Source organism: Brevundimonas sp. VNH65 (assembly GCF_049445955.1).
Classification (GTDB): Bacteria; Pseudomonadota; Alphaproteobacteria; order Caulobacterales; family Caulobacteraceae; genus Brevundimonas.
The window spans coordinates 1-53,864 of the sequence record NZ_JBMSDX010000010.1; the positions used below are offsets into that span (position 1 = coordinate 1).

Below are 53,864 nucleotides of genomic sequence, written 5' to 3' on the forward strand. Positions count from 1 at the left end.
ACAGATCGGCCGGCCTGCTGCGCTGGTTGATGGCTGCGCAGACCGGCCTCTTGCCAACCCCAACAACCCCAGCTCAGATCAACGACGGACTCTTGTTATGGCTGGATGAGAAACGGGGGTCACGTCATTTCGGACAAAGCGCTCAAGAACCGCGACCGAACATGTCTCGCACTCGACCCGTTTCGCCTACCTTAGATCGGCTCATAGAGCGCCGATTCTCACCTCAGGTAGGTTAGGCAGATGCAGAGCCGGGACGAAAGGCCCCGCCTTTGCCTCGTCATGTGTCATGGAGAGAAGCGCGCCAATTAGATCCAGCTGCGAAAGGGGCGCGAGGAGCTGGGCCAGGCCCCGCCTGCATTCGGGTCGGCCGGAAAATATCGTTTGCCGGACGGGGTCAGCCGGTCGGCGATAATGGGCCATGACCTTTCGAGAGCCGGTTCAGCCCGCCAACTATCGCCTCAGCAAGGAGAGCTGGGACGAGATCGTGGAGGCGTACCGGAACGGGGCGACGGCGCGGTCTCTGGCGGTCAAATGGAAGGTCGCCCCGGGCTCCGTCTACTACCACGCCTGCAGGGACGGGTGGGGCAAGAAGACCAACGGCGACGACCGCGCCCGTGCCCATGCGCGCGCCATGGAGGCGCGGGAGGCGAAGCGCGCCGAGCCCCCGCCGCCGCTGACGCCGCCGGAGACCGGGGCGGAGGCGGCGACGGATGCGCGGACGCTGGGGCGGCGGGTGTTGCGCGGACTGGCGCGGGCGCTGGATCAGGGGCGGCTGGAGGAGGCGCGAGCGCTGGGGGCGCTGGCGGCGTCGCTGGGGCGGATTCCGGAACAGGACCGCGACCGGGTGGACTGGGCCGACTTCGCCCGGGCGGCGACGGACCGGACGGCGGCGCTGGAGCTGAGCTTTGACGGAGAGGAGGAGGAGACGACCTCGCCCCATCCGGCCAAGGTCGAGTTCTGGCGGCGGATGACGGGCTCGACGGCGGCCGAGCCCCGGCGGGTCATGGCCGAGGCGTTCTGGATGATGCTGGAGGGCCGGCTGGCGCGGCTGAGGGCGCCGGACCCGGCGTCGAAGACGGGACGCTCAGCGGTTTGACACCCCGGTCAGGTCGGACCAGCGCCAGGCGGAGGCGCCGAGGGCCAGGCGGGGGGCGGCGGGGCTGTCGGACAGGGTCAGGAGGACCAGGCCGCGCATGGACTGGCGGCGGCATTCGGCGGGGCTGAAGGCGACCTCGACGGCGATGGCCTGACGGACGGCGGCCAGGCCCTCGCCCTCTTCGCCGGGACTGCGGATCCAGGCGCCGTTCCAGACCAGGGGCGTGCGGCCGGGCGCCAGGTCGCGGCCCGCCTTGTCCAGGGCCGAGCGGACGCCGGGGGCGTCGCGCAGGGCGCGCTGCAGCCGGGCGGGCATGTCGCAGGCGCCGCCGGCGCCGGCGCCCGAACCCGAGCCGAAGCCGGAGCCCGCGCCGCCGCCCGCGCCGGAGCCGCTTCCGCCGCCCGAACCGGAACCGAACCCCGCTCTGGCCGCGCCGCTGAGCTCGCCGGCGCCGACGCTGGGGAAGGGGGCCGGCGGGGTCGGGGCGGGCGGAGCGGGGGCGACCGCCAGGACGACGGGGGCGGCCGGTCTGGCCTGCGGCGGGCGCGGGGCGGCGGGGCGCGGCGTCGGCGGGGCGGGGGGCGGCTCCTCGGGCAAGGGGTTCGGTCCCGCGACGGGCTCTGGCTCGGGTTCCGCGGCGGGCTCTCCGCCGCCGCCGCCCGCCGGTTCAGCGGCCGGGCGAGGGCGCGGCGGGATCAGGGGCGGCGGGGTCAGGTCGACGGAGACGAAAGACTGGGGCGCAGGCTCCGGCGAGGGCGAGGTCCGCCACATCAGCAGCGGCGCCAGCGCCAGGTGCGCGGCCAGGCTGAGGGCCGCCGCCCACACGAACCGACCCCGGCCACGGGCCTTCGCCGTCGGCGACGAAAAATTATTCGCGCGCCTCACCATCAAGGAACGGGGTTCGCCGTAGCGGTGTTAGTGGGCTCGCCGACCCACAGTATTGGTAAGAAAATCCCATACATATCGCAGATTTTCCATGATCTGAAGTCATCATGATGGCGATCGAGGGTCGCTGGATTAAGTCCGTCTTATGGTCAAGCTGAACGAATGTGGACAAGAACGTGTCATCACGCTGCCGTTACCACTGCAACACCTAGGCCTGGCGCGCGATTATTGGGAGTTGCGCCTCCCCGGCGATATGGAGACCACATGCTGAACCGATCGAAAATCAGGACCGCCCTAGCAGGCGGCGCCGTCATCGCCCTGGGCTTCGTGGCCTCGGGCTGCGCCAGCCACAAGTTTGTGCGGGAGAACGTCGCCGTCGTCGACGCCCGCGTGGACGCCACCGACCAGCGCCTCGCCCAGGTCGACGGCACGGCCGGAGAAGCGCTGCAGCGCGCCACGGCCGCGCACAAGCTGGCCGAAGGCAAGTTTCTGTATCAGGTGGTGCTGTCGGACGATTCGGTGAAGTTCCCGGTGAACGCCCATGAGCTGTCGCCCGAGGCCCAGTCGCGGCTGGCGGAGCTGGCGCAGCGGCTGAAGGCCGAGAACCGCAACGTCTATCTGGAAATCCAGGGCCACACCGACGCCACGGGCCCGGCCGCCTATAACGAGGAGCTGGGCGAGCAGCGCGCCGAGGCCGTGCGCCGGTTCCTGAGCCGCGACGGCATCGCCCTGAACCGGATGTCGACGATCTCCTACGGCTCCGAAGCGCCCGTCGCGCCGAACGACACCCGCGAGGGCCGGTCGCAGAACCGCCGCGTGGCCATCGTCGTCCTGAGCTGATCGCCGGACAGGACCGACAGGCGGCCGCCCTGACCGGGGCGGCCGTCTTCGTGTCCAGTTTCGGTTTGACCACGGGCGCGTCGTCCGCGAAGGATCGGGCATGACCGACACGACCGCCAACGGCTTTCTGACCGCCCCCGCGCAACAGCCCATGGACGCGCCCCTCACCGGCCTGGAGCAGGTGATCGAGGCGGCCCTGGCGGATCCGCAGCACTGGGCGGCGTTCGAGGCGCTGTTGCCGCGCGTCGACCTCTACATCTCTCCCGACGGGGCGACGGCGAAGGGGTTGAAGGCCGGGGAGGTCGGGATGCGGACCCTGCGGCCGAACGAGCAGCTGGAGCTGCGCGGCGTGAACCTTGACGACGGGCGCACGGCGGCGGCGGCCTTCACCGATCCCCGGCGACTGACGGCGGTGTGGGGCGAGGAGCGGCCGATCATCGGCATGAACGCCCTGGCGCTGCTGAAACTGTGGCGCGACCGGCCGGTGATGCTGAACCCCGGCGCGCCGCGCGTGCTGTTGTTCCAGGTCGAGGACGTCGCCAATCTGATCGCGGCCGGAGAGGCCCATGCGGCGGAGCAGAAGGCCGGTTCGGCGTCGCGCCCGATCGGACCGTCCAGCGGCGAGGTCAAGCTGAGCGCGCCGGACCGGCTGCCGGAGGCCCTGCTGGGGCGGCTGACCCAGGCGTTCGGGACGGTGGGCGGCACGGGGGTGACGGCCGCCTGGCTGGCGCGGGCGCGCTGGAGCGCAAGCGGGCAGGAGGGCTGGTTCCTGGACTTCCGCACCAGCCGGCCGTCCGACGAGATCCGCGCCATGGTGCAGCGGGCCGTGACCGGCCTGGCGTTCGGCGAGGAGAGCCTGGACGTCTCCGTGGCGCCGTCGGGCGGGGCGGACGGCGTGGGCGTCAGGTTCGTCTGATGCCCCGGTCGCCCGACGCGCCGATGCGGCTGGCCGTGCTGATCGACGCGGAGAACGCCTCGGCCCGGATCGCCGAGGTGCTGTTCACCGAGATCGCCACTCTGGGCGAGGCCAGCGCCCGACGCATCTATGGCGACGCCGCCAGCCCGGCGCTGCGGGCGTGGACGGACGTGCTGGCGCGCTGGGCCATCCAGTGGCAGCAGAATTTCCAGAACACCAAGGGCAAGAACTCGGGCGATATCGCCCTGGTGATCGACGCCATGGACCTGCTGCATTCGGGGCGGTTCGACGGCTTCTGCCTGGTGTCGTCCGACAGCGACTTCACCCGGCTGGCCTCGCGCATCCGGGAAGAGGGCGTGGACGTCTACGGCTTCGGCGAACGCAAGACGCCGGAGAGCTTCCGCCAGGCCTGCACCCGTTTCATCTATACCGAGAACCTGACCGCCGGGCGCGAGGCGGACGCGCGGGACGTCGCCCCGGCCGAGGCCGCGCCCGAGCGTCGCAAGGCCGCCGAAGCCGCCCCCCTGATCCGCACGGCCATCGCCGACATGGACGAGGACGGCGACGGCTGGGTGGGGATCGGCGGCATCGGCAACCGGCTGAGGAACGCCTATCCCGACTTCGACCAGCGGTCCTATGGTCACGCCAAGCTGTCGGACCTGATCCGGGCCACCGGCGCGTTCGACGTCGAGGTCGGCCCCGGCGGGGCGATGCGGATCCGGACGAAGCGCTAGGCCGCCTCAGGTCGATTGCAGGACCTTCCGCAGGGCGCCGTGCAGGTCGGGGGCGGAGGCGAGGATGGTCCTGCCGGTGGCGGGGTCGCCGTCGTCCTCGATCGCGGTGACGGTTCCGCCGGCTTCGGAGACCAGCAGCAGGCCCGCGGCCACGTCCCACGGCTGGAGGTTGCGCTCGTAGTAGGCGTCGAAGCGGCCGGCCGCGACATAGGCCAGGTCGAGCGAGGCGGCGCCGAGGCGGCGGATGCCGGCGACGCGCTGGCCCACGGCGTGCAGGTCCTTGATGGCCTGGGCGTGGCCGGTCTTGCCGATGAAGGGCAGGCCGGTGGCGATCAGGCCGTCAGCCAGGTCGCGGCGGCCCGACACCCGGATGCGGGTGTCGTTGAGGTAGCAGCCCTTGCCCTTCTCGGCCCAGAACATCTCGTTGAGGATCGGATTGTAGGTGACGGCGGCGACGATCTCGGTGCGGCCGTCCGGATGGCGGCGCTCCAGGGCCACGGTGATGGCGAACAGGGGCAGGCCGTGGATGAAGTTGGTCGTGCCGTCGATCGGATCGACGATCCAGGTGTGGGACTTGTCCGTGCCCTCGACCATGCCGCCTTCCTCGCCGAGGAAGCCGTAGCCTGGGCGGGCCTTGGTCAGCAGTTCACGCAGCGACTGCTCGGCCTTCTTGTCGGCGGCGGAGACGAAGTCGCCGGGGCCCTTGCGCGAGACCTGGAGCTGGGCGACCTCGCCGAAGTCGCGGGACATGGGACGGGCGGTCTTGCGGACCGCGTCCATCATCACTTGCAGCAGGGCGGAGGCGAGGGCCATGGGAAATCTCCTGGTCCGAAAGTCCTTCAAAGGCGGAATGGCCCGGACAGACGGAGAAGCTCAAGTTCGGCGCCGAGGGGCGACAGTGAAAAGTGCTGGTGAGCAAGGGGTGAGCGAGGGCCGGCGGACTTGCGCTCACCCCTTGCTCACCAGCACCTCTCGCTTACTTCAAGATCAGTCCGCGCGGCGGACGTATTCGCCGGTGGTGGTGTCGACGACGATGCGCTCGCCGGCCGACATATAGGGCGGGATCATGATGCGGACGCCGTTGTCGGCGACGGCGGGCTTGTAGGACGACGAGGCGGTCTGGCCCTTCACGGTGGGCTCGGTCTCGGCGACGGTCAGGGTGACCTGTTCCGGCAGCTCCAGGCCGATCGGACGCTCTTCGTGCATCTCGATGACCACCTTCATCCCCTCCTGCAGATAGGGGATGCGCTCCTCGCCGACCCAGTCCTTCTGCAGTTCGATCTGCTCGTAGGTCGTGTCGTCCATGAAGACGAGGGAATCGCCGTTGTCGAACAGATAGGAGAAGTCCTTCTGCTCGAGGGTGACGCGCTCGACCTTGTCTTCCGAACGGAAGCGTTCGTTCAGCTTGTTGCCGGTCTCGAGGTTCTTGGCCTCGACGTTGGCGAAGGCGCCGCCCTTGCCGGGCTTGACGTGGCTGGCCTTGGTGACGACCCACAGGCCGCCGTTGTGCTGAAGCACCATGCCCGGCTTGATGGTGTTGCCGTTGATTTTCGCCATAGGGATCTCGGGTAAGGATCTTGGGGTTCGGGCGCAGCCCTCGGCCGCGCGAAATCGGGCGCGATCCCTAGAGGAAGCGGCGAAGAAGGGCAAGGCGGGGCGCCGGAGCCTCAGTGCACGGTCGTGCGCTGCTCGTCGATCTTGCGCTCGACCAGATTGGCCAGCCGGACGCCGGCCCCTGTCGGGGCCGCGATCTTGCCGGCGCCCTCGTCCAGGCGGCGGGCCTGGTTGGCGAAGGCGGCCGCGAGGCCGGCGCTGGACATGGCGGCGACCATCTGGCCGCGCAGGCTGGCGGGGCGGGCGGCCAGCCACAGGGCGTTGACCCCCTGGGCCAGGGCCCAGAGGCCCAGGGTGCGGTTGCGGCCCGGCTGGCTGGGCGCGTTCCACACCCGCAGGGCCGACAGGGTTGTGGCGGAGAAGACGGCGGGCAGGACCAGGCTGAGGGCGCCGGTCGGGCGTTCGGTGACAGGGCCTTCCTGCTCGCGCAGATGACGGGGCGTGCGGCGCGGTTTGATCGCGCCGGTGGCCAGGGCCGTGGCGAACAGGGCGAAGCCGGCCGTGACCGCCGCTCCGATCAGGACATGACCGAGGGAGCGGCCGTCGCTGTTGAGGAACTCGGTCGCCGCCTCGCGCACGTCGTCCAGGGTCTCGTCCAGGGTGTCGTCGATGCTCATGGCCCAGCTTCCTCCGTCCGGTGACGGAATGGCCGAGCCCGGCGCCGGGTTCCCCCGACGGCGTGGTTCAGGCCTTCAGGGTGTCGCGCGCCCGGGCCAGGCGGCCGATCGCCTGATCCAGAACCTCGTCCGACTTGGCGAAACACAGGCGCAGGACGCCGGTCGACGGCCCGGACTGGAAGACGGACACGGGGATGGAGGCGACGCCGTGCTCGCGCACCAGGGTCCAGGCCAGGGCTTCGTCGTCCTGACCCAGGCCGGCGGCGGGAAGGTCGAGACAGAGGAAGTAGGTGCCCTCGGACGGGGTGACGACGAAGCCGGCCCTTTCGAGTCCGGAGGTCAGGCGGTCGCGGGAGCGTTGCAGGCCGGCGCGCATGTCGGCGAACCAGTCGTCCGGCCAGTCCAACCCCTCGGCCACGGCCGACTGAAGATTGGGCGGGGTGGTGAAGGTGAGGAACTGATGAGCCCGCGCCACCACCTCGATCAGGTCGGGCGTTCCGCAGGCGAAGCCGATCTTCCAGCCGGTCAGGCCGAACATCTTGCCCGCCGATCCGACCTTGATCGTGCGCTCGGCCATGCCGGGCTGGGACAGCAGGGAGGCGAAGGGGCGACCGTCGAAGACGATATGCTCCCAGACCTCGTCGGAAATGGCGATCAGGTCGTGGCGGCGGCAGACGGCGGCGACGGCGGCCATTTCCTGATCGTCGAAGACCCGGCCTGTGGGGTTGTGCGGGGTGTTGAGGATCAGGGCGCGGGTGGTCGGGGTGACGGCGGCCTGGATGACGGCCTCGGTGAGACGCCAGTCGGGCGGGGCGAGGCGGACGGTCTGGACCTCGCCGCCCGCGCGCCGGACCAGGGGTCCATAGGCGTCATAGGCGGGTTCGATCACCACGACCCCGTCGCCGGGCCGCACGACGGTCAGGACGGCGGCGGCGATGGCCTCGGTGGCGCCGGAGGTGACCAGCACCCCGGTCTCGGTCAGGTCCAGCCCCTGATGACGGCCGTAGTGGCGGGCGACGGCGTCCCGCAGGACGGGCAGGCCGCGCGAGGGCGGATACTGGTTGGGCCCGTCCAGAACGGCGCGGGCGGCGGCTTCCAGCAGGGCGCGCGGGCCGGGGGCGTCGGGGAAGCCCTGGCCGAGGTTGATCGCGCCCAGATCGCGCGCCGCGCCCGACATGGCCTCGAACACGGTGACGCCCATCTGGGCGTAGATCGGATTGAGGCGGTCGCGGTTCATGGGCGGGTATGGGGTGTGGGGTGTGGGGTGTCAGCGTCCGCACCGTGCACCCCGGCGCAGGCCGGGGTCCAGATGGGCGGGCTCAAATCCTACGGTGCGACACCCCGGCCGTTGCGGTCTGTGATCCGGGCCCCGGCCTTCGCCGGGGCGCACGGTGGGAAAGGCGGTTCAGCGGGCGGCGAATTCGCTGAGGGCGTCGATGACGGCGCGGTTCTGGTCTTCGGTGCCGATGGTGATGCGCAGGGCCTGCGGTAGGCCGTAGCCGCCGACCGGGCGGACGATGATCCCCTTGAGGTTCAGATAATCGCTGGCGGCGGTCGCCTCTTCCGGTCCCTTGAAGATCACCAGGACGAAGTTGCCGGCGGAGGGCAGGACTTCGAAACCGAAGCCGCGGATGGCCTGGGTCAGGCGCGGCTTCCAGGTGGTGATGAGGTCGCGCGAGGCCGTCTGGTGCGCCGTGTCGGACAGGGCGGCGGTCGCCGCCTCGATCCCGGGGACGGAGACGTTGAACGGCAGGCGGATGCGGTCGACCGCCTCGGCCACCTTGAGCGGCGCATAGCCGAAGCCGATGCGCAGGCCGCCCAGACCGTGGATCTTGGAGAAGGTGCGGGTGACGACGATGTTGTCGGCCTCGCGGGCCAGGCCGAAGCTGGTCTCCCAGTCGGGCTCGGCGACATATTCGGCATAGGCTTCGTCCACCACGAGCAGGACGTGGGCGGGCAGGGCGGCGTGGAGGCGGCGAATCTCCTCGCCCGAGTTCCAGCTGCCGGTCGGGTTGGACGGGTTGGAGACGTAGACGAGCTTCGTCCGCTCATCGACCTGGGCCAGCAGGGCGTCGACCTCGGCCTTGTAGCCGGGTTCGGGCGCCAGCTTGACCTCGGCCTCGCAGGCCTTGGCCGAGATGCGATAGGCGAGGAAGCCGTACTGGCCCGTGACGATGTTGTCGCCGGCGGTCAGGTAGGTCTGGTTCAGCAGGGCGAAGACCTCGTCCGAGCCGTTGCCGAAGATCAGGCGTTCGGGCTCCAGCCCATGGGTCTCGGCCACGGCGGCGCGGAGCTTGTTGGCCCGGCCGTCGGGATAGATGTGGATGTTCCGGATCGCCGCCTCATAGGCCGCGCGGGCCTTCTCCCCGGCGCCCAGCATGTTCTCGTTGGAGGACAGCTTCATCGGCTCGGCCACGCCGGCGATGGCCGATTTGCCGCCGACATAGGGGGCGATGTCGAGGATGCCGGGCTTGGGCGTGGGCAGGTCGGTCATGCTCGAAAACTCAGAAAACGGGGGCGGCCCCGATGACGCCCTTCAGGGAGCCGGGCGCCTGATCCAGCCGCCCGTCCTCGCCCTGCACATAGCCCGCCAGGACGAACAGCTTCAAGCCGCCCGAAGCGGCGAGGGGACGCGCGGACAGGCCGAGGGCGGCCAGGGTCTCGACGATCCGGGCGTCCGGCAGGGTCGCGTCGGTGACCCAGAAGGTGCGGTCGTCGCCGGTGGGACCGGGCCGGGCGGCGCCGACCAGCAGGGCGCGGGGCGCGGTTTCTGGGGCGTCGGGCAGGGCGCCGACGACCCGCAGGTCCGGACGGGCCAGAAGGCGGCCCCACCACGGACGGCCGCCGCCGAGATCGATCAGGGCGGAGGTGTCGGGGGTGACGGCGTCCAGGGCGGCCTCCGGGCTGTCCACCGCCTGCATCGGCCCGAACCGGTCCGCCGCCAGGGTCTGGGCCGCGGGACCGGCGGCGATGACGGCGGCTCCGCCCTGTGCCGACAGGCGGCCGAACAGCGCCAGGAGCAGCGCCTTGCGGCCGGGGTCGCCCGCCTGGGCGATCAGGCCCCGCAGCATCAGCGCCTCGGCGTCGGGCGAGGTCGGACCGGCGGCGGCGCGATGGGCGAGGGCCGCCGAGAGGGCGTCGATCAGGCGGCCGTCCAGGGTCTGGCGCGTCGGGTCGAGGCTCGGCTCTTCAAGCATCAGAACAGCTTGGGCGCGGGGGCCAGAGGGAAGGGGCCGAGCCAGGCGCGACCGTCGCGGAAGGTCAGGGTCAGCTTGACCTCGGACTGACCGTCGTCGGCGGGCGCGCCGGCCGGACCTGCGGGACCGGCCGCCGCCGCCGCCGCCGCGGCGGCCCCGAGCGGATTGACGCCGCCGCCGCCCGCCTGACCCTGACTGGCCTGGACCAGGCCGGCGAGGGCGGGATAGGGGTTGACCGCGTCCAGGTCGATCACGCCGGTCAGGCGGCCGTCGCGATCGGCGGACAGGCCCTCGCTGACCAGCCGGGCGCGGCTCCGGCCCGCCGTCATCTCTCCCTTAAGGGCGCTGAACCGACCGCCGTCGCGGCTCCAGGCCGACAGCACGCCCGCCGCGTCGGCGCCGCGAATGCGATCGGCGCGGGCGATCACGGTTTCGGCCTGGATCGTCAGACGGCCGTTCTGGGCGAGGCCCTCGATCGGCCCGCCGGGGCGGCCGACGCCGTCCAGCAGGCGGAACAGGACGTCGACGGAATCCTCGGCGCCGGGCGATCCGGCCGGAGCGAGGTGAGGACGCAGATACAGTTCGACCTTGCCGGCGCTGGCCAGGGGGAAGGGTTCGGCGCCCGTGCGGGCGGCGAAGACCGGCTCGGCAAGTTCCAGCGCCACATTGGGGAACCGCTGGGTCAGGCCGTGGACGCTCATGCGGATGGCCCGGGCTGTGATGTCGACATCCCCCTTGGCCGCGCGGGTCAGGGTCAGGCCGTCGGAGGCGACCATCACCCATTTGCCGGGGTTCAGGGCGCTGGCCTGGGCGGCGAAGGCGGGGGCGGCGACGGCGTGGCCCGACGGCGCAGCGATCCGCATGGCGCCGGTGTCGAGCTTCAGTCGGAACGGCCAGCCGGTGACACCGGTGCGTTCGCGTTCGACCGTCCAGCCGGCCTGTTGCAGGGCGGCGACGCGCGTCTCGACCTGGGCGTCCACCTGGCGGGACAGCCAGACCCACCAGCCGGACCAGGCCGCGAAGGCGATCAGGATAAGAATGAAGGGGGCGAACAGGCCGGCGCGACCTCGACGGCGGCGGGGGGCGGGGCGGGAGTCGGTCATGGCGGGCCCTTAGCAGCTAGGGCGGGATGTCGCGAGCCGGGACGCGCAGCCGACACGCCCCCGGCGACGGCGTCGCGGCCGGCGAAATCGCGATTTCCCGCCGAGACGGGCTAGGCAGGGTCCAACCGTATACTGTAGCAATTCGCCCCGTAACGATTTGGGGGTCGCTGATGTCGCGTCGTGTTTCCTTGCTGCTGGGCTGTTCGGCCGCTGCAGCGCTGCTGTCGGGCGCGGTTCAGGCCCAGGACGCCCAGGCCCAGGACGTTCCGTTGATCCAGCCGGGCGCGCCGGGTCAGGACAGCCGGGCCCTGGAGGGGCGCGACGCCGCCCGGGTGGCCGACAACCGCTATTCGGCCGACGATGTGAAGTTCATGCAGGACATGATCCATCACCACGGCCAGGCGGTGGAGATGGCGGCCCTGATCGCCGACCGGACCAACACCAAGGCCATCGTCGATCTGGGCGGGCGGATCGACGCCTCGCAGGAAGACGAGATCAAGTTCATGCAGGGCTGGCTGAGCGAGCGGGGCGAAGAGGCGCCCGCTCCGGCGCCGACGCCCGCTCCCGCTGCGACCGCAGCTGATCCTCACGCCGGTCATCATATGGGGCATGAGGGGCACGGCGCCCCAGCGGCCGCCGTGGATCATTCGACCCATGCGGGCATGGCGGGTATGGCGACGCCCGAACAGATGGCCGAGATGAAGGCCAGCGAGGGCTCGACGTTCGACGATTTGTTCCTGCGCCGGATGATCGCCCACCATGAGGGGGCGGTGAAGATGGTGGCGGACCTGCTGGCCCGGCCCGGCTCGGCCTATGACCCGGCCCTGTTCCGCTTCGCCAACGACATCACCAACGAGCAGCAGGCCGAGATCAATCGGATGGCGGCCCTGTTGCGCGAACGGTCGACCGATCCGCGCCCGAACCTGACCGCCGGATTCCGCGATGCGGGACAGGCGATCCTGAACATGGAGCTGGCCGCCAGCCTGCCGAAGCCGACCGGCTTCTTCGATCCGTCCAATCCCGAGGGCCTGCCCATGCGTGCGCCCCCGCCGGAGGGCCAGGACGGCGACGCCCGTCGCGGCACGGCCGACCAGACCAGCCGTCGCGCGCCCTTCCTCAGCTTCGCCAACACCGACATGGCCTTCTCGGGCGACCTGCTGGCGGTCGGCAACTATCACGGCGTCCAGTTCTATCGCCTGGGCGAGGCGGCCGAGCCGAAACTGGTCAGCGCCATCGTCTGTCCGGGCGGGCAGGGCGACGTCTCGATCGTCGGCGACCTGCTGCTGATGTCGGTGGAATCGACCAACGGCCGCGTCGATTGCGGGCGGGAGGGCGTCGGACCGGATCCGAGCGCCGACCGGTTCCGGGGCCTGCGCATCTTCAACATCTCGGACGTGACCCGTCCGCGTCAGGTCGGCCAGGTCCAGACCTGCCGGGGGTCGCACACCCATTCGGTGGTCCAGGCCGATGAACGCCGACTGGTCGTCTACAACTCCGGCACGGCCGGGGTGCGCGACGAGAAGGAACTGGCGGGGTGCGTGGTCGGTCAGCCCGGCGACGACCGCACGGCCATGTTCCGAGTCGATGTGATCGAGATTCCGCTGGCCGATCCGTCAAAGGCGCGGATCATCGACAGCCCGGCCGTCTTCGCCGACGACGCCGGTCAGGTGGCCGGTCTGTGGCGCGGGGGCGATCACGGCGAGGGCACCCAGACCACCAACCGCACCGACCACTGCCACGACATCACCCTGTTCCCGTCCGGGAACATCGCGGGCGGCGCCTGTTCGGGCAACGGCATCGTGTTCGACATCTCCGACCCGATGAAGCCCAAACGGATCGACGCGGTGGTCGACGAGGGCTTCGCCTACTGGCACTCGGCCACCTTCAACAACGACGGCGACAAGGTTGTCTTCACCGATGAGTGGGGCGGCGGGGCGCGGCCGCGCTGCCGCGTTCAGGACCCCATGACCTGGGGCGCCAACGCCATCTATGACATCGTCGACGGCAAGCTGACCTTCCGCAGCTACTACAAGCTGCCGGCCGCCCAGACGGACAAGGAGAACTGCGTCGCCCACAACGGCTCGCTGGTGCCGGTGCCGGGGCGCGATCTGTTCGTCCAGGCCTGGTATCAGGGCGGACTGTCGATCAGCGATTTCACCGACTCGGCCCAGCCGAAGGAGATCGCCTATTTCGATCGCGGGGCGGTGAACGGCGAGACGGCGACAATGGCCGGCTACTGGTCGGTCTACTGGTACAACGGCCGGATCTACGGCACCGAGATCGCGCGCGGTCTGGACGTCTTCACCCTGACGCCGAGCGAGCATCTGAGCGAGAACGAGATCGCGGCGGCGCGCATGGCGCAGCAGGGCGAGACGGTGAACCCGCAGCAGCAGTTCCCCGTCACCTGGCCCGCCCATCCGGTCGTGGCCCGCGCCTATATGGATCAGCTTGCGCGTGACAGCGTCCTGCCGGCCGAAACCGATGCGGCGCTGAAGGGTCTGCTGGATCGGGCGAACCCCCTGGTCGAGGCGGGTGGGCGCGATGCGGCGCTGGCGGGCGAGCTGCGGTCGGCGGCGCGGGGTCTGGACGGCTCGGCCACGGGCCAGACGGGCAAGCGGATCAAGGGTCTGCGCGAGACCCTGACCGGCGTGGCCGACCGCATCGGCTGAAGGCGCGTCAGGCGGCCCGGTCGTCGCCGGTCGAGGAGAAGGCCAGGAGGGTCAGCTCCAGGATCAGCTTCATCAGGCACAGGATCAGCACCGCCCCGGTGGGGGCGTTGACGATGGCCAGGCCCCAGGCGCCGAGGATGATGGTGACGTGCAGGACGGCGATGCGGCCGTAGGGCCTGAACATCTCCAGCCCGGGCGAGCTGTCCTTCCAGCGGCCGGCGATCCACCAGTCGCGCACCAGGATGATGATCTGCAGGATCGCGGTGGCCAGCAGGGCCAGCTGGAAACCGCGATCGCCGAAGGTGCGGGCCCACAGACCGACGTCCCCCGCCGCGCCCGGCGCCAGTCGTGAGGCCATGGAGGCGGCGAAGGCCCCATGGCCGAGGCAGAAGATGCCGTAGTGGACGACGAAGAAGCAGCCCAGGCCCAGCCGACCTCCGGCGCCCTGGGTCTTCGGCCCCGGTCCATCGCCGCGCGCGGTCAGGATGCGGACCAGGGCGATGCCGCCCATGATCAGGTTCTCGGCCCAATAGAGCAGCAGGATGTAGCCCGCATCCCAGCCCAGGAAGGCCACGCCGCCCACCGGGATGAGGTTCAGCAGGACCAGCAGGGCGAGGCGGCGCCAGCCCAGGCGCCGCACCAGTCCGGCGGCGATCTGTCGGATCGTGCTGTCTTCCATGCCGACAGGGTGGACGGTCCGGGGCGACGGGAAAAGGCCGTCAGGTCTGACGAGACGTGACGGTCGCTCGGGGACGATCTCAGAGGCCGGCGAAGAATTCGGGCACGGTCCGCGTCGCCGGGCCGTAGACGCCTTCGTCGAACATCGAACGCCCCAGGGTCGGTTCGAGATTGATCTCGACGGTGCGGGCGCCGGCGTGGCGGGCCTGCTGGACGAAGCCCGCCGCCGGATAGACGTTGCCCGAGGTGCCGATGGAGACGAACAGGTCGCAGGCCGACAGCGCCCGGTCGATCCGGTCCATGCGCAGGGACATCTCGCCGAACCAGACGATGTGGGGGCGGATGCGGCCGTCGGGATGGTCGGGCGAGGGTTCGTGGGCCGCCATGTCGCCGGTCCAGCGACTGACGACGCCCGATCGGGTGCAGCGCCCCTTCAGCAGTTCGCCGTGCATGTGGATCAGCTCGAAGCCGGGCGCGGGCAGGACCCGCTCATGCGCCCGGTCATGCAGGTCGTCGACGTTCTGGGTCACCAGCAGGAAGTCGCCCTCCCATCGCGCGGCCAGCTCGGCCAGGGCCAGGTGGGCGGCGTTCGGATGGACCTCGGCCAGCTGACGGCGGCGCTGGTTGTAGAAGTCCTGGACCAGGGCGGGATCGGCGGCATAGCCCTCGGGCGTCGCCACCTCCTCGACGCGATGGCCGCACCACAGCCCGTCCGAGGCGCGAAAGGTCGGCACGCCGCTTTCGGCCGAGACGCCGGCGCCGGTCAGGACGACGAGGTTGCGATGGGTCATGCCCCTGTCATCGCGCGCCAGCGTGACGGTTTCTAGCGTGATCTGAGCTTACGCCGCTTTGCGGCCAGCGGGCTTTCGGTATTAGCGTATTCAGGCGGCAACAGATACTTGCCACGTCTGTCGTAGTCGCGGTCTCCAAGGATCGTGAAAGCGCGTGACAGTCGCACTGCTCGCCACAGCACGAACACCTCGCAAGCGATGAGCGCCGGCAGAGCCAGCAGCCAGAAGACCCCGATTCCGACCGGCCCCAAAAGTCCAGCGGCGACTAGGGCTCCAATTCCGGCGTACACGGGGGCGAACAAGGAAATCGCCCTGCCGCGCACCTCCGTCAGATCGTCGTCGACCCACTTTCGGACCTTCAGATAGGTTCGGTTCGTCCAACGGCGGCCCATGCCATCGACCGTCAGCGATCCGGCGCGTTCATGCAATGGCAAAGGCTACCCCGGCCCGCTAGAACCCGTTTCGACTCAGCGAAAGGATCCTCCCCATGAAAACCCGCGCCGCCGTCGCCTTTGAGGCCAAACGTCCGCTGGAGATCGTCGAGGTCGATCTGGAGGGGCCGCGCGCCGGAGAGGTGCTGATCGAGATCAAGGCGACGGGCGTGTGCCACACCGACGCCTATACGCTGGACGGTCTGGACTCGGAGGGCATCTTCCCCTCGATCCTGGGCCATGAAGGCGCGGGCGTGGTGGTCGAGGTCGGGCCGGGCGTGACCTCGGTCGCGGTCGGCGACCATGTCATCCCGCTGTACACGCCGGAATGCCGCCAGTGTAAGTCGTGCCTGAGCCGCAAGACCAATCTCTGCACCTCGATCCGGGCGACCCAGGGCAAGGGGCTGATGCCCGACGGGACGAGCCGGTTCAGCTACAAGGGTCAGGCCATCGCCCACTATATGGGCTGTTCGACCTTCTCGAACTACACCGTCCTGCCCGAGATCGCGGTGGCGAAGATCCGCAGGGACGCGCCGTTCGACAAGGCCTGCTACGTCGGCTGCGGCGTCACGACGGGCGTAGGGGCGGTGGTCAACACCGCCAAGGTCGAGCCGGGCGCCAACGCCGTGGTCTTCGGCCTGGGCGGGATCGGGCTGAACGTCATCCAGGGTCTGAAGCTGGTCGGCGCCGACATGATCGTCGGCGTGGATATCAACCCGGACAAGGAGGAGTGGGGCCGCCGTTTCGGCATGACCCATTTCGTCAATCCGAAGGACGTCAGCGACGTGGTCGCGCATCTTGTGGAGCTGACCAGCGGCGGCGCCGACTACACCTTCGACTGCACCGGCAATACGGTGGTGATGCGTCAGGCGCTGGAGGCCTGCCATCGCGGCTGGGGTGAGAGCATCGTCATCGGCGTGGCCGAGGCTGGCAAGGAGATCGCCACCCGCCCGTTCCAGCTGGTCACCGGCCGCGTCTGGCGCGGCTCGGCCTTCGGCGGCGCGCGTGGCCGGACGGATACACCCAAGATCGTCGATTGGTACATGGACGGGAAGATTGAGATCGATCCGATGATCACCCACACCCTGCCGCTGGAACGCATCAACGAGGCCTTCGACCTGATGCACGAAGGCAAGAGCATCCGCTCGGTGGTGGTGTTCTAGCCAACGACCGACGCATGGCCCGAGCAGTCGTCAGCATTCCGGAGAAGTTTGGCGGTGCGCCTCATATCGAAGGCACCGATCTGACGATTGCCGAGGTGCAGGCCTATTGGCGCCAGCCGGGCATATACGCAGCCCATATTCGTGAGCGGTTCCCCGAACTCAGCGAGGCCGAACTTGGAGCCGCGGTGACGTGGGCTGCGCCGAAAGATCCTCAGCATCATTTCATCGCCGAGAGGTTCGAGCCTTCTCGTCAACGCTTCGCCATCTATGGGGAAGCTGGAGATTGGAGCGTGCTGATCGAAAGTGTCGATGAGGACGGCGCTGTTTTTTCCAGCGAGGACTATTGGGAAGCGACGCTCGAAGATGCGCTGCGCTACTTCCGAGAAGATGCTCTGGAAAATCTGAAATGGACCGACGCCCAGTCGGGGCTATCGGTGGACCTCGCTACATTGAATGATGCCAGATAGGTCCGACACAGGACGCAAAGAGGGAGGAAACACATGTTCACGCACCTGACCGTGGGGGCCAACGACGTCGAGGCGTCGCGGAAATTCTATGACGCCGTGCTGCCCGTCCTGGGCATTCCGGCCTCGCAGGGACCGGACCCCAAGGGCCGCTACTGGTGGCGGACGGATCGCGGCGCCTTCGCGGTCGGCAAGCCGATCGACGGCCAGCCCGCCTGCCCCGCCAACGGCGGCACCATCGGGTTCTTCGCCCGGGATGCGGCGGCGGTGAAGGCGTTCCATGACGCGGGCGTGGCGGCCGGCGGCACGTCCATCGAGGACCCGCCGGGCGAGCGCGCCGGTCCGTTCGGCGTGCTGAACCTCGCCTATCTGCGTGATCCGTCCGGCAACAAGATCTGCGCCCTGCACCGGGTGGGGTGACCGGGCGCGCCGCCCGGTGCTAATCGGGCGGCATGACCCTGCAAACCACGAAATCGCATACCGTCCACGGCGGCGTGCTGCGCTATCTGAAGCACGACAGCGTGGTGACCGGCACGCCGATGACCCTGTCGGTGTTTCAGCCGGCGGGGGAGGGGCCGTTTCCGGTGGTGATCTGGCTGTCGGGCCTGACCTGCACCGAGGACAATTTCACCACCAAGGCCGGGGCCTATGAGGCGGCGGCGCGGCTGGGGCTGATCGTGGTCGCGCCGGACACCTCGCCGCGCGGCCCGGATCTGAAGGGCCGGGCGGTGGCCGACGATGCGGCCTATGATCTGGGGCAGGGGGCGGGGTTCTATGTGGACGCCACGGAGGCGCCGTGGGCGTTGCATTTCCGCATGGAGACCTATGTCACGCAGGAGCTGATCGGGCTGATCGACGAGGCGTTTCCGACGACCGGCGCGCGGTCGATCAGCGGCCATTCGATGGGCGGGCACGGGGCCCTGACCCTGGCGTTGCGGCATCCGGACCTGTTCCGGTCGGTGTCGGCCTTCGCGCCGATTTCGTCGCCGACCCGCTGCCCGTGGGGCGAGAAGGCGTTCACCGCCTACCTCGGCGAGGATCGTACGGAATGGGCCAGGCACGACGCGGCCCTGCTGATCGAAGGCGGAGCGGCGAAGGGCCGGTTCGACGACATCCTGATCGATCAGGGCGAGGCCGACAGCTTTCTGGTCGGTCAGCTGAAGCCCGAACTGCTGACGGCGGCGGCCGGGGCGGCGGGGCAGAAAATCACCCTGCGGATGCAGCCAGGCTATGACCACAGCTATTTCTTCATGGCCAGTTTCATCGCCGACCATCTGGCGTTCCACGCCGAGCGGCTGGAGGCTGATACCGTTGAAAAAGTCGGCAATTGCCACGGGCGGCGGGGGCTGATTCACTCTGGTCATTGAGGCTGGAGGCAGCGCGATGATGGGCGAGCGGCGGGTCGATCAGGCGGCCCTGTTCTACACCTTCTCGTTGGAGGACCATGTCCCGGTGAACCACCTGCTGAGGTCGATCGACCGGTTCGTGGAGTTGGAGTGGCTGCGGGCGCATCTGGCGCCGTTCTACAGCGCGATGGGTCGCCCCTCGATCGATCCCGAACTGCTGATCCGGATGCTACTGGTCGGTTACTGCTTCGGCATCCGATCGGAGCGTCGGCTGTGCGAGGAGGTCCATCTGAACCTGGCCTACCGCTGGTTCTGTCGGTTGGGGCTGGAAGGCGCCGTGCCGGATCACTCGACCTTCTCAAAGAACCGCCACGGCCGTTTCCGGGAGAGCGATCTGCTGCGTCAGCTGTTCGACACGGTCCTGCGCCGCTGCATGACGGAAGGCCTGGTCGGCGGCGAGGGCTTCGCTGTGGACGCCAGTTTGATCAAGGCTGAGGCGAACCGCGAGCGCAGCGTGCCGGGCGATCCGGGTCTGCCGCCCGAGGCGTCGAGCCGGGCCATCGACGAGTATCTGGCGGTGCTGGACGACGCGGCCTTCGGTGCGGCCACGCCGGTGACGCCCAAGTTCATCTCACCGGTGGATCCTGCCGCGCGCTGGACCGGCGCGAACAAGGGGCCGGCCTTCTTCGCCTACGCCGCCAACTACCTGATCGATCTGGAGCATGCCGTCATCGTCGATGTCGAGGCCTCCACGGCCGTGCGTCCCGCCGAGCTGACGGCGGCGCGCACCATGATCGAGCGGGTTCGGGATCGACATGATCTGCACCCCGACCGCCTTGCCGCCGACACCGCCTATGGCTCAGCCGAGATGCTGGACTGGCTGGTCAACGACCAGGAGATCGCACCGCATATCCCGGTCATCGACAAGTCCGGTCGGACGGACGGCACCTTCTCCCGCGCCGACTTCGCCTATGACGCCGAGGCGGATCTATACCGTTGTCCGGGCGGCAATGAGCTGAAGCAGTATCGACGCGCCTTCCGCGCAGATCATCCGGAGACGCTACCGGATGACACCCACCGCTATCGCGCTTCCAAGATCGACTGCGACGCCTGTGCCCTGAAGCCGCGCTGCTGTCCCAATGCGCCGGCCCGGAAGGTCACGCGCTCCATCCACGAAAGCGCCCGAGATGTCGCCCGCGACATCGCCAGAACCGACGCCTACGTCACCTCGAGGCGCGAGCGGAAGAAGGTCGAGATGCTGTTCGCCCACCTCAAGCGCATCCTCAGACTGGATCGCCTGCGTCTTCGCGGTCCCTGCGGCGCCCGAGACGAGTTCCTCCTCGCCGCAACCGCCCAGAACCTGCGGAAAATGGCCCGACTGATCCCGCTTGAAGCCGCCCCGGCGCCCGCCTGAAGTCCACAAGCGTCGCGAACCGCGTCACAGCCTGACCACGCCGCGACACCAACCGATCAGGCAGCCGACTTTTTCAACGGTATCGGCTCACAGCGGAACTTAATCGGCGTCGCCGTCTTGGGTTTGTCGACGGGCTCTCCTAGATGAGGGCCAGCCAAGCTTGTCAGATCAGGAGCTCCTCTCATGGCCTTCACCCTCGCCCCGCTGCCCTACGCCTATGACGCGCTGGAGCCGGCCATCGACAAGGAGACGATGACCTTCCACCACGACAAGCACCATCAGACCTATGTCGACAATCTGAACAAGTTCGTGGACGCGACCCCGGCCGCCCAGGGCAAGAGCCTGGAAGAGCTGATGGGCATAATGTCGACCCTGCCGAAGTCGATCCGCAACAACGGCGGCGGACACTGGAACCACGCCCTGTTCTGGGAACTGCTTGCTCCGGCCGGCGAGACGGGCGAGCCCTCGGCCGAACTGGCCGCCGCAATCGAGGCGGATCTGGGAGGGATGGACAAGTTCAAGGAGGACTTCAACGCCGCCGGCGCCGGCCAGTTCGGTTCGGGCTGGGCCTGGCTGATCGTGCAGGACGGCAAGCTGAAGGTCGTCTCGACCCCGAACCAGGACAATCCGCTGATGGACGATGCACCGGAGAAAGGCGCGGTGGTGCTGGCCGCCGACGTGTGGGAACACGCCTACTATCTGAAATACCAGAACCGCCGGGCCGACTATCTGAAGGCCTTCTGGACGGTGGTGAACTGGAACAAGGCGAACGAACTGTACGCCGCCGCCAAGGGCTGATCGTTCCGCGATCCCGACGTCAGACGCCCGCCGGTCCGCCGGCGGGCGTTCTGGTTTTTGCACGCCGACCGATCAGGTTTGGACAGTCGTGACCGCCTCCGCCCCCGCCTAGCGTCAGGCCGCCGGAGATCCGGCGGTGATGTGGGGCGGAGCGATGACGATCGAACGGGAGACGACCGGGCTGAGCCGGCGGGGCGCCCTGGCCGGCGGGCTGGCGACGGGGGTGTTTGCGACGGGCGTGCTGGCGACGGGGGCTGCGGCCCAGTCGGTGCGGGTGGACAATGCGGCGGCCATGAACGGGGCCAGCCAGGTCGCCATCGGCAGCTTCATCGTCGCCTTCCTGACCGACCGGACCGACCGGGCGCGGGCCGGCGGCGGGCTGCTGGGCAACGGGTTCGGCGGGCGATCGACCGCCCGCAGCGCCCTGGAGGGGGTGTCCGACGCGGACTTCCAGCAGGCGACCGACGCCGCCTACGCCGATTTCCTGAACCAGCTGGCGAACGCCGGCTATCAGGTCGGGGACCGGACGGCCCTGGTCGAGGCCTTCACCAAGAACCGGGCGCGTCCGCTGGACAACGGCCTGGAGCGGGATGTGATCCTGGACCGCGACAGCCGCGCCAAGGCGAAGGTGTTCTCGCCGGTCGAACTGGGCGGCGTGTGGTTGCCCCGAGAGGTGCTGGGCCATATCAGCGCGCCGGGGTTCAGCGGCAACCAGGCGGCGGTCGGGATCAGCATGGGCGGCACGGCCCACGCCCGCGCCACCGGCCAGGCGGCGGTCAACGCCTTTTATGTGGTCGATTTCGCCAACGCCGAGACCTATGGCGGCTGGTTCCGCAACAGCTCGGCGGTGTCGGTCAAGGCGGGGCTGGCGGTGATGCCGGACGTGTCGAAGGTGTTCGCCTATGCGCCCAACGGCCGGGTGTCGTCGGTGACGCTGCGCGAGCCGATCGCGGTCGGCGGCGACTTCGGCGAGTTCGTCGACGCGACCACGCGCGGCCAGCGGACGGCGGAGCTGGCGGCCAATGTCATCGGGGTTCTGGGCGGGATCGGCACCAACTCCACCCGTCGCTACGCCATGACGGCCGATCCGGAGCGCTGGCGGGCGGGCGTGTCGGAGGTGACCACTGCCGCCACCGCGCGCGCCCTCGGCGCCCTGCGGAGCGGCCGATGAGGCGGGCGATCCGAACGTCGTCCTGTTCATCATGACCTGGATGGCGCCGGTCGGCTGAGGTGGCCGGCCGAGGACGGGGCCGCCCGCCTTGACTCGCGGGACGTCGAACGTCATAAGCCGCCCCTTCTCGCCCCGGCCGAAAGGTTCGGGGCGCGAACCATTACGGACGATGCGTGGACCGCCGTTGAGATCGCATTCCCACTTTCGGGGACGCCGGGCCGCATCACTGAAAAGAGAATAGAATGTCCAAGCGCCACAGCGCCAAGTACAAGATCGACCGCGCCATGGGTGAAAACCTGTGGGGCCGTTCCAAGTCCCCGGTCAACAAGCGGTCCTATGGCCCCGGCCAGCACGGCCAGCGCCGCAAGTCCAAGGTTTCGGACTTCGGCCTGCAGCTGAAGGCCAAGCAGAAGCTCAAGGGCTACTACGGCAACCTGACCGAGAAGCAGTTCCGCAAGACCTATGACGAGGCCGCCCGCCGCAAGGGCAACACCTCGGAAAACCTGATCGGTCTGCTGGAAGCCCGTCTGGACGCGATCGTCTATCGCGCCAAGTTCGTCCCGACCGTCTGGGCCGCCCGTCAGTTCGTCAACCACGGCCACGTGACCGTCAACGGCAAGAAGGTGAACATCGCCTCCTACCGCGTGAAGATCGGCGACGTCGTCGAGGTCAAGGAAAAGTCCCGCAACATGGCGCTGGTGCTGGAAGCCCAGCAGTCGTCGGAGCGTGACGTGCCGGACTATGTCGAGCTGGGCGACCGCGGCTTCTCGGTGCGCTTCGTCCGCACCCCGGAACTGGCCGACGTGCCGTATCCGGTGAAGATGGAGCCGAACCTGGTCGTCGAATACTACGCTTCGTAAGCTGCGCTTACGAAGCCTGTTCTCGGGGCGCTATGTTCGCGCCACGGGCGCTCACGACTTGAGCGCATAGATACGATAAGGCCCCGGAGCGATCCGGGGCCTTTTTCGTTGAGCCGCTCAGCCGGACACTGAACTGGATCCCGGCCTGCGCCGGGATGCACGGAGGAGGGGGCGGCGGAATGCCGACACACATCGGCGATTGTCGGCGTCGCGGCGCGTCCTGATCCGCCGCGCGGGCGATCGTCAGTTTCCGGGTGCGAAATCCGGCGAATTGGGTGATAGTCGCGCCGTGGGGTGCGGATGACGAGACCGTCGACCAGGGCGATTCTGACAGGGGCCGCAGCGGTGTTTCTGCTGGCGGGCTGTCAGGCCGTGCGATCGGCGCCGGAAAGGCTGCTGGCCTGGCGGACGCCGGCGGCGGAGCCCGCGCCGGGATTAATCGAGCCCGTGCGGGCGGCGGCCGTGGTCAATGATCTGGCCGTGTTCCGGGTGCCCTCGAACGGCTGCACCAAGAAGGACGACATGCTGCCGGTGGTGTCGCGCCAGGGGCTGTCGTCGGTGCTGATCCTGCGGCGGCTGACCGAGGACCTGTGCACCCGGCCCGTCGAGGACGGGGTCGAGCTGCGGTGGACGTTCGAGGAACTGGGCATCAAGCCGGGCTCCACGGTGACGGTCGGCAATCCCTATCAGCTGCCGACGGGCGGAACCTGAAGGCCGCCGCGGGCGGAAACGACCCTTTCTGATAATTCACGTGTGTTCGCGGCGCATGCGGGCGATCAAGCGTGACGCTTTCAAATCAAGGGGATCCCTCATGCTGCGTCTCGCGCTCGCCGTCATCATTTCCGCGCCTCTTCTGTCGGGCTGCATCGTCATCTCGACGGAAAAGCCGACCACCCGCGTCATCCAGACCCCGCCCGCCGACGCCCAGTAATGGCGCCGGTTGTGAAGTTCGCGGCGGCGGCGGCGCTTCTGTCGCCGCTGCTGGCCGGCTGCGTCATCTATGATTCGACGGGCGGCGACGAGGTCTCGGTGCGGGTGGGGTCCCAGACCACGACCGCCCAGGCCGCGCCGCTGGAGACCCTGCGGGCCATCCGGTTCGACGCCGGCGCGGTGGTGGTGCGCGTCGAGTCCAACGGCTGCACCCAGGTCTCCGACTTCGCCGTGGAGGTGGTGGACGACCAGACGGCGGAGCTGACCTTCACGCGGGAATCGCCGGACCTGTGCAAGGCCCTGGTTCCCGACGGCGTGGAGCTGCGCTGGACCTATGAAGAGCTGGGGCTGGCGTCGGGCAAGGCGGCTCTGGTGCGGAATCCGCTGCGGCTGCCCTGAGGCAAGCGCCGTCCCGCCCTCCGTGCATCCCGGCGAGGGCCGGGGTTCGGGCCCCAGGAACGGCCTCGGCCGCCTGGACCCCGGCCTTCGCCGGGGCGCTCGGTGAAATTGGACGCCGACATCCGGATTGAAGGCCGCCGCGACGAACTCAGCGCCGTTCGAAGGTCGGCAGCATGTCGGCGGGGATGCGGTGCGGCCGCATCCGTTCGGCGTCGACCAGCACCCATTCGGAGACGCCCTGGGCGCAGAGGCGGCCCTCGGCGTCCTCGATCCGGACATAGCGGTTGAACCGGGGCCCCTGGGGGTCGCCGACCCAGGTGCGGGCCTGCACCCCGACGGCGTCGGGCGCCAGGGGGCGGAAGTAATCCACCTCATGCCGGACGGCGACCCAGGACCATCGGGCGCGGGTCGCCGCGTCGAAGCGGGCGTTCCAGTGGGCCGTGCCGACGTCCTGCAGCCAGCCGACATAGACGACGTTGTTCACATGACCGTTGGCGTCGATGTGCTCGGGCCGGATTTCCAGAGGCACGACGAAGATCTCGCGGTCCTCGCGCGGCTCCAGGGCGGGGCGCGCCATGGCGCAGTCAGTCCTGGTCGCCCAGGGTCACGCCCTTTTCGGCCAGCAGGGCCTGAAGCTCGCCCGACTGGAACATCTCGCGCACGATGTCCGAGCCGCCGACGAACTCGCCCTTCACATAGAGCTGGGGGATGGTCGGCCAGTCGGTGAAGGCCTTGATGCCTTCGCGCAGGGCGTCGTCCTGCAGCACGTCGACGCCGACGAACGGGGCGCTGACCTGGTCCAGGATCTGGACCGCCAGGGACGAGAAGCCGCAGCGCGGCTGGTCCGGCGTGCCCTTCATGAACAGCACCACCTCGTGGTCCGCCACGGTCTGGGCGATGAAGGCGTGGACGGGGTCGGCGGTCGTGGTGGTGGCGTCGGTCACGGGGAGGGCCCTTTCGGTTGAGGCGTCAGCTAGGGACGACGACCCCCGAGGTCAAGCGCGCAGCGACAGCCCGTCACAGGCGAAGACGATCGAAAGGCGGCGGCGATCAGGCGGCGCGATTGGCCATGCTGACGCGCGCCATCTCGATCTGGGCGGCCAGGCCCGGCGGCATCTGGCGATCGGGCACGGCGGCGAGGGCGGCCAGGGCCTTGAGGTCCGTGGTCTCGACCAGGGCGCTGGTGACCGCCGTGTCGCTGAGAACATGGGCGAGGCAGATTTCCTCGGCCGACCAGTTCGGGGTCTGGTGCAGGAAGCCGAAGCCGCCGGCGCCCTGGAGCGGATGACGGTGGCGCGAGCCGCCGAAGGACAGGCCGAACAGGCCCTTCTTCTTGCCTTCGGTCGCGGCGGCGGCCTTGCGTTCGGTGTCCAGCTCCTCGGGGAAGAAGTTGTGGACGATGACGGCCATGTCGCGCTCGCGGGCGGCGCGGATGCGGGATCGCACCTGCCAGGGCGAATTGACGTGCAGGGGGGTGGCCAGGACGTCGAAGGCGCCGGTCGAAACATAGACGTCGGTCACCGGATCGTCGCCCATCACCCCCAGACAGTGCACACGCTGGGTGGCGCGCAGGGCCTTCAGGGCGTTCAGGGAGCTTTGCGACAGTTCGTGTTCATCCGGCCCGTCCAGCAGGGCGATGTCGATCCAGCCCAGGCGCGAGACGCGCAGGACGCGGTCGATGGCGTGGGTCATGCCCTCGGCCGAGAAGTCGCGGGGGCCGCGGCCGCCGTCCGGCGGGCCGAGCACGAGGCTGACGTTCAGGAGCTTGCGATCGACGCTGGCCAGGGCCGCGCCGGCGACCTCGGCCAGGACCGGGTCCGCGCATTCCAGCCGGTAGGCGTTGATGCCGGATTCAAGCGCGCCGTAGATCAGTTCGGCCGCCGCCTCGGGGCCGCGCGCCAGGATGGCCGGGGCCAGGCTGAAGGTCAGGTCCGAGACGGCGCCGCCGGTGATGGAGAAGGGACGATACCGCATCGGTCAGTCGCCTTCCGTCGGCGGAGGCGCGGAGGTTTCCAGCGCCAGGGCGTGAAGTTCCCCGCCCATCCGGCCCTTGAGCGCCGCATAGACCATCTGGTGCTGGCGCACGCGCGGCACCCCGGCGAAGGCCGAGGCGACGATGCGCGCCCGGTAGTGGTCGCCGTCGCCGGCCAGATCGTCGATGACGATCTCGGCGTCGGGAAAGGCCGCGATCAGACAACCGTGAAGGTCCTCGACGGACATGGGCATGGGACGGACTCCGCCTCAGTATTTGGCGCGAAGACTGCCGCATAAACCTTAATGTCCGGCATACGCCGCGCCGACGACGTCAGGGGGCGGCGTCAGGGATGGGGGCGGGCGAACAGGCGGACGGTCTGGTCCTTGTAGGTCCCGTCGCCGTAGGTCCGAAAGCCGACGCGTTCCGCCAGCCGGATCGAGGGGTGGTTGTCCGGCGAGATCATGCAGACGGTGCGCGGCGCCTGGAGCCGGTCGTCCACCCAGGCGAGGGCGGCGCGCAGACCCTCGGCGGCCAGACCCTGGCCCTGGAAGGCGGTGGCGACGCCCCAGCCGAGTTCCGGCGCGTCGAACGGCGGCTCGAGGTCGCGCCGGTAGTCCAGCACCCCCACGCTGCCGACATAGGCACCGGTCGCCGTCATCCGCATCGACCAGTTGCCGCGCCCGAGGGCGGTCCAGTGGCCGATGTCGCGCAGCAGGCGGAACCAGACCTCCTCGTGCGACAGGGGGCGGCCGGTGATGGCGGCGACGAAGTCCGGATCGGCCCAGACCTGTGTCAGGTCGTCGAAGTCGGACACGGCGACCGGCGTCAGGGTCAGGCGGTCGGTGGTCAGAACGGGAAGGGCGGATACGGACATCAGGCCTCGAATAGGCTGGGGGCGGCGACCATGCGGGTCGCGCCGGTCGCGTCGGTGACAGCGTAGGTGAAGCCGGGTTGCAGGGCGAAGCCGCCGACCCGTCCGCGCTTGTCCAGGGCCAGGAAGGCGACCTGGGATGCGGCGACCTTGCCGCCGCGCAGTCTGGCCAGGCGTTCGATGACGGCGCGACAGGCCGCCTGCGGGTCCGCTCCGTGACGCAAGGCCTCGACGACCGCATGCGAACCGGCGACGCGCACCACGTCCTCGCCGACGCCGGTGGCGGTCGCCCCGCCGACCTCGTCGTCGACATAGAGGCCGGCGCCGATGATCGGGCTGTCGCCGACCCGGCCGCGCATCTTGAAGGCCAGGCCCGAGGTGGTGCAGGCGCCGGCCATCCGCCCCTGGGCGTCGATCGCCAGAAGGCCGATTGTGTCGTGGTTGCCCGGCCCGCCCGGCGTGGCGCGCCATTCCCGGTTCTCGCGACTGATGACGGGGGCGTAGTCTGCGGTTTTGAGCCACTCGCGCCAGGCGGCCTCGGCCCGGGGCGTCGGCATGGCCGCCGTCTCGAACCCCTGATCCAGGGCGAAGCGGCGGGCGCCCTCGCCGACCAGCATCGTGTGGGGCGTGCGCTCCATGACCGCGCGGGCGACCGAGACGGGGTGGGCGATATCCTCCAGGGCGGCCACCGCGCCGATGTCGCCGGCCCAGGTCATCAGACAGGCGTCCAGGGTGACCTTGCCGTCGCGGTCGGGGAAGCCGCCGACGCCGACGGAGGTGTTGGTCGGGTCCGCCTCGGTCACGCGGCCGCCCGCCTCGACCATGTCCAGGGCCGAACCGCCGTTGCGGCGCGCCTCGATCCCGGCGGCGTTGGCGGCGCGGCCGAAGTCCCAGGTCGAGACCATCACGGCGGGCGCTTCCGTCCGGGCGAGGGCCGGGGAGGCGCCGGCCATGGCTGCGGCGGTCAGGACGGCGCGGCGGGAAGGAGAGGTCGGGGTCACATCAGTCCCAGTTGCTTGAAGCTGGCCACGCCGTCGCGGCCCACGACCAGATGGTCGTGGACGGTGACGTTCAGCGATCGCCCTGCGGCGATCACCTGGCGCGTCATGTCGACGTCGGCCGGGGAGGGGGTCGGATCGCCCGAGGGATGGTTGTGGACGATGATGATGTTGGGGCTCGACAGCTCCAGCGCCCGGCGGATGACCTCGCGCGGATAGACGGGGGCGTGATCCACCGTGCCGCGGTTCTGGATCTCGTCGAGAATCAGCTGGTTCTTCTTGTCCAGATAGAGAACGCGGAACTGCTCGCGCGGCTCGTGCTGAAGGGCGACGCGGACATAGGCGACCAGGGCCGACCAGGAGGAGATGACGGCGCGCTTCGACGCCGGTTCGCGCGCGACACGGCGGGCCACGTCATAGATCAGCTGCAGGTCGAGAGCCGTGGCGCGGGACTGCTTGCCGCGCACGATGTTGAGCGAGCGCGCGACCAGGTCGTCGATCGCCTCGTGGCTGGCCGCGCCGATGCCTTCCAGGCTGCCGAACCGGGCCAGCAGATCCTTGGCCAGGGGCTTGGTGTCCTTGTAGGGGATGCTGCGGAACAGCAGCAGCTCCAGCAGCTCATAGTCGGGCAGGGCGTCCAGTCCGCCCCTGGCGGCGCGTTCGCGCAGCCGCTCGCGATGACCGCTGTGGCGCGGCGGCGTCTTGCGCGTCACGGGACCTGCGGCGTCGGGCTCAGCGGAGGGGTCGGTCACGGGCTTCCGTCGGCGGTTCGACCCGAACGGTAGCGGTTCGCCAGAGCGGATCAAGCGTCGCGCCCTACGAAAAAGGCCGGTCCGCGAGGGGACCGGCCGATCTCAATCCAGCGAACGTCTCAAGCTCAGGCCCGGGCGGCGTAACCCTTGCCGCCGTTCGAGGGGCGGCGGCGCGGACGGCGCTTGATCTGGCCCTCGGGTTTGGCAGGAGCGGCGTCGCGAGGGTCGTTGTTCACCACGCGCGGGCGCTCCCGGGCCCTTTCCTTGGCCATGGGATCGAAGACGCGCTCGGGCGTCGGGCGGGCCTCGGCGCGCTGGCCCTTGCGTTGGCGATGCGGCTGGCCGCCGCCCTCGGGCCGGACGCCGTCACGATGCGGGTTGCGACGGCCGCGTCCACCGGCGTTGCGGTCGCCGCCCTCGCGTTCCGGCAGGGTCGCCTTCTTGCCGACGCCCGAGGCCATGATCGAGGCGTCGAGCTGGGCCAGTTGCTTGTCGTTGCGGCGGTCGACGGCCGGGATCTTCTGGCGGGTGACCTTTTCGATGTCGCGCAGCAGCTTCATCTCGTCGCCGGCGACGAAGCTGACGGCCGAGCCGTCCTTGCCTGCGCGCGCGGTGCGGCCGATGCGGTGGACATAGCTCTCCGGCACGTGCGGAAGCTCGAAGTTCACGACGTGGGAGACGCCGTCCACGTCGATGCCGCGCGCGGCGATGTCGGTGGCGACCAGAACGCGCAGCTTACCCTTCTTGAAGGCTTCCAGCGTGCGCTCGCGCTGGGGCTGGGACTTGTTGCCGTGGATGGCGCCGGCCTCGACTCCGCCGGCCTCCAGATAGGCCGCGACCTTGTCGGCGCCGTGCTTGGTCTTGGTGAAGACCAGGCAGCGCTTGTATTCGGGATCGCTGAACATCTCGGTCAGCAGGGCGCGCTTCTTGCCCTGTTCGACCCAGATGACGGACTGGTTGATGCGCTCGACGGTGGTCGACTGCGGCGTGACCTGGACCTTGACCGGATCCTTCAGCAGTTCGCCGGCCAGCTTGCCGATCTCCGACGGCATGGTGGCCGAGAAGAAGAGGTTCTGGCGCTTGGCCGGGATGCGGCTGACGATCTGGCGGATCGGCTTGATGAAGCCGAGGTCCAGCATCTGGTCGGCTTCGTCCAGGACGAAGATCTCGCAGGTCGAGAGGTCGAGGTTCTTCTGCTGGATATGGTCCAGCAGACGGCCGGGGGCGGCGACGAGGACGTCCAGACCCTGTTGCAGGGCGCGTTCCTGGGCGCCGTATTTCACGCCGCCGAAGATGACCGCGACACGGAAGCCGAGATGCTGGCCATAGGCCTTGAAGCTCTCGCCGATCTGGGTGGCCAGTTCGCGGGTGGGCGACAGGATCAGGGCGCGGGTCGTGCGCGGCCGGGGCGGCACCCGGTTCTCGGCCAGGCGATGCAGGATCGGCAGGGCGAAGGCCGCCGTCTTGCCGGTGCCCGTCTGGGCGATGCCCAGCAGATCCTTGCCGGCCATGACGTCGGGGATGGCCTTCTGCTGGATCGGCGTGGGGGTGACATAGCCCGAGGTCTTCAGGGCGGTCAGGAGGGCCGGGTTCAGGCCCATGGCGTCGAAGGTGAGGGTGCTCACGGAGGGGTTCTTTCGCGTATGCGGCGACGCGCAAACAGCCGTGGCTCAACGCCGAAAGGGCCGCGCGCCGCCAGTCCCGACGGCGCTCCGGGGAGGGAGCCTGCGGGGTGGATCGGGCGCCGCCCCGCGTGTCCGGGCAGCGAATGAAACTTGAGCCCCCCGATCAGGTCGGAGGGTGACGAACCGACGGCTGCTACAGCCGGTCTTCACAGAAACGAAGACCCACACGCGCTGGAGACGCCGGAGATCGCAATGGTGCGACGCAGCGCAGATGGGCGCAAACTACGGCCAAGTCAAGGCGGAGCGCCCGAGGCTCCTGGCGCGACGGCGGTGAAATCCCGGCTTCCCATCACCGATCACGTAATGTTACAGGCGAGGGGCGTCCGACCTCCCCATGGCATTTCGAGGACCCTCATGACCGCCTATTCGACCCGCGCCGGCCTGTCCGTCGCCGAGCCCCTGTCGGCCTTCATCGAGACGGAGGTGCTTTCGGGTCTGGGGATTGAGGCAGGGGCGTTCTGGGCCGGGTTCGCCGACGTCTTCAACCGGTTCACGCCGCGCAATCGTGCGCTTCTGGCCATGCGGGACGAACTGCAGGCGAAGATCGACGACTGGCATCATGCCCGTCGTGGTCAGCCGAACGACCCGGCGGCGACCGAGGTCTTCCTGCGGGAGATCGGCTATCTGGTTCAGGAGCCCGGCGACTTCACCATCGCGACCGAGAACGTCGACGACGAACTGGCGCGGCTGGCCGGGCCGCAGCTGGTGGTGCCGATCCTCAATGCGCGCTTCCTGCTGAACGCCGCCAATGCGCGCTGGGGCAGCCTGTACGACGCCTTTTACGGCACCGACGCGCTCGGCGACCTGCCACCCGCCGGACCCTATGATGCGGCGCGCGGCGCCCGGGTGGTGGCGAAGGCCAAGGCGTTTCTGGACGAGGCCGTGCCTCTGGCGAGCGGTTCCTGGGCGGACCTGACCGAGGTTTCGCCGGCCACGGTCCTGAAGGATCCGTCGCAGTTCGTCGGCCATTCGACGAAGGGCCTGCTGTATCGCAACAACGGCCTGCACATCGGCCTGACGCTCGATCCGACCCATCCGATCGGCAGGACCGACCCGGCGGGGATCGCCGACGTGGTGCTGGAATCGGCCCTGTCGACCATCTGCGATCTGGAGGACTCGGTCGCGGCCGTGGACGCCGAGGACAAGGTCGCCGCCTATCGCAACTGGCTGGGCCTGATGAAGGGCGATCTGGTCGAGACCTTCGACAAGGGCGGCAAGACCCTGACCCGCCGTCTGAACCCGGACCGCGACTTCACGGCGCCGGACGGATCGACGGTGACGCTGAAGGGGCGATCGCTGCTGTTCGTGCGCAACGTCGGCCATCTGATGACCAATCCGGCGGTGCTGTTCGCCGATGGGGCCGAGGCGCCGGAGGGCATTCTGGACGCCGTCGTCACCAGTCTGATCGCCCTGTACGACCTGCGCGGTCTGGGCGCGACGCGGAACAGCCGCACCGGCTCGGTCTATATCGTCAAACCCAAGATGCACGGGCCAGACGAGGCCGCCTTCACCAACGACCTGTTCGACGCGGTCGAGGACCTGATCGGGGTCGCGCGTCATACCGTGAAGGTCGGGGTGATGGACGAGGAGCGGCGCACCTCGGCCAATCTGGCGGCCTGTATCCAGGCGGTGAAGGACCGGATCGTCTTCATCAACACCGGCTTCCTGGATCGCACCGGCGACGAGATTCACACGGCGATGCAGGCCGGGCCGGTGGTCCGCAAGGCCGAGATCAAGAGCTCGAAATGGATCGCCGCCTATGAGGCGCGCAACGTCGGGATCGGGCTGAAGCACGGCCTGTCCGGCCGGGCCCAGATCGGCAAGGGGATGTGGGCCGCGCCCGACCGCATGGCCGAGATGCTGGAGCAGAAGATCGGCCACCCGAGGACGGGGGCGAACACCGCCTGGACGCCGTCGCCGACCGCCGCGACCCTGCATGCGCTGCACTATCATGCGGTAGATGTGTTCGCGGTGCAGAAGGAGGTCGCCCAGCGTCCGATCCCGGGTCTGGCCGATCTGCTGACCCCGCCTCTGGCCGAGGGGACGAACTGGTCCGAACAGGACGTGGCGGACGAGCTGGACAACAACGCCCAGGGCATCCTCGGCTATGTCGTGCGCTGGATCGACCAGGGCGTCGGCTGCTCCAAGGTGCCGGACATCCACGACGTCGGCCTGATGGAGGATCGGGCGACTCTGCGGATCAGTTCTCAGCACATGGCCAACTGGTTGCTGCACGGCGTCTGTACGGCCGAGCAGGCGGAGGCGGCCCTGCTGCGGATGGCGGCCAAGGTCGACGCCCAGAACGCGGGCGACCCCCTGTATCGCCCCATGGCCCCGGACCCCGAGGCCAGCCTGGCCTATCAGGCGGCGCGCGCCCTGGTGTTCCAGGGGGTTGATCAGCCGAACGGCTATACCGAACCCCTGCTGCACGCCTTCCGCAGGAAGGTGAAGGCGGGATAGGCCGCTTCGTCTTTCGGCCCCGGTGGGAGGCGAGGCGCAACCCGGAGGTCATCCGGGCGTTCACGGCCAAGGTTCAATTCTCTGGAGAGTTCGCCATGACCGTCCGTCGTCCCCTGATCGCCGCCGCCGTCCTTTCACTGGGCGTGCTGTCGCTCGGCGCCGCCGCCTGCACCCAGGCCGAGACCGATCGCGCCGAGGTCGAGGCCGAACAGGCCGGTGAAAAGGCCGAGGACCTGGCCGCCCAGACCGGCGAAGTGATCGAGGCCGGGGCCATGAAGGCCGCCCAGGCCGTCGAGACCGGCGCCGCCAAGGTCGCCGACAAGCTGGAAGACAACCAGGCCGAAGCCGCCGCCGAGGGCCGCCCGGGCGCCGTCGATCCGGCCACGGACCAGCGCGTCCCGTCGAACTGAGGTCAGGCGGCGTCAGTCGCCTGAAAGCCCGGTCCATGGTTCAGTCCTGGCCGGGAGGCGACATCCATGGGTCAGGTCGTGTCAGCGACGGTTGTGTCTGTGATCGCGGCCGCTTCGGTCGCCGCCTATCAGCCGGCGCCGCCGACCCCGCCGCCGCCGGACGCCGTCAGGCTGGAAAGATCGGCCGAGGGCTTCACCGGCGTGACCTGGTGGATCGATGCCCTGTCGATCGAGCGCGTCGGCGACCGGGCGACCTATTGGGAGCTGTCGCCGCTGCATATGCGGGAACGCCGCTTTCATGAACCCTATGTGGGCTACTGGACCCAAATGGAGGTCGATTGCGCGCGGCGGATGGAACGGCAGGTCGTCAAATATGGCATAGACGGCGACCTGAGGCTGGGCGCGGCGCGGGTCGCGCCGGAGGTGTTGTTCCACGACCGCTTCTACCCGACCGGCGGGGCCTCGGCGAGGAAGACGGCGTTCGCCTGCACGGGTGTGAAACCCTTCCCCGACAGCCGATCCCTGTCCGGCGTCGGCGCGGCCCTGCTCATGGCGGGGATGGTTCGCTAGAGCCTGATCGGTAGAGGTGGAATCGCTCCGCGATTCCGCCGATGCCGTGAATCAGGCTCCAGGGATGGCTGGACCGAAATCTGAGCTGAGTTGGACGGCGTCCAACCCAGCCGATTTCGGTTCAGGCTCAACCAACAGGGCGTCGATCAGGGCGCGGGCTTCCGGGGTGTTCCAGTCCGCCTCGCCGGTCATGACGGCGCGGACGCGGCCCTGTCGGTCGATGATCGCGGTCTGGGGCATGCCGCCCTTGGCGCCGAACTCGAACGGCATCTTGAATTTCGGATCGCTGTAAAAGGCGAGGGGGGCGTGGTCGGCCAGGAAGGCGCGGGCCGGGGCCAGGTCGCCGACATCGACGTTGACGACCACCACGGCCACGTCGGGGTTGTCGGCGTAGGCGTCGGCGAGACGCGCCAGGGTGGGCATCTCCAGCCGGCACGGCGGACACCACATGGCCCACAGATTGACGACCGCGACCTTGCCTCGGAAGGCGTCCAGGCGCGTCGGCAGGCCGTTGGGCGCCAGGAAGGCGTGATCGGTGGCAGGCATCACGCCCTGCGGCGTCCAAATCTTCGCCAGAGTTCCTTTGGCGAAGGGCGACGTCGCCGAATTCGTCGGGACGGCGCCTTCGTCTTTGGCAGGGACGCCCCGGTTGACGTATAGCAACGCGCCGACGCCCCCCGCTCCCAACACCAGGGCCGTCGCAATCACCGCCAGAATCCGTTTCGAGCCGACCATGTCCGATCCTTCGCCTGAACAGGGCTCCAAGACCAATCCCAACGCGTCGGGTCAAGACATGTGGGGCGGGCGCTTTTCGTCGCGGCCGGCCGACATCATGCAGGCGATCAACGTCTCCATCGGCGTCGACCGGCGGCTGTGGGCGCAGGATCTGGCCGGATCGCGCGCCCATTGCCGCATGCTGATCCAGCAGGGCATCGTCGCCGCCGGGGACGGCCAGGCGATCCTGGACGGGCTGGATCAGATCCAGGTCGAAATCGAGGGCGGGACCTTCCCGTTCCGCGACCAGTTCGAGGACATCCACATGAATGTGGAGGCGCGGCTGTCGGAGCTGATCGGCGAACCGTCCGGCCGCCTGCACACCGCGCGCAGCCGCAACGACCAGGTGGCGACCGATTTCCGCCTGTGGGTGCGGGACGCCTGCGACCGGACGGGACATCAGCTGAAGGCGCTGCAGTCGGCGCTGCTGGCGCGGGCGGAACAGCATGCGGGCGACCTGATGCCCGGATTCACGCACTTGCAGACCGCCCAGCCGGTGACCCTGGGCCACCACCTGATGGCCTATGTCGAGATGTTCGGTCGCGACGCCGGGCGGTTCGCTGACGCCCGGGCGCGCATGAACGAGAATCCGCTCGGCGCCGCCGCCCTGGCCGGGTCGCCCTTCCCGATCGACCGTCACGCGACGGCGGCGGACCTGGGCTTCGACCGGCCGATGGCCAATTCGCTGGACGCCGTGTCGGATCGCGATTTCGCCCTGGAGAGCCTGGCCGCCGGCTCGATCTGCGCCGGTCACCTGTCGCGCTTCGCCGAGGAGATCGTCGTGTGGATGACGCCGATGTTCGGCTTCGCCAGCCTGCCGGACGACCTGACCACCGGCTCCTCGATCATGCCGCAGAAGCGCAATCCCGACGCCGCTGAGCTGGTGCGGGCCAAGACGGGACGGATCATGGGCGCCTTCGTCGCCCTGTCGACGGTGATGAAGGGGCTGCCGCTGGCCTATTCCAAGGACATGCAGGAGGACAAGCCGCCGGTGTTCGAGGCGTTCGACGCGCTGGATCTGGCCCTGACGGCGATGACGGCCATGGTCTCGGCCCTGATCCCGAACACGGAAAAGATGGCGGCGGCGGCGGGGGCGGGCTTCTCGACGGCGACCGACCTGGCCGACTGGCTGGTGCGCGAACTCAACCTGCCGTTCCGCAAGGCGCACCATGTGACGGGCGCCGCGGTCAAGCGCGCCGAACAGCTGGGCGTGGGCCTGGCGCAACTGCCGCTGACGGAATTGCAGGCGCTGGAGGCGGGCGTCACCGAAGACGTCTATAAGGTCTTGTCTCCCGAAGCGTCGTGCGCCAGTCGCCAGAGCTACGGAGGCACGGCGCCGGAACAGGTCCGCGCGCGCATCGCCGACTGGAAGGCCCGCTGACATGAAGACGCTCATCCTGATCGGCGCCTCGGCGCTTCTGGCCCTGTCGGCCTCGGGCTGCGGCCGCATGGCCGACCTCGAGGCGCCGGCCCCGCGCGAGACCGAACGGGCGCAGCGTGATCGCTGGGCGCCCAAGCTGGAAGACCCGGCGACGGTCAACCGCCCGTCCAGCCAGGTGCCGGTGGACGGCGGTCCGTCCAATCCGTTCGGATCGACCTCGGCGCAGAGCGGCCGTCCGCAGTAGACGACCGACGTGCATCACTTCACCCCGAGAGACGGCGCCCTGCACGCCGAGGACGTGTCGCTGCTCGATCTGGCCGAGCGGGTCGGCACGCCCGTCTATGTCTATTCGTCCGCGACGCTGCGACGGCACTATTCGCTTCTGGCCGAGGCGGCCGCGAAATATCCGGCGGCCCTGGGCGACGCCCTGATCGCCTTTGCCGTGAAGGCCAACTCCAACGTCTCGGTGCTGGCGACCCTGGCGAAGCTGGGTGCCGGGGCGGACACGGTGTCCGAGGGCGAGATCCGCCGGGCGCTGGCGGCGGGCGTGCCGGCCGGGCGCATCATCCTGTCGGGCGTCGGAAAGACCGACGATGAACTGGCCTTCGCCATCACCACGGGGGTGCGCCAGATCAATATCGAGAGCGCCGTCGAACTGGACCGGATCGTCGCGATCGCCCAGAGGCTGGGCCGGGCCCCGGACATCGCTGTGCGGGTCAATCCTCGCATCGGGGCCGGGGGCCACGCCAAGATCACCACCGGCGGCGTCGGCGACAAGTTCGGGGTCCCGGCCGAGGAGGCGCTGGATCTCTACGCCCGCGCCGCCGCTTCGCCGCATGTGAATCCGGTCGGGCTGGCCTGTCATATCGGCAGCCAGATCGTCGATCTGACCCCGCTGGAGGGCGCGTTCCGTCTGCTGCGGTCGATGACCGAGACGCTGCGGGCGCGGGGGCTGTCGGTGACGCGGCTGGATCTGGGCGGCGGCTTGGGCGTGCCCTACGCCGAGGACGCGGCCACGGCCTCGATCGAGGACTATATGGCCATGACGGCCGCGGTGCTGGACGGGCTGGAGGTCGAGGCGGCGTTCGAGCCCGGACGTCTGCTGGCCGCCAACGCCGGCGTCCTGCTCAGCCGGGTGATCCAGGTGTCGGAGCGGCAGGACGGCCGTCGCTTCCTGGTGCTGGATGCGGCCATGAACGATCTGGTCCGCCCGGCCATGTATGACGCCTTTCACGACATCAAGCCGGTCCGCGCGCGTCCGTCGGGCGGCGACAATTCGCCGACCGCCTATGACGTGGTCGGCCCGGTCTGCGAGACCGGCGACACCTTCGCCCGCGACCGGCCCCTGCCGCCGCTGGAGGCGGGGGATCTGGTCGTCTTCACCGGCGCCGGGGCCTATGGAGCGGTCATGGCCAGCGAATACAACAGCCGGCTGCTGGCGCCGGAGATCCTGGTCGACGGCGACCGCTGGGCCGTCATCCGGCCGCGCCCCTCCTATGAGGAGATGCTGGCGCGCGAGACGCGGGCCGACTGGCTGTAGGGCCTATTTGGCGGCGGGGGCGTAGACCACGCGGCAGTCGCCCTCGAGCGTTGTGTAGCGGCCGTTGGCGGCGTCGACGAACGAGATCCGCCCGCCCTCGTCATATTCGACCCTGCCGGTCGAGCGGCCGGCGAAGTTTTGCGTGCCATAGGTCCAGCAGGTGATGTCGGCCGGACGGTCCGACCATTTCACATCATTGCGAGCCCGGCCGCTGTCGGTGCAGGCGGACAGGGTGGGGACGGCGAAAAGGGCGACCAGTATCAGGGGGCAGATACGCATCAGACGATCCTTGGGGAGGCTGCGGCACGAGACAAGGCTCAATCTGCGGCGCCAGATCCTGCCGACCCTTTGACCGGAGGCCACTGTCTGGCGGTATGGATCAGGGCCAGAATCCAGACGGTGTCGCCGGAGATTTCATAGACTAGGCGGTAACTTGGGTGCGGGATCAGCTCTCTTGTCCCGGAGATGCGCCCTTCATGTCCCGACATTGGAAAGTCGCGGAGCCGAGGCAGGGCGTCGCTGAAGGCTTGGTCCATGGCCAGGGCCGCCTGAGTATCCCGGACGACCAGATAGTCCCAGATATCCGTGCGGTCCTGCAGAGCCTGAGGCGTCCAGCGAACCTTCACGCCGTGATCTTGGCCCGGCGCGCCGCGAAGGCAGCCTCGACATCATCGTCGGTCAGCCCCTCGCCGGCGAGGACAGATTCCCGAGCGACCTCCACCTTGCGGCGTAGAAAGGCGTCGTAGGCTGCGGCTTCGGTATGGCGATGCACGAATTCCCGCATCATCTCTCGCACCACCTGAGACGCGGGCCGATGCGCGGCCTCTGCGGCAGCCATGAATTGATCCCGCAGGTCCGGCTCCAGCTTCATTGTGAATACGGCGTCCTTGGCCATCCGCTCACTCCGTAATGATAACGTCTATACGTTATATTGACTTGTGATGGTGGTGAACTCAATCCAGCGCACAGACGTCGGGCAGGCCGCGCAGGGTTCCGGCGTGGTCGAGGCCGTAGCCGACCAGGAAGCGGTTCGGCGCCTCCCAGCCGACGAAGTCGGGCTCGGGCGCGCGGGGCAGGGGCCAGGGCTTCTTGGCGAAGACGGCGGTGAGCACCTCTGACGCGCCGGCCTGCTGCGCGATGCGAACGGCCTCGGCCAGGGACAGGCCGGTGTCGAACACATCGTCCAGGATCAGCACCTTGCGGCCTTCGACCGACCGCTGCAGCGGGGCGTAGACGTCGATCTTGCCCCGGCTGTTCTGTTCGTCGCCGTAGGAGGCCAGCCACAGGGCGTCGAAACGGACGTTGCGGCCGACACGGGACAGGGCGCGGGTCAGGTCGGCGGCGAACCACAGGCCGCCGGTCAGCAGCACGACCGCCACCGTGTCGTCGTCGATGACGGGGGCGATGCGGGCGGCCATCTCGGCCACCACTCGGGCGACCTCTGTCTCGGGAAGCAGGACGGCGGGAGAGGGAGCATCGGCCATGCCCAGCCGTATCGCGCGCATGGGCCGGCTGTCGAGGGTTCCAAGGTCCGTAGGCGCGAAATCTCGCGCCGCCGGACGACGTCTGACCTGACCGTCGTCGGGTTTAGTGCGCCGGTCCAGCCGGGGCGTCGGACACCGGATGCGCCTCGACCGGCGTGGCGGTCGCGGCGGCGGACAGATCGGGACTCAAGGCCGGGCGCAGGCCGTGCTCGGCCGAAGCGGGAACGGCGGGCGTCGGAGGCGCCGGGACATGATGTTCCGCAGCGGGTCCGTGAGCCGGTGCGGACGGCGCGGGCTCGGCCGGGTGGGCGGCGGGCTTCGGCCGCTCGGCGGCGCTGGCGAACTGGACGTCGACGCCGACGCCCTTGGCCGTCGGATCCGGCAGGAGGACGGCGAAGCCCTGAACCTTGCCCGGCAGCACAGGCGCCTTGCGCACATCGAGAAGCTTGTGCGCGACCTCGGCGCCGTGGGCGTCCAGCAGGGCGATCCGGATCGGGGGCGACGAAATCTCGTGGTCGCGAATGTTGCGCAGGGCGCCGGAGACCACGACCGTGCCCGGATCATTGGCCAGGGGCCGGGCGCCGACAGCCTCGAACTGCAGTCCGACGACGTTCACCGGAGACCCGACAGCGGCGTAGGCGGCGGCGGCGCGGGGCCACAACTCGACCACCTCGACGCGGAACAGCCAGGCGCCGGCCAGAATGGCGGCGAACATGCTGGCCAGTCCGGCCCAGACGACGCCATGGGCGGCGGCCCGCTTGAGGCGGCGAGACTGTTCGGCGCGGGCGCGGAAGGCCTTGGGCAGTTCCTCGGCCGGCGCTTCGGCGAGGGCCTCGGGCGCAAGGCCGGCGAGATGATGGGCGGCGACGGGCTCGGCCGCCGGGGGCTCGGCCGGAGCTTCCTCGGGGGAGACGGTCAGCTCCAGCGGCTCGTCGGCGCGTTCGGCCTTCCACACATTTCCGCACGACTTGCAGCGGACCTTGCGGCCCTCGGGGCCGATGGCGGCGTCGGGCACGAAATAGCCGGTGGCGCAGGACGGGCAGGTCAGTATCATGTCGTCTGACTGTGAGGCTTGAAGCCGCCCCTCTCCTGTCGCGGCGTTCCCGCCCGGTCCTGAAACCCTAGATGTCCTCTCCGCCCCGCCGCGCCACTGTGTCCGAACCCGCTTCCGAGACCGTCCGCCTGACCGGCGTGGGGTTCGGCTATGCTGATTCGCCCGAGGTGCTGCGGGACGTTAACCTTAGTCTGAAGCCCGGCTCTTTCCACTTCCTTACCGGGCCCTCGGGCGCCGGAAAATCAACGCTGCTGCGGTTGCTGACCCTGTCGGCGCGGGCCACGGCGGGAGAGGTGCGGGTGTTCGGGCGGGACGCCGCCGGACTGTCGCGCGGCGAGATCCCTCTGGTGCGTCGCCGCATCGGGGCGGTGTTTCAGGATTTCCGGCTGCTGGATCATCTGAGCCTGTTCGAGAACGCGGCCCTGCCGCTGCGGCTCGCCGGAGGCCGGGCCAGGGATTATGCGCCCGATGTCGAGGAGATGTTGCGCTGGGTCGGGCTGGGCGAGCGCATGGATGCTCGGCCGCCCTCGTTGTCCGGCGGCGAGAAGCAGAGGCTCGCCATCGCCCGGGCGGTCATGGCCAAGCCCGACCTGATCGTCGCCGATGAGCCGACCGGCAGCGTCGACCGGGCCATGGCCGATCGACTGCTGAAACTGTTTCAGGCCCTGAACCGGCTGGGTGCGACGGTGCTGATCGCCAGCCATGACGAGGCGCTGGCCGATCGATCGGGCGCGCGCCGCCTGCATCTGGAACACGGTCGCCTGACGGAGGGGGGGCGATGAAGCTGTCGTCGCGGCCCGACCTGCTGTCGCGCGACGCCGCCGGGGAGACCTGGCTGGCGGCGGTGATCGCGGCCCTGTGCTTCATCGCCTGCCTGGCGGCGATCGGGGCGGCGGCGGGCGAGCGCGCCGCGCACGGGTGGGCCGGGCGGCTGCGGGCCGAGGCGACGGTCCAGGTGCGGCCGCGCGTCGACGAAACCGGGGCGGCGGCGGCCGGTCGTGCGGCCGAAACCCTGGCCGGGCTGGACGGCGTCGAGGAAGCCGAGGCCATGGATCGCGCCACCGCCGAGCGACTGTTGCGGCCGTGGGTGGGGGAGGCGGCGCTGGCCGACCTGCCGGTTCCGCATCTGGTCACCGTGCGGCTGGACCGCGACGCGCCGGCCAGCGCGGTGGTGATGAGCCGCGCCCTCGCCGAGGCGGGCCTGGACGCCACCGTGGATGACCACCGGCTTTGGCGGGGCGAGGTCGAGCGATCGGCCGCCGTCCTGTCCGCCCTGGCCCTGGCCGTCTTCGGTCTGACCGCCCTCGCGGCGGCGGCGGCGGTGGTCTATGCGACCCGGGCGGGTCTTCAGGCCCAGAGGCAGGCGGTCGAGACGCTCAGCCTGTCCGGCGCCACGGACGGCGCGATCGCCCGGTTGTTCATGCGGCGCTACGGCCTGCTGGCGTCCGGCGCCGGCGCCGTCGGGGCTCTGGCCGCCGCCGGGGTCGCCGGTCTCCTGCGCGGCGTCGGCGGAGAGGGAGGGCTGACGGCCGCCCTGCCGGTGGCCTGGAGCGATCTGGCGCTGGTCGTCATGTGCCCTCTGCTGTCCGGCGCGGTCGCGGCGGCCGCCGCCTGGATCGGCGGCTTGACCGTGCTTGGCGGTCGCCGCGCGGAACGGTAGGTAGGGCGGATGAAATTCCTGTCGCTGATCGGCGTCATCGCCCTCATGTGGCTGGTCGGGCTGTTCGTGTTCGCCGACCGGGTGCGCGGCTTCGCGCCCGCCGACGATCCGGCGCGCGCCGACGCGATCGTCTCCCTGACCGGCCCCTCGGCCGAACGGGTCAACGCCGGGGTGCGACTGCTGGAGCAGGGCAAGGGCGAACGTCTGCTGATCTCCGGCGTCAATCGTGAGGTGAAGCGCAAGGAACTGCAGGCCCTGACCCCCGGCTCATCGCGGCTGTTCACCTGCTGCGTCGACCTGGGCTTCGAGGCCGAGAACACGATCGGCAACGCCCAGGAGATCGCCGCCTGGGCCGATCGCCACGACTACAGCAGCCTGATCGTGGTGACCTCGGACTATCACATGCCCCGCGCCCTGCTGGAGATCCGCAGCGTCGCGCCGGGGGTGCGGTTGGTCCCGCACGCCATCGAGACGCCGTCGCTCGACAATTCACGCTGGTGGAGGGCGGCGGTCACGGCGCGCCGCATGACGCTGGAATACATGAAATATCTGGCTGTGCTCGGTCGCGAGGGCCTGCACCGCCTGACCGGCCGCCATCCCGAACGCGACGCCCCGCCGACCGTCACCAATCAGGCCGGGCCGATCGTCCCGCCCGCCAAATGAGCGACCCGAGACGATGACGACCCTGCGGTCCCTGCTGTTCACCCTGTGGCTGTATCTGTCGATGCCGGTCTATGCGATCGGCCTGTCGCCGGCCCTGCTGATGCCTGTGCCGGTGGCTCTGAAAGTGGTGCGGATGTGGGCGCGGGCGGTCCTGTTCGGGCTGAAGCACATCGCCGGAGTCGAGGTCGAGGTGCGGGGGACGGAGCATGTTCCGTCCGGCGCCGCCCTGGTGGCGGCCAAGCATCAGGGGATGCTCGACGTCGTGGCCCTGCTGGCCATCCTGCCCAACCCCTGTTTCGTCCTGAAGAAGGAACTGATGCCCCTGCCGTTCTTCGGCTGGTTCGCCTGGAAGACGCGGATGATCGCCGTGGACCGTCAGGGTCACGCCAAGGCGCTGAAGGACATGGCGCGTCAGGCCCGTGATCGGCTGGCGGAAGGCAGGCAGATCATCATCTTCCCGGAGGGCACGCGCACGGCGCCGGGGGCGCCCGGCGACTACAAGCCCGGCGTGGCGGCGATCTATCGCGATCTGGAGGCGTCCTGCGCCCTGGTGGCGACCAACTCGGGCGTCCACTGGCCGGCGCATGGATTCAAGCGCCATCCGGGCAAGGTGGTGTTCGAATTCCTCGAGCCCGCTCCGGCCGGCCTGAAGCGCGGCGCCTTCATGCAGTTGATCGAGAGCCGGATCGAACCGGCGTCAACCGCCCTCCTGACGACGGAGACAGGGCGCGTCAGCGGCCCTTGAACGCGGGCTTTCGCTTTTCGACGAAGGCGGCCATGCCCTCCTTCTGATCCTCGAAGGCGAAGAGGGAGTGGAACAGGCGGCGCTCGAACTGCACGCCCTGGGTCAGGGTCGTCTCCAGCGCGGCGTTGACCATCTCCTTGTTGGCCATGACGGCCAGCGGGCTCTGGGAAGCGATCTTCGCGGCGATCTTGCGGGCTTCGTCCAGCAGGGTCTCATGCGGAAAGACGCGCGAGGCCAGGCCGGCGCGTTCGGCCTCCCCGGCGTCCATCATCCGGGCGGTCAGGACCATGTCCATCGCCTTGGACTTGCCCACCAGCCGGGTCAGGCGCTGCGAGCCGCCGATGCCGGGGGCGACGCCGAGGTTGATCTCGGGCTGGCCGAACTTCGCCCGGTCCGAGGCGACGATGAAGTCGCACAGCATGGCCAGTTCACAGCCGCCGCCGAGGGCGAAGCCGTTGACGGCGGCGATGATCGGCTTGCGGAAGCGCGTGATGCGGTCGTGGCCCAGGGCGAAGAAGTTGCCCCGATACATGTCGGCGTAGGACTGGTCCGACATCTCCTTGATGTCGGCGCCGGCGGCGAAGGCCTTGTCGCCCGAGCCGGTCAGGATCAGGCAGCGCACCGTGTCGTCCTGTTCCACGCTGTCGAGGAAGGCGGCGAGATCGGCGAACAGGGCCGAGTTGAGGGCGTTCAGGGCCTCGGGCCGGTTCAGGGTCACGACCGCATAGCCGTCGGTGTGGCGCTCGATCAGCAGGGTGTCATAGGTGTCGGCCATGGTGCTTCGCTCCGCAACGGTACGGCGCCGACATAGACCGCGCGGCGATGGAGGCAAAGCAGGCGGCGTCCGGAATTCGCCGGACCCCCCGGGTCAGCGGAGGGTCCTCCAGGCGACGGGGTGGACCTTGTCGCGGCCGAGGACCCCCAGCAGGGGTGGCGCGGGGAACAGGCCGGCGATGGCCGGGTCGCGCACGTTCAGCCCGCCGGTGAAGGCGCCGAAGGCGGGCAGGAGGATGCGGTTTCCATCGGTGACGAAACACGGGCGGCGCACCCCGCGGCCATGGGCGGCGACCCGGGCGGCGGGGTGCAGGTGGCCGGCGACCTCGCCCTGGGCCGTCTCGTGGCTGTGGCCCGGCCCGGGTTCGTGCGTCAGGCGGAGCGCCCCGACCGCCATGTCGCCGACGACCCTGCCCGGCAGGTCGAGGCCATCCGTCTCCAGCGCGGCCTTGTCGTGGTTGCCCTCCACCCAGATCCAGTCGCGACCGAAGGCCATTCGCTCCAGCCGGTCGCGGTCGTCGCCGGACAGGCGCGGCACGGCGGCGCGGTCGTGGAAACTGTCGCCCAGCAGCACGACCCGCGCCGGGTTCAGGGCGGCGATCTCGTCCTCCAGCCGCATCAGGGTGGCGGCGGTGTCGTAGGGCGGCAGCATTTGGCCCCGCACGGCGAAGGCCGAGCCTTTTTCCAGATGCAGGTCCGCGACGATCAGCAGCTCATGCGCCGGGACCAGCAGGGCGCCGGAGCAGCGCAGAACGCAGGCCTCGCCGGCCACCCGCACGGCCAGGCCGCCGCAGGGATTGCGGGCGGGCGACAGGGTCTGGCGCAGAAGGGCGTTCATCGATCTTCATATCGGCCTTCTCCCCCGAGGGGAGAAGGGTCCTCGTCCAGCACTTCGGCGATCAGGGCCTCGGCCGAGGCGTCGAGGATCATCTCGGCGGCGTCGCCCGGCGACCGTTCGCGACCGATCTGGACCATCACCGGCACGGCGAAGGGCGAGGGGCGGGTCAGGGCGACGGGGCGGATTCGACCGGCGATCCGTGTCAGAAGCTGGCCCAGTCGCGCGACGTCCAGCAGGCCCGCCGCCGCATCGGCCCGCGCGGTCTTCAGCAGCAGATGATCGGGCTGATGCCGCCGCAACACGTCGTAGATCAGGTCGGTGGAGAAGACGACCTGGCGGCTGGTCTTCTCGGCCCCCGGCCGTCGCCGGTCGATCAGGCCGGAGATCAGCGCGCAGTTCCGGAAGGTGCGCTTCATCATGAAGCTCTCCTCCAGCCAGGCCTCCAGATCGTCGCCCAGCATGTCGGGCTGGAACAGGGCGTCCCAGTCCAGCCCCTCCATGGGTTTGATCGACCAGATGCAGACCGAATAGTCGGTGCAGACGAAGCCCAGCGGCCCGACGCCCAGCCGGTCCAGCCGCCGGGTCAGCAGCATGGCCAGCGTCCCGTGAGCCAGACCGCCCTCGAACGGATAGGCGACCATGAAGTGGCGATTACCGCGCGGGAAGGTCTCCACCAGCATGGATTCCGCGTCGGGGATGGCGGACCGGCTCTCCTGCAACTCCAGCCATTCCTGCACGTCGGGCGGCAGGACGCGCCAGTGATCGCGGTCCTGGATCAGGTTGCGCACCCGGTCGGCCAGGGACGTCGACATCGGAAACTTCGATCCTCCCCAGGAGGGGATGCGGGGATCCTTGTCCTCGGCGGGCGTGACCAGGGCGTCGGTGCCGTCGATGTCGCGGAAGGCCCAGACCCGGCCGGCGAAGACGAAGGTGTCGCCGGGCGTCAGCTGTTCGAAATACCACTCTTCGGCCTCGCCGATCTTGTGCCCGCCGACCCAGCCGCCCGACGCCCCGCCGCGACGCCGCGCCGACCGGACATTCAGGGTTCCGGCCGCGACGATGGCGCCGACGTTCATCCGGTGCTGCTGGGCGATCTGGGCGGTGCGGACCTTCCAGCGGCCCTGCCGGTCCTTCACGATCCGCGCGAACCGGTCATAGGCGCGCAGCGCATAGCCGCCGGTGGCGACGAAATCGACCACCTCCTCGAACGCCTCCCACGACAGTTCGCGATAGGGGCCGCAGCCGGTCACCTCGGCAAAGAGGTCGTCCATAAGGAAGGGCTCGGAACAGGCCACGCCCATGACGTGCTGGGCCAGGGTATCGAGCGTGCCGGTGTGATGCGGCTCCCAGTCGAAGGCGTTCTCCGCCACCGCCTCGCGCGCCGCCTGACATTCCAGCATCTCGAACCGGCTGGCGGGCACCATCAGGGCGCGAGAGGGCTCGTCGAGACGGTGGTTGGCCCGGCCGATCCGTTGCACCAGGCGGCTCGCCCCCTTGGGCGCCGCCAGCTGGATGACCAGATCGACGTCGCCCCAGTCGATGCCCAGATCCAGCGTCGAGGTGCAGACCACGGCCCGGAGGTCGCCCCGCGCCATGGCCGCCTCGACCTTCCGCCTCTGCTCGGCGGCCAGCGACCCGTGGTGCAGGGCGATGGGCAGGTCGTCGTCATTGATCTCCCACAGCCGCTGGAACACGAACTCCGACTGCCAGCGGGTGTTGACGAAGATCAGGGTCATCCCCGAGCGCCGGATGGCCTCATAGACCTCCGGAATCGCATGCTGGCCGGTATGGCCGGCCCAGGGGACGTGGCCTTCGCTGACGAGCACATCCACCACCGGCGGCGCGCCGGGATCGCCTTTTACAATCCGGATTCCTTCTCCCCTCGGGGGAGAAGGTGGGCGGCGAAGCCGCTCGGATGAGGGGGCTCTGGACTCATTCGGGCTTTCCGAAGTCAGGGACGAAGCTGCCAGCCCCCTCATCCGGCCCTCCGGGCCACCTTCTCCCCCGAGGGGAGAAGGACCAGGAGCCAGCCACTCCGCGATCATGGCCGGATCGTCGACCGTCGCCGACAGGGCGACACGTCGGAGGTCGGGCGCGAAACTCTGCAACCGCCCCAGATCCAGGTTCAGGAGGTCGCCGCGCTTGCCGGACCAAATGGCGTGGACCTCGTCCAGCACGACGCATTTCAGGTCCGCGAACCAGTCGCGGGCCCCGTCCCAGGCGCAGAACAGGGCGAGCTGTTCGGGGGTGGTCAGGAGGATGTCGGGCGGAAACTGCTTCTGGCGCGCCTTCTTGGACACCTTGGTGTCGCCCGTGCGGCTCTCGACATGGATGTTCAGCCCGATCTCACGGATCGGCGTCATCAGGTTGCGCTCGACGTCGGTGGTCAGGGCCTTGAGCGGCGAGATGTAGATCGTATGGACCCCGCTGCCCGGCCCGCTCTCCGGCCTCGGTCCGCGCTCCGCCAGGTCGATCAGGCTGGGCAGGAACCCCGCCAGGGTCTTGCCCCCGCCCGTCGGCGCGACCAGCAGGGCATGCGCTCCGGCCTCTGCCGCCGCGACCATCTCCAGCTGATGCCGTCGCGCGGTCCAGCCGCGACGGGCGAACCAGTCGGCGAACAGGGGGGGAAGCGTTGCAGGAACGGCGGGCGACGGCACGTCCGCGATATAGCATGTTCCCGTTCCGTTTCATCCTTGTCGGTGTTAACTTCCCAAGATGAGCGACGACCACCTGCCCGATTCACAGCCGTCCGGCCCGGTGACGATCCGGGAAGATGGCGACACGGGTGATCGCTTTCTCGTCTATGTGTCGAAAGACGGCCTGCGCGCCGAATTGCGGGTTCTGGGCGACACCTTCTGGGCCACCCAGTCCCAGATGGCGCACATGTTCGGCGTCGATGTCCGCACTGTGAGCGAACACGTTCAGAACATTTTTCGTGAAGGTGAATTGGCGCCAGATTCAGTTGTCCGGGAATCCCGGATAACTGCCGCGGACGGCAAGGCGTATCGCACCAACCTCTACAGCCTCGATGTCATCATCGCCGTCGGCTATCGGGTCAGTTCGCGCCTTGGAACCATGTTCCGCATCTGGGCCACCCAAGTTCTGATGGCCTATCTGACCAAGGGGTTCGTCATCGACGATGAGCGCCTGAAGAACCCCGACGGCAAGCCAGATTTCTTCGATGAATTGCTGGAGCGCATTCGCGACATCCGTTCGTCGGAAAAACGGATGTGGACGCGCATTCTGGAACTGGCGTCCTTCTGTGCGGACTACGATCCGCGAGACAAGAGCCAGCACACTGAGTTCTTCGCTGACATCCAGAACACCCTTCATTGGGCAGTGCTTCAAAAAACGGCGAGCGAACTCATCGTTGAGCGCGTGGATCATCGGCAGGAAAACGCCGGTGTCGTCAGCTTCAAGGGCCAAATGCCCACGGTGAGCGAGGCGGCCACGGCGAAGAACCTTCTGCATGAGCCGGAAATCAAGGCGCTGAACCACATCACCAGTCTGATGCTGGAGTTCTTTGACAGCCAGGCCGAACAGCGTCGCTTGACCACTCTCGGAGAGTTCCAGATCAAGCTTCGCGACCTGATCAAACTCGATGGTAGGCCTCTCAAGCCGTTCGGTGCGGCCACGACCATCAGTCACGCCGAGGCGACAGCTCACGTCTCTCGTGAGATCAAGGCGTTCAAGACCGCGAAGCGGATTGAGAACGAAAAGGCGGGTGAGGATCAACTCCGTCAGATCGCCAAATCCTTGAAAGACAAGAAACGACCGTAGTGATCGTTGACGGCACCTCGACATCCAGCCTGACCGCGCCTTCGTTGGCTCTTTCTGATCTGCCGCCCGCCCTCGCCGTGCCGCCGGGCGCAGGGGCGGTCGCTGACGATCAGGGGGCGCGGAAGATCGGGCGGGGGGCGGCCGAGGGGCTGTTCACGGGCGGGCCGGTCATGGTGGCCCATGCGGCCCTGACGGCGCGGCGGCTGGGGCTGAGCCCGCCCGCGCGTTCTTCGGACCTGATGGATGTGCTGGAGCTGTTCGCCTTCGTGCGGCCGGCGCGGTTCTGCGCCCCGTCGCCGGCGGGGCTGGCCCTGGCGCTGGGGATGGACGAGCCGAGAGGGGCGGAGGCGCTGGCGGCGGCCCTGCGCGAAGCGACGGGCGCGCTGCTGGCCGAGCTGGCCGACCCCGCCTATCCGGGACGGGAGGACGCCTTCACCCTGAACGAGACCCTGGGCCGGGCAGGCTGGGCCTGGGCCGGGCGCGTGGCGGAGGCCTTGCAGGCGGCTCCGCTGAGGACGCGCCAGCATCGGGGATCGGGTCTCGACGCCTGGTCGCGCCTTCCGGAGTGGGAGGACGAGGCGCCGCGCGGAGAGGCGGGGTCGGCGCCGGTGGATTCCGAAAGCGCGCGCATCCGGCTGGAGAAACTGCTTCAGGCGTCAGGACTGGACGAGGCCCGGCCGACCCAGTCGGACTATGCGGCCGAAGCCGCCTATGCGTTTTCGCCGCGCGATGAGGAGGGGCGCCCACGTGTCCTGTTGGCCGAGGCCGGGACGGGGACGGGCAAGACCCTGGGCTATCTGGCGCCGGCCTCGGTCTGGGCCGAGCGGAATGCGGGGGCGGCCTGGATCTCGACCTACACCCGGGCCCTGCAACGCCAGATCGACCGCGAGGCCCACGCCCTGTGGCCCGATCCTGCCGAGCGCAAGCGCAAGGCCGTGGTCCGCAAGGGGCGCGAAAACTATCTCTGTCTGCTGAACCTGCAGGAGATGGTGCAGGCGGCGCAGCTGGGGAACGGCGATCTGATCGGCCTGGGGCTCGTGGCGCGCTGGGCTCTGCACAGCCGTGACGGCGACATGACCGGCGGGGATTTTCCCGGCTGGCTGTCAGGTCTGTTTCCGACGGCGGCGGGCCAGCAGGCATCGGCGGCCAATCTGGTCGATCGCCGAGGGGAGTGCGTCCATGCCGCCTGTCCCCACTACCGGACCTGTTTCGTCGAAAAGACCATCCGCGCCAGCCGCCGGGCCGACATCGTCGTGGCCAACCACGCCCTGGTCATGACCCAGGCCGCCTTCGACGGCGCGCGGACGGCCCGGGGCCTGAAGCAGGACGGGGAGACCGCGGCCCTGAAACGGATCGTCTTCGACGAGGGGCACCATCTGTTCGACGCGGCCGACAGCGCCTTTTCCGCCTGTCTGTCGGGGCAGGAGGCGGCCGAGCTGCGGCGCTGGATTCGCGGGCCGGAGGGGCGGGGTCGTCGCGGGCGGGGGCTGGAGCAGCGGCTGGGCGATCTGTGCGCGGACAATGAGGCGGCGCGCAACGCCCTGACCGACGCCATGCGGGCGGCGGCGGCCCTGCCGGGCGAAGGGGTTTCGGGCCGGATCGCCCCGCCGTCGGGCGAGGTCAATCCCGTCGGGCCGATCGAGAAATTCCTGGTCGCGGCCCTGGAGCAGGTGCGGGCGCGGGCGTCCGAAGGGCCGGGCGAGTTCGGGGCGGAATGCGCGGTGCGGCCGGCGACCGAGCCGGTGCTGGAGACGGCGCGGGGCGCGGCCCAGGCCCTGGCGGCCATCGAGGCGCCGCTTCTGGCCCTGTCGCGGCATCTGGAGGACATTCTGGACGAGGAGGCCGCCGAGCTGGACGGCGCCGCCCGCGCCCGGATCGAGGGCGCCCTGCGCGGACTGGACCGGCGGGCGCGAATGACCCTGCCGGGCTGGCGGTCGATGCTGGCGGGGCTGTCGGAAGGGTCGGACGAGCCGGACCCGGATTTCGTCGACTGGCTGTCGGTCGAGACGGCGTTCGGCCGGGTGCATGACGTGGCCCTGCGCCGTCACTGGATCGACCCGACGGTGCCGCTGGAGGCGGCGGTGGTCATGCCGGCGCATGGCGTGCTGGTCACCTCGGCCACCCTGACCGACGCGGCAGCGGCCGATCAGGGGCGCGATCCGTTCGATCTGGCGCGGATGCGGTCGGGGGCGGCGCGGCTGGTCCAGCCGGCGCGAACGCTGAAGGTCGAAAGCCCGTTCGACTACGCCGGGAACAGCCGGGTCATCGTGGTCACCGATGTGGCCAAGGACGATCCGCGCCAGACGGCCGCGGCGATGCGCGAACTGTTTCTGGCGTCCGGCGGCGGCGCGCTGGGCCTGTTCACGGCCATTCGGCGGTTGAAGTCGGTCTATGAGCGGTTGGGGCCGGACCTGGCGCGGAACGGCCTGCCGCTCTACGCCCAGCATGTCGATCCGCTGGAGGTCGGCGCCTTGGTCGATGTGTTCAGGGCGGAGCGGGACAGCTGCCTGCTGGGCACGGATGCGGTGCGCGACGGGGTGGATGTGCCGGGCCGGAGCCTGCGTCTGCTGGTGTTCGACCGCGTGCCCTGGCCCCGGCCCGACCTGCTGCACAAGGCGCGGCGAGGACGGTTCGCAGGGGAGGGTGCTGGGGCCCGGACCTATGACGACGCCCTGGCCCGCGCCCGTATGGCCCAGGCCTTCGGCCGGCTGATCCGCCGCGCCGACGACAGGGGGGTGTTCGTCATGCTGGACGCCGCCTGCCCGACCCGGCTGTTCGCCGCCCTGCCGCCCGGCGCCGAGGTGATGCGGATGAGCCTGGTCGAGGCGATCGAACTGACGCGCGGGTTTCTGAACGCGTGAACCTGCAGCCGCCGGGTCGGGCCGACGAAACGGGCCGGTCAGCGCTGAAGGTCAGGTCGCCGTCACGGCCGAGACGACGGCCTCGATGCGCTTGCGGATGTCGGGCACGGCGATCGTTTCCCAGAAGGCGGCGCGGGCCGGGGGGCCGAGCACGAACAGGCGCGGGTCGGGCGCGCCGTCTGCGCCCAGAACCCGCCCCTCGCCGTCGAGATCCAGCCCCAGACCCAGCGGATCCATGCGCGCGCGACCGGTCGCGATCAGGGGGGCGGTCAGCGGATCCGTCGCGGCGGAATGGCCCGGCCCGGTGCAGTCGATCAGCCAGTGGGCCCTTATCGGCTCGGCCAGGCCTCCGCCGCGCGGCGACCAGTCGACCGAGAGGCCGGTCGGTTCCAGATGGATCAGCCCCAGTCGTCCTGCCCGGACGTCCAGCCGTCCGGCGGCGATCAGGGTCTCGAGCCCGGCGGCGATGTGCGGAGCGATACGGTGGCGATGCACGTCCCACCACGGACGCAGATGACGCAGCAGCCGGCTGCGGACGCTGACGGGGGCGCTGGACCAGAGGTCGGCCGTGATGGCGCGATAGGCCTCCATCGTTTCGCGCCAGCCGGCCTGGTCAGCCGTCGCCCGGGCGGCGCGCAACCGGCGGGACGCGGGACCCGTCCGGGCTTCGGCCGGCAGGGCGGCTGCGGGATCGGGGCGTTCGCCGTGGGCGCGGGGCAGGAGACCGCGCCGGGACAGGGCGGTGCAGCGGCCGCGCCAGCCGCGCGCCTGGAGGCTTTGCAGCATGTCGACCATGGTCAGCCCCGTGCCGACGATCAGCACGGCGTCGTCGTCGGCGATCGCGTCCAGCGCGCCGGGCGCCCAGCCGTCGCGGATGACGCGGGCCTGGCGTTCGGTCGAGCGGGGCTCCGGATTGCCGGTGGCGAGGACGACCGCTCGGGCGGCGACAGTCTCGCCGTCATCCAGCCTGACACCGTCGGGTTCGATCGCGGCGACCACGCCGGTCCGGCGTGCGATCATGTCGGGGAAGGCGGCCTCGACTTCCTCAAGGCGGTCCTGGACATAGCGGCCATAGACGGCGCGGGGGGCGAAGCCGTCCGGGTCGGCAAGCTCTGGTCGGTTGGCCGCCAGCCACCGGGTGAAGTCGTCCGGACGACCGTCGACCGCGCTCATCCTGGCCGAGCGGACATTGAGCAGATGTCCGTCGAACGGGGTCGAATAGGCGACGCCGAGGCCGAAGCGGCCGATTCTGTCGATCAGGACGGACGGCTGTCCGCGCTCGGCCAGCCGCGCCGCCAGCATGGCGCCGGAAAAGCCGCCGCCGACGATCGCTACAGGCAGGGAAGGGGTCACGGCCTGACCTTGGGCCGGGTCGCTCATGGGGTCAAACCGTCTCGTCTGCATTCGCCGCAAGGCGAAGGGGACGCAGCCCTCGCGTCAGATTTCCTGGTTGTAGGCGCCGATCTCGGGATAGGCGGCCAGGCGCGGTTTGACCTCCTCGCGGAACAGGGCGCGCATATCGTCTTCGGACCGCATGCTCTCGACCACCACGACCAGTTCCGGCTTGTTCGACGAAGCGCGGACCAGGACCCAGGAGCCGTCCTCCAGATGGACGCGGGCGCCGTTGACGGTGATGACCTCGACGATCCTGCGGCCCAGGATGGAGCCGCCCTCGGCGCCCAGTTTTTCGTATTCGGCGACGATTTTTTCCAGCACGCCGTATTTCAGTTCATCGTCGCAGTGGGGCGACATGGTCAGGCTGGTCCAGGCGTCGGGCAAGGCTGTCTTGAGCTGGCTCAGGCTCTTGCCCGGATTGCGGTCCAGCATCTCCAGCACGGCGACGCCGGCCACCAGACCGTCGTCGTAGCCGCGCCCGATCGGGTCGGCGAGGAAGAAGTGGCCCGACTTCTCGAACCCGGCCAGGGCCCCCAGCTCGGCGGTCTTGCGCTTGATGTAGGAGTGGCCGGTCTTCCAGTAGACGGTCTCGGCCCCGTTGGCCTTGAGCACCTCGTCGGTCTTGTAGAGGCCGGTCGACTTCACATCGACGACGAAGGTGGCGTTCGGATGCAGGGCCGACAGGTCGCGGGCCAGCAGCAGGCCGATCTTGTCGGCGAAGATCTCCTCGCCCGTCTCGTCCACCACGCCGCAGCGGTCGCCGTCGCCGTCGAAACCCAGGGCCAGGTCGGCGCCGGTCTCCTTCAGGCGCGCCGCCATCTGCACCAGCATGGCGTGATCTTCCGGGTTCGGATTGTATTTGGGGAAGGTGTAGTCGAGATCGCAGTCCATCTCGATCACCTCGGCCCCCAGGGCGCGCAGGACGTCGGGGGCGAAGGCGCCGGCCGTGCCGTTGCCGCAGGCGGCGATGACCTTGAGCGGACGTTTCAGTTTCCGGCCGCCGACCACCTCGGCGATGTAGCGGTCGCGGAAGCCCTCGACCTGCTCCAGACGGCCTCCGGGACGTTCGACGCCCAGA

The 53,864-nt window shown here is 69.5% G+C and carries 57 protein-coding genes (1 of these 57 running past the window's edge); 27 read left to right on the forward strand and 30 right to left on the reverse strand.

The genetic code is table 11. The features are described from left to right. The first annotated feature begins 418 nt into the window (after positions 1 to 418). Entirely contained in the window at positions 419 to 1,096 is a 678-nt protein-coding gene (locus ACO2Q1_RS14180; protein WP_423330132.1) for a hypothetical protein, read from the forward strand. Here the strand turns inward: ACO2Q1_RS14180 and ACO2Q1_RS14185 are convergent. Further along, positions 1,085 to 1,921 (reverse strand): hypothetical protein, encoded by an 837-nt coding sequence (locus tag ACO2Q1_RS14185; RefSeq protein ID WP_423330133.1) that lies wholly within the window; start codon positions 1,919 to 1,921, stop codon positions 1,085 to 1,087. The two genes, ACO2Q1_RS14180 and ACO2Q1_RS14185, sit on opposite strands and share 12 nt — an antisense overlap. Positions 1,922 to 2,245: 324 nt before the next feature. On the opposite strand from ACO2Q1_RS14185, the gene ACO2Q1_RS14190 reads away from it, so the two are divergent. From ACO2Q1_RS14190 to ACO2Q1_RS14200, 3 genes are all read left to right on the forward strand, one after another. Beyond that, positions 2,246 to 2,821: an OmpA family protein gene (locus ACO2Q1_RS14190; protein WP_423330134.1), complete on the forward strand. Its 576-nt coding sequence runs from the start codon at positions 2,246 to 2,248 to the stop codon at positions 2,819 to 2,821. A gap of 100 nt (positions 2,822 to 2,921) precedes the next feature. Further along, positions 2,922 to 3,737: an SseB family protein gene (locus tag ACO2Q1_RS14195; protein ID WP_423330135.1), complete on the forward strand. Its 816-nt coding sequence runs from the start codon at positions 2,922 to 2,924 to the stop codon at positions 3,735 to 3,737. Further along, positions 3,737 to 4,471, forward strand: a complete 735-nt coding sequence (locus ACO2Q1_RS14200) for an NYN domain-containing protein (protein WP_423330136.1) — start codon at positions 3,737 to 3,739, stop codon at positions 4,469 to 4,471. Before ACO2Q1_RS14195 ends, ACO2Q1_RS14200 begins: the two co-directional genes overlap by 1 nt. A 6-nt stretch (positions 4,472 to 4,477) precedes the next feature. Here the strand turns inward: ACO2Q1_RS14200 and ACO2Q1_RS14205 are convergent, their stop codons facing one another. From ACO2Q1_RS14205 to ACO2Q1_RS14235, 7 genes are all read right to left on the reverse strand, one after another. Next, positions 4,478 to 5,284: an inositol monophosphatase family protein gene (locus ACO2Q1_RS14205; RefSeq protein ID WP_423330137.1), complete on the reverse strand. Its 807-nt coding sequence runs from the start codon at positions 5,282 to 5,284 to the stop codon at positions 4,478 to 4,480. A gap of 174 nt (positions 5,285 to 5,458) precedes the next feature. Beyond that, entirely contained in the window at positions 5,459 to 6,028 is a 570-nt protein-coding gene (efp, locus tag ACO2Q1_RS14210) for an elongation factor P (RefSeq protein WP_423330138.1), read from the reverse strand. 110 nt (positions 6,029 to 6,138) lie between these two features. Further along, positions 6,139 to 6,702 (reverse strand): tryptophan-rich sensory protein, encoded by a 564-nt coding sequence (locus ACO2Q1_RS14215; protein ID WP_423330139.1) that lies wholly within the window; start codon positions 6,700 to 6,702, stop codon positions 6,139 to 6,141. A gap of 67 nt (positions 6,703 to 6,769) precedes the next feature. Next, positions 6,770 to 7,939 (reverse strand): aminotransferase, encoded by a 1,170-nt coding sequence (locus ACO2Q1_RS14220; RefSeq protein ID WP_423330140.1) that lies wholly within the window; start codon positions 7,937 to 7,939, stop codon positions 6,770 to 6,772. Between the two features lie 168 nt (positions 7,940 to 8,107). After that, positions 8,108 to 9,196 (reverse strand): histidinol-phosphate transaminase, encoded by a 1,089-nt coding sequence (gene hisC, locus ACO2Q1_RS14225; protein WP_423330141.1) that lies wholly within the window; start codon positions 9,194 to 9,196, stop codon positions 8,108 to 8,110. A gap of 10 nt (positions 9,197 to 9,206) precedes the next feature. After that, positions 9,207 to 9,899, reverse strand: coding sequence for a hypothetical protein (locus ACO2Q1_RS14230; RefSeq protein ID WP_423330142.1), 693 nt, complete (start codon positions 9,897 to 9,899; stop codon positions 9,207 to 9,209). After that, complete coding sequence (locus tag ACO2Q1_RS14235) at positions 9,899 to 11,002, reverse strand: DUF2125 domain-containing protein (protein WP_423330143.1); 1,104 nt, start codon at positions 11,000 to 11,002, stop codon at positions 9,899 to 9,901. Before ACO2Q1_RS14235 ends, ACO2Q1_RS14230 begins: the two co-directional genes overlap by 1 nt. Before the next feature lie 170 nt (positions 11,003 to 11,172). Between ACO2Q1_RS14235 and ACO2Q1_RS14240 the strand changes: the two genes are divergently transcribed. Next, the gene (locus ACO2Q1_RS14240) at positions 11,173 to 13,671 is read left to right on the forward strand and encodes a DUF305 domain-containing protein (protein WP_423330144.1); all 2,499 of its coding nucleotides are present in this window, start codon (positions 11,173 to 11,175) and stop codon (positions 13,669 to 13,671) included. 7 nt (positions 13,672 to 13,678) lie between these two features. Here ACO2Q1_RS14240 and ACO2Q1_RS14245 read toward each other — a convergent pair whose 3' ends face one another. The 3 genes from ACO2Q1_RS14245 to ACO2Q1_RS14255 all read right to left on the reverse strand — a co-directional run bounded on the left by ACO2Q1_RS14245 (position 13,679) and on the right by ACO2Q1_RS14255 (position 15,568). Beyond that, positions 13,679 to 14,350 (reverse strand): DUF6498-containing protein, encoded by a 672-nt coding sequence (locus ACO2Q1_RS14245; protein ID WP_423330145.1) that lies wholly within the window; start codon positions 14,348 to 14,350, stop codon positions 13,679 to 13,681. Between the two features lie 79 nt (positions 14,351 to 14,429). Then, positions 14,430 to 15,140 carry an NAD-dependent deacylase gene (locus tag ACO2Q1_RS14250; protein WP_423330146.1) on the reverse strand — a complete coding sequence of 237 codons (711 nt, stop codon included), beginning with the start codon at positions 15,138 to 15,140 and terminating at the stop codon, positions 14,430 to 14,432. A 32-nt stretch (positions 15,141 to 15,172) separates the two neighbouring features. Next, positions 15,173 to 15,568, reverse strand: coding sequence for a hypothetical protein (locus ACO2Q1_RS14255; RefSeq protein WP_423330147.1), 396 nt, complete (start codon positions 15,566 to 15,568; stop codon positions 15,173 to 15,175). A 59-nt stretch (positions 15,569 to 15,627) separates the two neighbouring features. Here ACO2Q1_RS14255 and ACO2Q1_RS14260 point away from each other — a divergent pair, with 59 nt between their 5' ends. The 10 genes from ACO2Q1_RS14260 (at position 15,628) to ACO2Q1_RS14305 (ending at position 24,116) form a co-directional block, all read left to right on the forward strand. Beyond that, positions 15,628 to 16,734, forward strand: coding sequence for an S-(hydroxymethyl)glutathione dehydrogenase/class III alcohol dehydrogenase (locus ACO2Q1_RS14260; RefSeq protein ID WP_423330148.1), 1,107 nt, complete (start codon positions 15,628 to 15,630; stop codon positions 16,732 to 16,734). Between the two features lie 14 nt (positions 16,735 to 16,748). After that, entirely contained in the window at positions 16,749 to 17,201 is a 453-nt protein-coding gene (locus ACO2Q1_RS14265) for a DUF433 domain-containing protein (RefSeq protein WP_423330149.1), read from the forward strand. 33 nt (positions 17,202 to 17,234) lie between these two features. Next, positions 17,235 to 17,618, forward strand: a complete 384-nt coding sequence (locus ACO2Q1_RS14270) for a VOC family protein (RefSeq protein ID WP_423330150.1) — start codon at positions 17,235 to 17,237, stop codon at positions 17,616 to 17,618. 32 nt (positions 17,619 to 17,650) lie between these two features. Continuing rightward, entirely contained in the window at positions 17,651 to 18,565 is a 915-nt protein-coding gene (gene fghA, locus ACO2Q1_RS14275; protein ID WP_423330151.1) for an S-formylglutathione hydrolase, read from the forward strand. Positions 18,566 to 18,581: 16 nt separating this feature from the next. Continuing rightward, complete coding sequence (locus tag ACO2Q1_RS14280; RefSeq protein ID WP_423330152.1) at positions 18,582 to 19,958, forward strand: transposase; 1,377 nt, start codon at positions 18,582 to 18,584, stop codon at positions 19,956 to 19,958. Positions 19,959 to 20,141: 183 nt separating this feature from the next. Beyond that, entirely contained in the window at positions 20,142 to 20,756 is a 615-nt protein-coding gene (locus tag ACO2Q1_RS14285; protein WP_423330153.1) for a superoxide dismutase, read from the forward strand. Between the two features lie 154 nt (positions 20,757 to 20,910). Beyond that, the gene (locus tag ACO2Q1_RS14290) at positions 20,911 to 21,927 is read left to right on the forward strand and encodes a hypothetical protein (RefSeq protein WP_423330154.1); all 1,017 of its coding nucleotides are present in this window, start codon (positions 20,911 to 20,913) and stop codon (positions 21,925 to 21,927) included. A 242-nt stretch (positions 21,928 to 22,169) separates the two neighbouring features. Then, positions 22,170 to 22,787 carry a 30S ribosomal protein S4 gene (rpsD, locus tag ACO2Q1_RS14295; RefSeq protein WP_423330155.1) on the forward strand — a complete coding sequence of 206 codons (618 nt, stop codon included), beginning with the start codon at positions 22,170 to 22,172 and terminating at the stop codon, positions 22,785 to 22,787. A gap of 300 nt (positions 22,788 to 23,087) precedes the next feature. Continuing rightward, entirely contained in the window at positions 23,088 to 23,498 is a 411-nt protein-coding gene (locus ACO2Q1_RS14300; protein WP_423330156.1) for a hypothetical protein, read from the forward strand. Positions 23,499 to 23,717: 219 nt separating this feature from the next. Further along, on the forward strand, positions 23,718 to 24,116 hold the full coding sequence (locus ACO2Q1_RS14305) for a hypothetical protein (protein ID WP_423330157.1): 399 nt from the start codon (positions 23,718 to 23,720) through the stop codon (positions 24,114 to 24,116). A gap of 148 nt (positions 24,117 to 24,264) precedes the next feature. Here ACO2Q1_RS14305 and ACO2Q1_RS14310 read toward each other — a convergent pair whose 3' ends face one another. From ACO2Q1_RS14310 to ACO2Q1_RS14345, 8 genes are all read right to left on the reverse strand, one after another. Next, a complete protein-coding gene (locus ACO2Q1_RS14310) occupies positions 24,265 to 24,693 on the reverse strand; it encodes an acyl-CoA thioesterase (protein ID WP_423330158.1) in 429 nt (142 codons plus the stop codon). 7 nt (positions 24,694 to 24,700) lie between these two features. Then, complete coding sequence (gene grxD / locus ACO2Q1_RS14315) at positions 24,701 to 25,060, reverse strand: Grx4 family monothiol glutaredoxin (protein ID WP_423330159.1); 360 nt, start codon at positions 25,058 to 25,060, stop codon at positions 24,701 to 24,703. Positions 25,061 to 25,166: 106 nt separating this feature from the next. After that, positions 25,167 to 26,090, reverse strand: coding sequence for an oxidoreductase (locus ACO2Q1_RS14320; RefSeq protein WP_423330160.1), 924 nt, complete (start codon positions 26,088 to 26,090; stop codon positions 25,167 to 25,169). Positions 26,091 to 26,093: 3 nt separating this feature from the next. Continuing rightward, the gene (locus tag ACO2Q1_RS14325) at positions 26,094 to 26,342 is read right to left on the reverse strand and encodes a BolA/IbaG family iron-sulfur metabolism protein (RefSeq protein WP_423330161.1); all 249 of its coding nucleotides are present in this window, start codon (positions 26,340 to 26,342) and stop codon (positions 26,094 to 26,096) included. A 92-nt stretch (positions 26,343 to 26,434) separates the two neighbouring features. After that, a complete protein-coding gene (locus ACO2Q1_RS14330) occupies positions 26,435 to 26,965 on the reverse strand; it encodes a GNAT family N-acetyltransferase (RefSeq protein ID WP_423330162.1) in 531 nt (176 codons plus the stop codon). Then, on the reverse strand, positions 26,965 to 27,963 hold the full coding sequence (locus tag ACO2Q1_RS14335; RefSeq protein WP_423330163.1) for a N(4)-(beta-N-acetylglucosaminyl)-L-asparaginase: 999 nt from the start codon (positions 27,961 to 27,963) through the stop codon (positions 26,965 to 26,967). Before ACO2Q1_RS14335 ends, ACO2Q1_RS14330 begins: the two co-directional genes overlap by 1 nt. Further along, the gene (gene radC / locus ACO2Q1_RS14340; RefSeq protein ID WP_423330164.1) at positions 27,960 to 28,712 is read right to left on the reverse strand and encodes a RadC family protein; all 753 of its coding nucleotides are present in this window, start codon (positions 28,710 to 28,712) and stop codon (positions 27,960 to 27,962) included. The genes ACO2Q1_RS14335 and radC overlap by 4 nt, the downstream gene beginning before the upstream one ends. A 125-nt stretch (positions 28,713 to 28,837) precedes the next feature. Further along, on the reverse strand, positions 28,838 to 30,337 hold the full coding sequence (locus ACO2Q1_RS14345) for a DEAD/DEAH box helicase (RefSeq protein WP_423330165.1): 1,500 nt from the start codon (positions 30,335 to 30,337) through the stop codon (positions 28,838 to 28,840). A 414-nt stretch (positions 30,338 to 30,751) separates the two neighbouring features. Here ACO2Q1_RS14345 and ACO2Q1_RS14350 point away from each other — a divergent pair, with 414 nt between their 5' ends. From ACO2Q1_RS14350 to ACO2Q1_RS14360, 3 genes are all read left to right on the forward strand, one after another. Continuing rightward, positions 30,752 to 32,857 carry a malate synthase G gene (locus ACO2Q1_RS14350; protein ID WP_423330166.1) on the forward strand — a complete coding sequence of 702 codons (2,106 nt, stop codon included), beginning with the start codon at positions 30,752 to 30,754 and terminating at the stop codon, positions 32,855 to 32,857. A 95-nt stretch (positions 32,858 to 32,952) separates the two neighbouring features. Beyond that, complete coding sequence (locus ACO2Q1_RS14355; RefSeq protein ID WP_423330167.1) at positions 32,953 to 33,267, forward strand: hypothetical protein; 315 nt, start codon at positions 32,953 to 32,955, stop codon at positions 33,265 to 33,267. A gap of 66 nt (positions 33,268 to 33,333) precedes the next feature. Next, complete coding sequence (locus tag ACO2Q1_RS14360) at positions 33,334 to 33,837, forward strand: hypothetical protein (RefSeq protein WP_423330168.1); 504 nt, start codon at positions 33,334 to 33,336, stop codon at positions 33,835 to 33,837. Positions 33,838 to 33,888: 51 nt separating this feature from the next. Here the strand turns inward: ACO2Q1_RS14360 and ACO2Q1_RS14365 are convergent, their stop codons facing one another. Further along, entirely contained in the window at positions 33,889 to 34,383 is a 495-nt protein-coding gene (locus tag ACO2Q1_RS14365) for a TlpA family protein disulfide reductase (RefSeq protein ID WP_423330169.1), read from the reverse strand. 247 nt (positions 34,384 to 34,630) lie between these two features. On the opposite strand from ACO2Q1_RS14365, the gene argH reads away from it, so the two are divergent. Genes argH through lysA form a run of 3 tightly spaced genes read left to right on the forward strand, consistent with a single transcriptional unit; the run spans position 34,631 to position 37,532 of the window. After that, positions 34,631 to 35,992, forward strand: a complete 1,362-nt coding sequence (argH, locus tag ACO2Q1_RS14370; RefSeq protein ID WP_423330265.1) for an argininosuccinate lyase — start codon at positions 34,631 to 34,633, stop codon at positions 35,990 to 35,992. 1 nt (position 35,993) lies between these two features. Beyond that, complete coding sequence (locus tag ACO2Q1_RS14375; protein ID WP_423330170.1) at positions 35,994 to 36,236, forward strand: hypothetical protein; 243 nt, start codon at positions 35,994 to 35,996, stop codon at positions 36,234 to 36,236. Positions 36,237 to 36,245: 9 nt separating this feature from the next. Continuing rightward, positions 36,246 to 37,532: a diaminopimelate decarboxylase gene (gene lysA, locus ACO2Q1_RS14380; RefSeq protein ID WP_423330171.1), complete on the forward strand. Its 1,287-nt coding sequence runs from the start codon at positions 36,246 to 36,248 to the stop codon at positions 37,530 to 37,532. A gap of 3 nt (positions 37,533 to 37,535) precedes the next feature. Here lysA and ACO2Q1_RS14385 read toward each other — a convergent pair whose 3' ends face one another. The 5 genes from ACO2Q1_RS14385 to ACO2Q1_RS14405 all read right to left on the reverse strand — a co-directional run bounded on the left by ACO2Q1_RS14385 (position 37,536) and on the right by ACO2Q1_RS14405 (position 40,070). Beyond that, complete coding sequence (locus tag ACO2Q1_RS14385) at positions 37,536 to 37,811, reverse strand: hypothetical protein (RefSeq protein ID WP_423330172.1); 276 nt, start codon at positions 37,809 to 37,811, stop codon at positions 37,536 to 37,538. Positions 37,812 to 37,849: 38 nt separating this feature from the next. Further along, the gene (locus ACO2Q1_RS14390; protein WP_423330173.1) at positions 37,850 to 38,158 is read right to left on the reverse strand and encodes a type II toxin-antitoxin system RelE/ParE family toxin; all 309 of its coding nucleotides are present in this window, start codon (positions 38,156 to 38,158) and stop codon (positions 37,850 to 37,852) included. Then, positions 38,155 to 38,427, reverse strand: coding sequence for an antitoxin of toxin-antitoxin stability system (locus ACO2Q1_RS14395; RefSeq protein ID WP_423330174.1), 273 nt, complete (start codon positions 38,425 to 38,427; stop codon positions 38,155 to 38,157). The genes ACO2Q1_RS14390 and ACO2Q1_RS14395 overlap by 4 nt, the downstream gene beginning before the upstream one ends. Positions 38,428 to 38,485: 58 nt before the next feature. Then, positions 38,486 to 39,016: a phosphoribosyltransferase gene (locus ACO2Q1_RS14400; RefSeq protein WP_423330175.1), complete on the reverse strand. Its 531-nt coding sequence runs from the start codon at positions 39,014 to 39,016 to the stop codon at positions 38,486 to 38,488. A gap of 103 nt (positions 39,017 to 39,119) precedes the next feature. Continuing rightward, complete coding sequence (locus ACO2Q1_RS14405) at positions 39,120 to 40,070, reverse strand: DUF3426 domain-containing protein (protein ID WP_423330176.1); 951 nt, start codon at positions 40,068 to 40,070, stop codon at positions 39,120 to 39,122. 71 nt (positions 40,071 to 40,141) lie between these two features. On the opposite strand from ACO2Q1_RS14405, the gene ACO2Q1_RS14410 reads away from it, so the two are divergent. The 4 genes from ACO2Q1_RS14410 to ACO2Q1_RS14425 are packed head-to-tail and all read left to right on the forward strand — an operon-like array spanning position 40,142 to position 43,138. Beyond that, the gene (locus tag ACO2Q1_RS14410) at positions 40,142 to 40,852 is read left to right on the forward strand and encodes a cell division ATP-binding protein FtsE (protein ID WP_423330177.1); all 711 of its coding nucleotides are present in this window, start codon (positions 40,142 to 40,144) and stop codon (positions 40,850 to 40,852) included. Further along, positions 40,849 to 41,730: an FtsX-like permease family protein gene (locus ACO2Q1_RS14415; RefSeq protein ID WP_423330178.1), complete on the forward strand. Its 882-nt coding sequence runs from the start codon at positions 40,849 to 40,851 to the stop codon at positions 41,728 to 41,730. The genes ACO2Q1_RS14410 and ACO2Q1_RS14415 overlap by 4 nt, the downstream gene beginning before the upstream one ends. Positions 41,731 to 41,739: 9 nt before the next feature. After that, on the forward strand, positions 41,740 to 42,393 hold the full coding sequence (locus ACO2Q1_RS14420; protein WP_423330179.1) for a YdcF family protein: 654 nt from the start codon (positions 41,740 to 41,742) through the stop codon (positions 42,391 to 42,393). A gap of 13 nt (positions 42,394 to 42,406) precedes the next feature. Continuing rightward, positions 42,407 to 43,138: a lysophospholipid acyltransferase family protein gene (locus ACO2Q1_RS14425; RefSeq protein ID WP_423330180.1), complete on the forward strand. Its 732-nt coding sequence runs from the start codon at positions 42,407 to 42,409 to the stop codon at positions 43,136 to 43,138. Here ACO2Q1_RS14425 and ACO2Q1_RS14430 read toward each other — a convergent pair. The 3 genes from ACO2Q1_RS14430 to ACO2Q1_RS14440 all read right to left on the reverse strand — a co-directional run bounded on the left by ACO2Q1_RS14430 (position 43,125) and on the right by ACO2Q1_RS14440 (position 47,407). Beyond that, on the reverse strand, positions 43,125 to 43,913 hold the full coding sequence (locus tag ACO2Q1_RS14430; RefSeq protein WP_423330181.1) for an enoyl-CoA hydratase-related protein: 789 nt from the start codon (positions 43,911 to 43,913) through the stop codon (positions 43,125 to 43,127). The two genes, ACO2Q1_RS14425 and ACO2Q1_RS14430, sit on opposite strands and share 14 nt — an antisense overlap. A 93-nt stretch (positions 43,914 to 44,006) precedes the next feature. Beyond that, positions 44,007 to 44,750 carry a ligase-associated DNA damage response endonuclease PdeM gene (pdeM, locus tag ACO2Q1_RS14435; protein ID WP_423330182.1) on the reverse strand — a complete coding sequence of 248 codons (744 nt, stop codon included), beginning with the start codon at positions 44,748 to 44,750 and terminating at the stop codon, positions 44,007 to 44,009. After that, on the reverse strand, positions 44,747 to 47,407 hold the full coding sequence (locus ACO2Q1_RS14440; protein ID WP_423330183.1) for a ligase-associated DNA damage response DEXH box helicase: 2,661 nt from the start codon (positions 47,405 to 47,407) through the stop codon (positions 44,747 to 44,749). The genes pdeM and ACO2Q1_RS14440 overlap by 4 nt, the downstream gene beginning before the upstream one ends. A gap of 58 nt (positions 47,408 to 47,465) precedes the next feature. Between ACO2Q1_RS14440 and rhuM the strand changes: the two genes are divergently transcribed. Together rhuM and ACO2Q1_RS14450 are read left to right on the forward strand one after the other, a co-directional pair. After that, positions 47,466 to 48,530, forward strand: coding sequence for a RhuM family protein (gene rhuM / locus ACO2Q1_RS14445; RefSeq protein WP_423330184.1), 1,065 nt, complete (start codon positions 47,466 to 47,468; stop codon positions 48,528 to 48,530). A gap of 29 nt (positions 48,531 to 48,559) precedes the next feature. Further along, positions 48,560 to 51,391, forward strand: coding sequence for an ATP-dependent DNA helicase (locus ACO2Q1_RS14450; RefSeq protein WP_423330266.1), 2,832 nt, complete (start codon positions 48,560 to 48,562; stop codon positions 51,389 to 51,391). A gap of 51 nt (positions 51,392 to 51,442) precedes the next feature. Here the strand turns inward: ACO2Q1_RS14450 and ACO2Q1_RS14455 are convergent, their stop codons facing one another. After that, entirely contained in the window at positions 51,443 to 52,771 is a 1,329-nt protein-coding gene (locus ACO2Q1_RS14455) for an FAD/NAD(P)-binding protein (protein WP_423330185.1), read from the reverse strand. A gap of 57 nt (positions 52,772 to 52,828) precedes the next feature. Next, a protein-coding gene (locus tag ACO2Q1_RS14460; protein WP_423330186.1) for a phosphomannomutase/phosphoglucomutase crosses the window boundary here: on the reverse strand, positions 52,829 to 53,864 show its 3' portion. 464 nt of this gene lie beyond the right edge of the window; 1,036 of the gene's 1,500 nt are visible here — the last part of the coding sequence; its start codon lies off the right edge, out of view — the gene reads right to left on this strand; the stop codon is at positions 52,829 to 52,831.

What these genes read in the sequence shown, in the direction of transcription:
- ACO2Q1_RS14180 (WP_423330132.1), top strand. Translation starts at nt 419, where the DNA reads ATGACCTTTCGAGAGCCGGTTCAGCCCGCCAACTATCGCCTCAGCAAG.
- ACO2Q1_RS14190 (WP_423330134.1), top strand. Translation starts at nt 2,246, where the DNA reads ATGCTGAACCGATCGAAAATCAGGACCGCCCTAGCAGGCGGCGCCGTC.
- ACO2Q1_RS14195 (WP_423330135.1), top strand. Translation starts at nt 2,922, where the DNA reads ATGACCGACACGACCGCCAACGGCTTTCTGACCGCCCCCGCGCAACAG.
- ACO2Q1_RS14200 (WP_423330136.1), top strand. Translation starts at nt 3,737, where the DNA reads ATGCCCCGGTCGCCCGACGCGCCGATGCGGCTGGCCGTGCTGATCGAC.
- ACO2Q1_RS14205 (WP_423330137.1), bottom strand. Translation starts at nt 5,284, where the DNA reads ATGGCCCTCGCCTCCGCCCTGCTGCAAGTGATGATGGACGCGGTCCGC.
- efp (WP_423330138.1), bottom strand. Translation starts at nt 6,028, where the DNA reads ATGGCGAAAATCAACGGCAACACCATCAAGCCGGGCATGGTGCTTCAG.
- ACO2Q1_RS14215 (WP_423330139.1), bottom strand. Translation starts at nt 6,702, where the DNA reads ATGAGCATCGACGACACCCTGGACGAGACCCTGGACGACGTGCGCGAG.
- ACO2Q1_RS14220 (WP_423330140.1), bottom strand. Translation starts at nt 7,939, where the DNA reads ATGAACCGCGACCGCCTCAATCCGATCTACGCCCAGATGGGCGTCACC.
- hisC (WP_423330141.1), bottom strand. Translation starts at nt 9,196, where the DNA reads ATGACCGACCTGCCCACGCCCAAGCCCGGCATCCTCGACATCGCCCCC.
- ACO2Q1_RS14230 (WP_423330142.1), bottom strand. Translation starts at nt 9,899, where the DNA reads ATGCTTGAAGAGCCGAGCCTCGACCCGACGCGCCAGACCCTGGACGGC.
- ACO2Q1_RS14235 (WP_423330143.1), bottom strand. Translation starts at nt 11,002, where the DNA reads ATGACCGACTCCCGCCCCGCCCCCCGCCGCCGTCGAGGTCGCGCCGGC.
- ACO2Q1_RS14240 (WP_423330144.1), top strand. Translation starts at nt 11,173, where the DNA reads ATGTCGCGTCGTGTTTCCTTGCTGCTGGGCTGTTCGGCCGCTGCAGCG.
- ACO2Q1_RS14245 (WP_423330145.1), bottom strand. Translation starts at nt 14,350, where the DNA reads ATGGAAGACAGCACGATCCGACAGATCGCCGCCGGACTGGTGCGGCGC.
- ACO2Q1_RS14250 (WP_423330146.1), bottom strand. Translation starts at nt 15,140, where the DNA reads ATGACCCATCGCAACCTCGTCGTCCTGACCGGCGCCGGCGTCTCGGCC.
- ACO2Q1_RS14260 (WP_423330148.1), top strand. Translation starts at nt 15,628, where the DNA reads ATGAAAACCCGCGCCGCCGTCGCCTTTGAGGCCAAACGTCCGCTGGAG.
- ACO2Q1_RS14265 (WP_423330149.1), top strand. Translation starts at nt 16,749, where the DNA reads ATGGCCCGAGCAGTCGTCAGCATTCCGGAGAAGTTTGGCGGTGCGCCT.
- ACO2Q1_RS14270 (WP_423330150.1), top strand. Translation starts at nt 17,235, where the DNA reads ATGTTCACGCACCTGACCGTGGGGGCCAACGACGTCGAGGCGTCGCGG.
- fghA (WP_423330151.1), top strand. Translation starts at nt 17,651, where the DNA reads ATGACCCTGCAAACCACGAAATCGCATACCGTCCACGGCGGCGTGCTG.
- ACO2Q1_RS14280 (WP_423330152.1), top strand. Translation starts at nt 18,582, where the DNA reads ATGATGGGCGAGCGGCGGGTCGATCAGGCGGCCCTGTTCTACACCTTC.
- ACO2Q1_RS14285 (WP_423330153.1), top strand. Translation starts at nt 20,142, where the DNA reads ATGGCCTTCACCCTCGCCCCGCTGCCCTACGCCTATGACGCGCTGGAG.
- ACO2Q1_RS14290 (WP_423330154.1), top strand. Translation starts at nt 20,911, where the DNA reads ATGACGATCGAACGGGAGACGACCGGGCTGAGCCGGCGGGGCGCCCTG.
- rpsD (WP_423330155.1), top strand. Translation starts at nt 22,170, where the DNA reads ATGTCCAAGCGCCACAGCGCCAAGTACAAGATCGACCGCGCCATGGGT.
- ACO2Q1_RS14300 (WP_423330156.1), top strand. Translation starts at nt 23,088, where the DNA reads ATGACGAGACCGTCGACCAGGGCGATTCTGACAGGGGCCGCAGCGGTG.
- ACO2Q1_RS14305 (WP_423330157.1), top strand. Translation starts at nt 23,718, where the DNA reads ATGGCGCCGGTTGTGAAGTTCGCGGCGGCGGCGGCGCTTCTGTCGCCG.
- ACO2Q1_RS14310 (WP_423330158.1), bottom strand. Translation starts at nt 24,693, where the DNA reads ATGGCGCGCCCCGCCCTGGAGCCGCGCGAGGACCGCGAGATCTTCGTC.
- ACO2Q1_RS14320 (WP_423330160.1), bottom strand. Translation starts at nt 26,090, where the DNA reads ATGCGGTATCGTCCCTTCTCCATCACCGGCGGCGCCGTCTCGGACCTG.
- ACO2Q1_RS14325 (WP_423330161.1), bottom strand. Translation starts at nt 26,342, where the DNA reads ATGCCCATGTCCGTCGAGGACCTTCACGGTTGTCTGATCGCGGCCTTT.
- ACO2Q1_RS14330 (WP_423330162.1), bottom strand. Translation starts at nt 26,965, where the DNA reads ATGTCCGTATCCGCCCTTCCCGTTCTGACCACCGACCGCCTGACCCTG.
- ACO2Q1_RS14350 (WP_423330166.1), top strand. Translation starts at nt 30,752, where the DNA reads ATGACCGCCTATTCGACCCGCGCCGGCCTGTCCGTCGCCGAGCCCCTG.
- ACO2Q1_RS14355 (WP_423330167.1), top strand. Translation starts at nt 32,953, where the DNA reads ATGACCGTCCGTCGTCCCCTGATCGCCGCCGCCGTCCTTTCACTGGGC.
- ACO2Q1_RS14360 (WP_423330168.1), top strand. Translation starts at nt 33,334, where the DNA reads ATGGGTCAGGTCGTGTCAGCGACGGTTGTGTCTGTGATCGCGGCCGCT.
- ACO2Q1_RS14365 (WP_423330169.1), bottom strand. Translation starts at nt 34,383, where the DNA reads ATGCCTGCCACCGATCACGCCTTCCTGGCGCCCAACGGCCTGCCGACG.
- argH (WP_423330265.1), top strand. Translation starts at nt 34,631, where the DNA reads ATGTGGGGCGGGCGCTTTTCGTCGCGGCCGGCCGACATCATGCAGGCG.
- ACO2Q1_RS14375 (WP_423330170.1), top strand. Translation starts at nt 35,994, where the DNA reads ATGAAGACGCTCATCCTGATCGGCGCCTCGGCGCTTCTGGCCCTGTCG.
- ACO2Q1_RS14385 (WP_423330172.1), bottom strand. Translation starts at nt 37,811, where the DNA reads ATGCGTATCTGCCCCCTGATACTGGTCGCCCTTTTCGCCGTCCCCACC.
- ACO2Q1_RS14395 (WP_423330174.1), bottom strand. Translation starts at nt 38,427, where the DNA reads ATGGCCAAGGACGCCGTATTCACAATGAAGCTGGAGCCGGACCTGCGG.
- ACO2Q1_RS14400 (WP_423330175.1), bottom strand. Translation starts at nt 39,016, where the DNA reads ATGGCCGATGCTCCCTCTCCCGCCGTCCTGCTTCCCGAGACAGAGGTC.
- ACO2Q1_RS14405 (WP_423330176.1), bottom strand. Translation starts at nt 40,070, where the DNA reads ATGATACTGACCTGCCCGTCCTGCGCCACCGGCTATTTCGTGCCCGAC.
- ACO2Q1_RS14410 (WP_423330177.1), top strand. Translation starts at nt 40,142, where the DNA reads ATGTCCTCTCCGCCCCGCCGCGCCACTGTGTCCGAACCCGCTTCCGAG.
- ACO2Q1_RS14415 (WP_423330178.1), top strand. Translation starts at nt 40,849, where the DNA reads ATGAAGCTGTCGTCGCGGCCCGACCTGCTGTCGCGCGACGCCGCCGGG.
- ACO2Q1_RS14420 (WP_423330179.1), top strand. Translation starts at nt 41,740, where the DNA reads ATGAAATTCCTGTCGCTGATCGGCGTCATCGCCCTCATGTGGCTGGTC.
- ACO2Q1_RS14425 (WP_423330180.1), top strand. Translation starts at nt 42,407, where the DNA reads ATGACGACCCTGCGGTCCCTGCTGTTCACCCTGTGGCTGTATCTGTCG.
- ACO2Q1_RS14430 (WP_423330181.1), bottom strand. Translation starts at nt 43,913, where the DNA reads ATGGCCGACACCTATGACACCCTGCTGATCGAGCGCCACACCGACGGC.
- pdeM (WP_423330182.1), bottom strand. Translation starts at nt 44,750, where the DNA reads ATGAACGCCCTTCTGCGCCAGACCCTGTCGCCCGCCCGCAATCCCTGC.
- rhuM (WP_423330184.1), top strand. Translation starts at nt 47,466, where the DNA reads ATGAGCGACGACCACCTGCCCGATTCACAGCCGTCCGGCCCGGTGACG.
- ACO2Q1_RS14455 (WP_423330185.1), bottom strand. Translation starts at nt 52,771, where the DNA reads ATGAGCGACCCGGCCCAAGGTCAGGCCGTGACCCCTTCCCTGCCTGTA.